The 57,671-nt window shown below is 63.2% G+C and carries 52 protein-coding genes and 1 riboswitch (2 of these 53 running past the window's edge); of the genes, 41 read left to right on the top strand and 11 right to left on the bottom strand.

The window, feature by feature from the left end:
- Positions 1-253, top strand: the 3' portion of a protein-coding gene (locus tag GMET_RS13955) for a cyclic 2,3-diphosphoglycerate synthase (RefSeq protein WP_004511677.1). Its footprint begins 1,076 nt before the window's first position; only the last 253 of its 1,329 coding nucleotides appear in the window; the start codon falls outside the window, past its left edge; its stop codon occupies positions 251-253.
- A gap of 151 nt (positions 254-404) precedes the next feature.
- Here GMET_RS13955 and GMET_RS13950 read toward each other — a convergent pair whose 3' ends face one another.
- Together GMET_RS13950 and metX are read right to left on the bottom strand one after the other, a co-directional pair.
- On the bottom strand, positions 405-1,538 hold the full coding sequence (locus GMET_RS13950) for a phosphotransacetylase family protein (RefSeq protein WP_004511678.1): 1,134 nt from the start codon (positions 1,536-1,538) through the stop codon (positions 405-407).
- A 48-nt stretch (positions 1,539-1,586) separates the two neighbouring features.
- Positions 1,587-2,696 (bottom strand): homoserine O-acetyltransferase MetX, encoded by a 1,110-nt coding sequence (gene metX / locus GMET_RS13945; RefSeq protein ID WP_004511679.1) that lies wholly within the window; start codon positions 2,694-2,696, stop codon positions 1,587-1,589.
- Between the two features lie 95 nt (positions 2,697-2,791).
- Positions 2,792-2,921, bottom strand: a riboswitch (SAM riboswitch).
- 230 nt (positions 2,922-3,151) lie between these two features.
- On the opposite strand from metX, the gene GMET_RS13940 reads away from it, so the two are divergent.
- From GMET_RS13940 to GMET_RS13920, 5 genes are all read left to right on the top strand, one after another.
- Positions 3,152-3,541: a DUF948 domain-containing protein gene (locus tag GMET_RS13940; protein WP_004511680.1), complete on the top strand. Its 390-nt coding sequence runs from the start codon at positions 3,152-3,154 to the stop codon at positions 3,539-3,541.
- Between the two features lie 4 nt (positions 3,542-3,545).
- Complete coding sequence (locus tag GMET_RS13935; RefSeq protein WP_004511681.1) at positions 3,546-3,860, top strand: YtxH domain-containing protein; 315 nt, start codon at positions 3,546-3,548, stop codon at positions 3,858-3,860.
- Between the two features lie 76 nt (positions 3,861-3,936).
- A complete protein-coding gene (locus tag GMET_RS13930; protein WP_004511682.1) occupies positions 3,937-5,298 on the top strand; it encodes a YhjD/YihY/BrkB family envelope integrity protein in 1,362 nt (453 codons plus the stop codon).
- 122 nt (positions 5,299-5,420) lie between these two features.
- The gene (locus GMET_RS13925) at positions 5,421-6,788 is read left to right on the top strand and encodes a penicillin-binding transpeptidase domain-containing protein (RefSeq protein WP_004511683.1); all 1,368 of its coding nucleotides are present in this window, start codon (positions 5,421-5,423) and stop codon (positions 6,786-6,788) included.
- Between the two features lie 14 nt (positions 6,789-6,802).
- Positions 6,803-7,039 carry a hypothetical protein gene (locus tag GMET_RS13920; RefSeq protein ID WP_004511684.1) on the top strand — a complete coding sequence of 79 codons (237 nt, stop codon included), beginning with the start codon at positions 6,803-6,805 and terminating at the stop codon, positions 7,037-7,039.
- A 6-nt stretch (positions 7,040-7,045) separates the two neighbouring features.
- Here GMET_RS13920 and GMET_RS13915 read toward each other — a convergent pair whose 3' ends face one another.
- Positions 7,046-7,786: a UDP-2,3-diacylglucosamine diphosphatase gene (locus GMET_RS13915; RefSeq protein ID WP_004511685.1), complete on the bottom strand. Its 741-nt coding sequence runs from the start codon at positions 7,784-7,786 to the stop codon at positions 7,046-7,048.
- A gap of 62 nt (positions 7,787-7,848) precedes the next feature.
- Between GMET_RS13915 and GMET_RS13910 the strand changes: the two genes are divergently transcribed.
- The 32 genes from GMET_RS13910 (at position 7,849) to GMET_RS13755 (ending at position 45,582) form a co-directional block, all read left to right on the top strand.
- Entirely contained in the window at positions 7,849-8,286 is a 438-nt protein-coding gene (locus GMET_RS13910; protein ID WP_004511686.1) for a UPF0158 family protein, read from the top strand.
- Between the two features lie 46 nt (positions 8,287-8,332).
- Positions 8,333-9,379 (top strand): AI-2E family transporter, encoded by a 1,047-nt coding sequence (locus GMET_RS13905; protein WP_011366099.1) that lies wholly within the window; start codon positions 8,333-8,335, stop codon positions 9,377-9,379.
- Between the two features lies 1 nt (position 9,380).
- The gene (locus tag GMET_RS13900) at positions 9,381-10,433 is read left to right on the top strand and encodes an AI-2E family transporter (RefSeq protein WP_004511688.1); all 1,053 of its coding nucleotides are present in this window, start codon (positions 9,381-9,383) and stop codon (positions 10,431-10,433) included.
- A complete protein-coding gene (locus tag GMET_RS13895) occupies positions 10,426-12,822 on the top strand; it encodes a heavy metal translocating P-type ATPase (protein ID WP_004511689.1) in 2,397 nt (798 codons plus the stop codon). Before GMET_RS13900 ends, GMET_RS13895 begins: the two co-directional genes overlap by 8 nt.
- Before the next feature lie 86 nt (positions 12,823-12,908).
- A complete protein-coding gene (locus GMET_RS13890) occupies positions 12,909-13,733 on the top strand; it encodes a PstS family phosphate ABC transporter substrate-binding protein (protein ID WP_004511690.1) in 825 nt (274 codons plus the stop codon).
- Between the two features lie 7 nt (positions 13,734-13,740).
- Positions 13,741-14,970, top strand: a complete 1,230-nt coding sequence (locus GMET_RS13885; RefSeq protein WP_004511691.1) for a sensor histidine kinase — start codon at positions 13,741-13,743, stop codon at positions 14,968-14,970.
- 88 nt (positions 14,971-15,058) lie between these two features.
- Entirely contained in the window at positions 15,059-17,749 is a 2,691-nt protein-coding gene (locus tag GMET_RS13880; protein WP_004511692.1) for a 2-oxoglutarate dehydrogenase E1 component, read from the top strand.
- Positions 17,750-17,834: 85 nt separating this feature from the next.
- Positions 17,835-19,073, top strand: coding sequence for a glucose-1-phosphate adenylyltransferase (glgC, locus tag GMET_RS13875; protein ID WP_004511693.1), 1,239 nt, complete (start codon positions 17,835-17,837; stop codon positions 19,071-19,073).
- Positions 19,074-19,105: 32 nt separating this feature from the next.
- Entirely contained in the window at positions 19,106-21,613 is a 2,508-nt protein-coding gene (locus tag GMET_RS13870; protein WP_004511694.1) for a glycogen/starch/alpha-glucan phosphorylase, read from the top strand.
- A 40-nt stretch (positions 21,614-21,653) separates the two neighbouring features.
- Entirely contained in the window at positions 21,654-22,910 is a 1,257-nt protein-coding gene (odhB, locus tag GMET_RS13865) for a 2-oxoglutarate dehydrogenase complex dihydrolipoyllysine-residue succinyltransferase (protein WP_004511695.1), read from the top strand.
- Positions 22,900-23,688, top strand: coding sequence for a tetratricopeptide repeat protein (locus GMET_RS13860; protein ID WP_004511696.1), 789 nt, complete (start codon positions 22,900-22,902; stop codon positions 23,686-23,688). Before odhB ends, GMET_RS13860 begins: the two co-directional genes overlap by 11 nt.
- A 62-nt stretch (positions 23,689-23,750) precedes the next feature.
- Positions 23,751-25,184 (top strand): dihydrolipoyl dehydrogenase, encoded by a 1,434-nt coding sequence (gene lpdA / locus GMET_RS13855; RefSeq protein ID WP_004511697.1) that lies wholly within the window; start codon positions 23,751-23,753, stop codon positions 25,182-25,184.
- Positions 25,185-25,198: 14 nt separating this feature from the next.
- Complete coding sequence (locus GMET_RS13850) at positions 25,199-27,145, top strand: aconitate hydratase (protein ID WP_004511698.1); 1,947 nt, start codon at positions 25,199-25,201, stop codon at positions 27,143-27,145.
- 38 nt (positions 27,146-27,183) lie between these two features.
- Positions 27,184-28,860 carry a sensor histidine kinase gene (locus GMET_RS13845; protein WP_004511699.1) on the top strand — a complete coding sequence of 559 codons (1,677 nt, stop codon included), beginning with the start codon at positions 27,184-27,186 and terminating at the stop codon, positions 28,858-28,860.
- Between the two features lie 21 nt (positions 28,861-28,881).
- On the top strand, positions 28,882-30,102 hold the full coding sequence (locus GMET_RS13840) for a CHASE domain-containing protein (protein WP_004511700.1): 1,221 nt from the start codon (positions 28,882-28,884) through the stop codon (positions 30,100-30,102).
- A gap of 56 nt (positions 30,103-30,158) precedes the next feature.
- Complete coding sequence (gene pdhA, locus GMET_RS13835; RefSeq protein ID WP_004511701.1) at positions 30,159-31,136, top strand: pyruvate dehydrogenase (acetyl-transferring) E1 component subunit alpha; 978 nt, start codon at positions 30,159-30,161, stop codon at positions 31,134-31,136.
- Complete coding sequence (locus GMET_RS13830) at positions 31,123-32,094, top strand: YbgA family protein (protein WP_004511702.1); 972 nt, start codon at positions 31,123-31,125, stop codon at positions 32,092-32,094. Before pdhA ends, GMET_RS13830 begins: the two co-directional genes overlap by 14 nt.
- Before the next feature lie 23 nt (positions 32,095-32,117).
- Positions 32,118-32,624: a hypothetical protein gene (locus tag GMET_RS13825; RefSeq protein WP_004511703.1), complete on the top strand. Its 507-nt coding sequence runs from the start codon at positions 32,118-32,120 to the stop codon at positions 32,622-32,624.
- Positions 32,625-32,693: 69 nt separating this feature from the next.
- Entirely contained in the window at positions 32,694-33,137 is a 444-nt protein-coding gene (locus GMET_RS18455) for a BrnA antitoxin family protein (protein WP_011366097.1), read from the top strand.
- A gap of 38 nt (positions 33,138-33,175) precedes the next feature.
- Positions 33,176-33,451, top strand: a complete 276-nt coding sequence (locus GMET_RS13815; RefSeq protein WP_011366096.1) for a hypothetical protein — start codon at positions 33,176-33,178, stop codon at positions 33,449-33,451.
- Between the two features lie 319 nt (positions 33,452-33,770).
- Entirely contained in the window at positions 33,771-34,142 is a 372-nt protein-coding gene (locus GMET_RS13810) for a hypothetical protein (RefSeq protein WP_011366095.1), read from the top strand.
- Positions 34,143-34,145: 3 nt separating this feature from the next.
- Complete coding sequence (locus GMET_RS13805; protein ID WP_004511705.1) at positions 34,146-34,637, top strand: hypothetical protein; 492 nt, start codon at positions 34,146-34,148, stop codon at positions 34,635-34,637.
- Between the two features lie 95 nt (positions 34,638-34,732).
- Positions 34,733-35,719 carry an alpha-ketoacid dehydrogenase subunit beta gene (locus GMET_RS13800; RefSeq protein WP_004511706.1) on the top strand — a complete coding sequence of 329 codons (987 nt, stop codon included), beginning with the start codon at positions 34,733-34,735 and terminating at the stop codon, positions 35,717-35,719.
- A 13-nt stretch (positions 35,720-35,732) separates the two neighbouring features.
- Complete coding sequence (locus GMET_RS13795) at positions 35,733-37,028, top strand: dihydrolipoamide acetyltransferase family protein (protein WP_004511707.1); 1,296 nt, start codon at positions 35,733-35,735, stop codon at positions 37,026-37,028.
- A gap of 82 nt (positions 37,029-37,110) precedes the next feature.
- Positions 37,111-37,800 carry a cobalamin B12-binding domain-containing protein gene (locus tag GMET_RS13790; RefSeq protein ID WP_049756817.1) on the top strand — a complete coding sequence of 230 codons (690 nt, stop codon included), beginning with the start codon at positions 37,111-37,113 and terminating at the stop codon, positions 37,798-37,800.
- On the top strand, positions 37,797-38,819 hold the full coding sequence (locus GMET_RS13785) for a uroporphyrinogen decarboxylase family protein (RefSeq protein WP_004511709.1): 1,023 nt from the start codon (positions 37,797-37,799) through the stop codon (positions 38,817-38,819). The genes GMET_RS13790 and GMET_RS13785 overlap by 4 nt, the downstream gene beginning before the upstream one ends.
- Positions 38,816-39,412 (top strand): DUF1638 domain-containing protein, encoded by a 597-nt coding sequence (locus GMET_RS13780; protein ID WP_238378935.1) that lies wholly within the window; start codon positions 38,816-38,818, stop codon positions 39,410-39,412. The genes GMET_RS13785 and GMET_RS13780 overlap by 4 nt, the downstream gene beginning before the upstream one ends.
- On the top strand, positions 39,405-41,255 hold the full coding sequence (locus tag GMET_RS13775) for a GAF domain-containing protein (protein ID WP_004511711.1): 1,851 nt from the start codon (positions 39,405-39,407) through the stop codon (positions 41,253-41,255). Before GMET_RS13780 ends, GMET_RS13775 begins: the two co-directional genes overlap by 8 nt.
- Entirely contained in the window at positions 41,252-41,893 is a 642-nt protein-coding gene (gene lipB / locus GMET_RS13770; RefSeq protein ID WP_004511712.1) for a lipoyl(octanoyl) transferase LipB, read from the top strand. The genes GMET_RS13775 and lipB overlap by 4 nt, the downstream gene beginning before the upstream one ends.
- A 65-nt stretch (positions 41,894-41,958) precedes the next feature.
- Entirely contained in the window at positions 41,959-44,394 is a 2,436-nt protein-coding gene (locus GMET_RS13765) for a Lon protease family protein (protein WP_004511713.1), read from the top strand.
- Positions 44,395-44,523: 129 nt separating this feature from the next.
- Positions 44,524-45,126 carry a ComEA family DNA-binding protein gene (locus GMET_RS13760; RefSeq protein ID WP_004511714.1) on the top strand — a complete coding sequence of 201 codons (603 nt, stop codon included), beginning with the start codon at positions 44,524-44,526 and terminating at the stop codon, positions 45,124-45,126.
- Between the two features lie 48 nt (positions 45,127-45,174).
- Positions 45,175-45,582 (top strand): YidB family protein, encoded by a 408-nt coding sequence (locus GMET_RS13755; protein ID WP_004511715.1) that lies wholly within the window; start codon positions 45,175-45,177, stop codon positions 45,580-45,582.
- A gap of 83 nt (positions 45,583-45,665) precedes the next feature.
- On the opposite strand, the gene GMET_RS13750 is transcribed toward GMET_RS13755, so the two are convergent.
- Positions 45,666-46,724 (bottom strand): Ig-like domain-containing protein, encoded by a 1,059-nt coding sequence (locus GMET_RS13750; RefSeq protein WP_004511716.1) that lies wholly within the window; start codon positions 46,722-46,724, stop codon positions 45,666-45,668.
- Between the two features lie 202 nt (positions 46,725-46,926).
- Positions 46,927-47,409: a hypothetical protein gene (locus tag GMET_RS13745; protein WP_004511717.1), complete on the bottom strand. Its 483-nt coding sequence runs from the start codon at positions 47,407-47,409 to the stop codon at positions 46,927-46,929.
- 155 nt (positions 47,410-47,564) lie between these two features.
- Between GMET_RS13745 and GMET_RS13740 the strand changes: the two genes are divergently transcribed.
- A complete protein-coding gene (locus GMET_RS13740; protein ID WP_004511718.1) occupies positions 47,565-48,437 on the top strand; it encodes a diacylglycerol/lipid kinase family protein in 873 nt (290 codons plus the stop codon).
- On the opposite strand, the gene GMET_RS13735 is transcribed toward GMET_RS13740, so the two are convergent.
- The 6 genes from GMET_RS13735 to GMET_RS13710 all read right to left on the bottom strand — a co-directional run bounded on the left by GMET_RS13735 (position 48,394) and on the right by GMET_RS13710 (position 57,258).
- Entirely contained in the window at positions 48,394-49,506 is a 1,113-nt protein-coding gene (locus tag GMET_RS13735) for a TIGR04283 family arsenosugar biosynthesis glycosyltransferase (RefSeq protein WP_011366093.1), read from the bottom strand. The two genes, GMET_RS13740 and GMET_RS13735, sit on opposite strands and share 44 nt — an antisense overlap.
- A gap of 125 nt (positions 49,507-49,631) precedes the next feature.
- Positions 49,632-50,570 (bottom strand): chemotaxis protein, encoded by a 939-nt coding sequence (locus GMET_RS13730; protein ID WP_004511720.1) that lies wholly within the window; start codon positions 50,568-50,570, stop codon positions 49,632-49,634.
- A gap of 141 nt (positions 50,571-50,711) precedes the next feature.
- On the bottom strand, positions 50,712-52,727 hold the full coding sequence (locus tag GMET_RS13725; protein ID WP_004511721.1) for a molybdopterin oxidoreductase family protein: 2,016 nt from the start codon (positions 52,725-52,727) through the stop codon (positions 50,712-50,714).
- 200 nt (positions 52,728-52,927) lie between these two features.
- A complete protein-coding gene (locus tag GMET_RS13720) occupies positions 52,928-54,499 on the bottom strand; it encodes a sensor histidine kinase (protein ID WP_004511722.1) in 1,572 nt (523 codons plus the stop codon).
- Between the two features lie 6 nt (positions 54,500-54,505).
- Positions 54,506-55,369 carry an ABC transporter substrate-binding protein gene (locus GMET_RS13715; RefSeq protein ID WP_004511723.1) on the bottom strand — a complete coding sequence of 288 codons (864 nt, stop codon included), beginning with the start codon at positions 55,367-55,369 and terminating at the stop codon, positions 54,506-54,508.
- 20 nt (positions 55,370-55,389) lie between these two features.
- Entirely contained in the window at positions 55,390-57,258 is a 1,869-nt protein-coding gene (locus tag GMET_RS13710; RefSeq protein ID WP_187148452.1) for a TonB-dependent receptor plug domain-containing protein, read from the bottom strand.
- Positions 57,259-57,493: 235 nt separating this feature from the next.
- Between GMET_RS13710 and gptA the strand changes: the two genes are divergently transcribed.
- Positions 57,494-57,598, top strand: a complete 105-nt coding sequence (gptA, locus tag GMET_RS18450) for a geopeptide (RefSeq protein WP_004511725.1) — start codon at positions 57,494-57,496, stop codon at positions 57,596-57,598.
- A gap of 70 nt (positions 57,599-57,668) precedes the next feature.
- A protein-coding gene (gene gptM / locus GMET_RS13705; RefSeq protein ID WP_004511726.1) for a geopeptide radical SAM maturase crosses the window boundary here: on the top strand, positions 57,669-57,671 show its 5' end (the start). It continues 1,338 nt past the right edge of the window; the window shows 3 of its 1,341 coding nt (coding positions 1-3); the start codon lies at positions 57,669-57,671; its stop codon lies beyond the right edge, outside the window.

Here is a 57,671-nt window from a genome sequence, read left to right as displayed (position 1 = left end):
GGTCTATGGCGCCTGGTCCCACATCGGGCCGGTCCTCCCGGCCATGGGGTATAGCCCCGCCCAGGTGGCGGACCTGGCCCGCACCATCGAGGCGGTGCCGTGCGACCTGGTGGTGGCTGCCACCCCCATCGACATCGCCCGCCTGACCGGCACGGGGAAGACGGTTCTCCGTGCCTCTTACGCCATCGGCGAAGGGGAGGGGGAGCCGCTCCGGGAGGCGTTCGAGTCGTTTCTTCGAACACGGCAGCTGTAATAACACTGAGCAACGGAGCAACTGAGAAATCAGTTGGCTAGCTATGGATTCTGCTTGACCCTGTTACGCGTATTACCCGGATTTCGACGGAATTCCCCTCTAGATTTTACTCCGTTGCTCAGTTGCTCAGTGTTTCAAACGCATTTGAATGTCAGGGAGTGCGAGGACGGTCTGGATCACGTGGGGCCGGCCCGAAGAGCGCATCGAGCCGGTCGAAATCGAGGCGGGTTTCGGCCAGGCTCCTGATGAGGGCGAGCTTTTCGGTGTCTTCGGCGGTGATCTTCGAGACATCCTCGGTGATGAGGTGGTACAGCTCGGCAGTGGTGTGGGTGTAGTTGCGGAGGAAGGGGATTTTGCTCCGCTCCAGGATCTGCTGGGTGATGGTGCTGACCGGGATGATGCCGGGGATGACGAGCCCCACGAGCTTGGAGCGGTATTCGGGCATCTGGTAGAGGTTGGCCAGGGTCACGAGGAGTTCGTCGCGGCTGCTGGTGACGATGAGGAGGGTGGAGTCCCGCAGCAGTTCCGCCACCCGCTGGGTGGAGGCGGCGCCGATCTGCACGTTGTGGATGATCCGGTTCCGGTCGCGCCGGTTGCCGTGGAGGGGGAGGTCCAGGAGCTTCGAGACCCGGTCCAGCGTCGGGTTGGCCAGGACCGGCTGGTAGTCGAAGCCGCCGATGACGGGGAAGGGTTCGTCGGCGAAGGCCCGCTGCAGGTAGTCGAGGATCTGCTCCCGCTTGTGGGGAACCAGCTTGTTGGCCAGGATGGCCCGGACCTGGGCACCCTCCTTCTCGAAGAGGGCCAGGTCCACGGAGACCGCGTCCACCACGTTCCCCACGCCGCCGCCGGTCACCATGAGCACCGGCGCATCGAGCATCCGGGCGATACGGGCGTTGGAGAGTTTCATCACGGAGCCGACCCCCGGATGCCCCGACCCTTCGATGATGATGAAGTCGCACTGCTTCTCCAACTCGGCATGGGCTTCCAGGATCCGCTCCCGGAGTCCGTCGGGGGAGATCTCGCCGTCGATGACCTTCCGGCTGGTGTCGGGGTAGACCACCACCGGCGACATCCAGCGCAGGTCTTTTGTCAGGCCGAAGACCTGGGCCATGAGGGCCGCGTCCTTGTCCATGGGGACCCCGCGCAGCGTTGCCGGCTTGGGGCCCAGGGGTTTCATGAAGCCGACCCTGCCGTATTTCTTCCGAGCCAGGTGGAGCAGCGAGAGGCTGGTGGTGGTCTTGCCGCAGTTCTGTCCCGTGGCCGCTATGAAGATCTTCCTCGCCATCGTTCACCTCCCGGCAGTGCATCACTGCAACGCAATGTTCACCCGAGGCTACTCCGAACGTTCCACCTTGTCGAGGAATTCCCGCACCATCGGCGCGAAGGTCTCGTGTTCCAGGAGGAAGGCGTCGTGGCCGTAGGCCGATTCGATCAGGTGGTATTCGACCGGCTTGCCGAGGGAGCGGAGGATGGTCGCCATCTCCTCGGTCTGGTAGGGGGGGTAGAGCCAGTCGGAGGTGAAGGCGAAGAACTGGATCGGCGCCTTTACCCGGGAAAACGCCTCCTCCAGGGATTCGTACCCCCAGGCCGTGTCGTAGAGGTCCAGGGCCTTGGCCAGGTAGAGGAAGGAGTTGGTGTCGAAGCGGTCCACGAAGTTGTAGCCGTTGTAGGAGAGGTAGCGCTCCACCTCGAACTGGCCGAAGAAGTCGAAGAGGCCGTCCCGGGCGTTGAAGCGGCGGCCGAACTTCTGCCACATGGACTCGTCGGAGAGAAAGGTGATGTGGCCGATCCCCCGGGCCAGGGCCAGGCCGTCCTTGGGGTTCTTGCGGTATTCCCCCTTCTTCCACGTGGGGTCGTTGAAGATGGCCCAGCGGGCAACGGCGTTGAGGGAAATGGCCTGGGGCGACGGGCGGCTCGTGGTGGCCAGGGCGATGGCGGAGCGGATCCGGTCCGGGAACTGGGTGGCCCACTCCAGGGCCTGCATCCCCCCCATGCTCCCGCCGAGGACGGTGAGGAGCCGGTCGATTCCCAGGTGGTCGAGGAGGAGGGCCTGGGCCCTGACCATGTCGCGGACGGTGATGACGGGAAAGGTGAGGTTGTAGCGCTTGCCGGTTTTCGGGTTGATGGAGGCGGGGCCGGTGGAGCCGTAGCAGGAGCCGATGACGTTGGAGCAGATGACGAAGCACCGGTCGGTGTCCAGGAGCCGGCCGGGGCCGACGATGGCGTCCCACCATCCCGGCTTTGTGTCCTCCTCGCTGTTTTTCCCCGCCAGATGGGCGTTTCCGGTCCAGGCGTGGGCCACCAGGATCGCGTTGGAGCGGTCGGCGTTCAGCTCGCCGTAGGTCTCGTAGGCGAGGGTGATGGGGCCGAGAATGCGGCCGCTCTCCAGCCGGAGTTCCGTGTCGAAGGTTACTGATTGTTCCTGTACGATGCCGACGGACATGCGTCAATCCTGAATAAATGGTTCGGAAACAAAAGCCCCTTCCCGCGGTGGCGAGAAGGGGCTTTGTTGACAGTTGTGGCTATCGTCAAGCGCCGTTCTCATCTTTGCCTCCCGGCAGGATTTAGCACCTGTCACCTTCCGGTTCGCCTTCGTGCTCGAATGCGACCCGGAAGACCGGTTGCTGTGGCTTCGCAGGGCCTTTCCCTCCACCACTCTTGATAAGAATGCGTTTCTATTTAATTTTCCAGAAAGAATACGGAAGCCCCCGGGGTTTGTCAAATGAAAATTTCCCTGGCACTGGAGGTGAAACTCCGCGCCAATCCTGAGCATTTCGTTTGCAAACGCCGACGGGGATAGGGTATAGTGGCCCCGCTTCCGGCCTTAACGGTACGCTTGCATTATCCCGCTCCTCTTCTATACTTACACTACTTTCCGTTCCTGGAGGAATCGACCGCATGACTGTGACCGCAATAGCCGTGGTGGTGATTGCCCTCGCCCTGGTGGTGCTGGTGGCTTTCATTATCCCGACCCTGATCGAGATTCGGAAGGCCGCGGCAGACCTGCGCGGCTTCGTGAGTCGTACCGGCGGCGAACTGAAACCGGTGCTCCTCGAGCTTGAGCGGACCCTCACCGAACTGCGTACGGTGACCGAGGGGATCGCCGAGAAGCGCGAGGATGTCCAGACCTTCATGGAGGCGGTCGGCGACACGGGCCGCAACCTCCGCACCATCAACACCGTGGTCAGCTCGGTGGCCCATGCTGCGGCAACCTCGTCGGTCTGGATAACCGGCGCCAGGACGGCAGGCAAATTCCTAGCTCAACGACTCATCACGAAAAGGGGGTAATGACATGGCAGACGAAGAAAAAGGGATAAGCGTCGGAACGGTGTTCCTCTCCTTCCTGGCCGGCACGGCGGTCGGTGCGGGGCTGGGGCTCCTGCTTGCTCCGAAGACCGGCAAGGAGATGCGGGAAAACATCATGGATCTGACCGATGATGCGATCGACAAGATCAAGGGCTTCACCAAGGAGGCCCAGGGCAAGATCAAGGACACCTATGAGGAGACCAAGGACCTGATCGCCGAGAAGAAGTCGATCATCACCTCCGCCATCGAGGCCGGCAAGGAAGCGATGGATCGGGAAAAAGAAAAGTACGGACAGATGTAGCAGCCTCCGGTTTATGCACGAAAAAGCCCACCTCGCGTGGGCTTTTTCGTAAGCAGGGCCGTCCGGTGCGGGAGCCATGGCGCAAAGAGAAACTGCGGTGGACAGGATCATAGGGTTTTTCACCCATGCCCTCTGGGAGATGGAGCCCGACTCCTTTGGCCCGGTGAAGGGGCGCCTGCTGCGGTGTCTGCAGATCGGCGCCCTGGTGGTCAAGGACTTTCTGGACGACCAGTGCCTCATCCGGGCTTCAGCCCTGGCCTTCTCCACCCTCCTCTCCATCGTCCCGTTCTTTGCCCTTGCTTTCGCGGTATTGAAGGGGTTTGGAGTCCAGAACACCCTGGAACCGTTTATCCTCGACCAGGTGGCAGCCGGCTCCCACGAGATCGTCGACAAGATCGTCGCCTACATCAACAACACCAAGGTCGGATCCCTCGGCGCCATCGGCCTTGCGGCCCTCTTTGTCACGGTCGTGACGCTCCTCGGCAACGTCGAGGAGGCCTTCAACGCCATCTGGGGGGTCCGGGAGACCCGTTCCCTCTACCGCAAGTTCAGTGATTACCTGAGTGTGCTGGTGAGCGGCCCGATCCTTCTTTTTGCCGCGGTGAGCACGACCACCACCATTGAAAGCCAGGCGTTCGTCCAGTGGATCATGGGATACACGTATCTCGGCGATGCGCTGCTGGCCCTTTTTCGCCTGGTTCCCTACCTCAGCATCTGGATCGCCCTCGTCTTTCTCTACATGTTCATCCCCAATACCAAAGTCCGCTTCCGCTCGGCCCTTGTGGGAGGGATTATCGCCGGTACGATCTGGCAGGGCGCCCAGTGGGGGTACATCCACTTTCAGGTGGGGGTGGCAAAGTACAACGCCATCTACGGGACACTGGCGGTGCTGCCGGTCTTCATGGTCTGGCTGTACGCCAGCTGGGTCATTGTTCTTCTGGGGGGGGAAGTGGTTTACGCCCATCAACACCTGCGGACCTTCCGGCGCGAAGTGCGCACCCCCGCCATCAGCAACGCGGCCCGGGAGCGCCTGGCCTTGGCCGTCATCTACGAGATTTCCCTGGCGTTCCATAATGATCGCCCGCCCTGGAGCATCACCGGGCTTGCCGAGCACCTCGATGTGCCTGAGCGTTCCGTGAGGGAGCTCCTCGAATGTCTGGAAGACGAAGGAGTCCTGGCGGCGGGGTGCGGCGATGATCCCCTCTACCTGCCGGCCCGGGACCTGGAGCACATCAGGGTCGGGGAGGTGCTCTCCTCCCTGAGGAATCAGGGAGTCGGGCTGCCCGGCCAGCTGGGAGGAGAGGATCATGTTGTCGTGGACGATCTCTGGGAAGCCATCGAGGCGGCGGTTCGGAGTGCCCTGGGTGATCTGAGTTTTCGGGACCTGGCGGAGCGGGTGCCGTTGGCAGGTGAACCTCTGTCGAGGCGCGATTCATGAGAGGTTGGTAACGGGGGCCGTCGTTGACAAAGGGAGGGGTTTTGCATATAGTGACGGCAATGTAACCGCCATGAATTTCATGTATTCACGCCTGTTTCGGGCAACCGGACCCTTTTCCATATATGCAAGATTTTAAACATCTGACGAGAAAGCGCCGTTTTTCATTTTCCGCCCTCACCGGGCGCCGGAAAGACCCTCCCCGCAACTCCTTCAAAAGACTCGAAAGCAAGGGGCTCGAAGAATCGAAGCCCCGGAAAAAAAGTCTTCGGGTCCTCCTTCCCGTGCTGGCGGCCCTTATCGCCGCCTATCCGGTGTTTTCTTCCGTGCTTTCGGGGCGAACGGCCGTTTCCAGCGATCAGAAGGAGGCGCAATCTGCCGGGAAGCTTCCCCGCGATCTGGATATCTACAGCTCCTTCCGTCTCGGTGCCGGCCTCTTTCCCCAGGCCCGGCTTGAAGGCGACCGCCTCGTTGCTCCCGTTCCCGAAGGGGGGAGAGTGGTCTTTGCCATCGACAGTACGATTCAGGAGAGGGTCAGGGAGGTCCTGACCCAGTTCGATGTTCCCTATGGGGTCTTTGTTGCCATCGAACCCAAGAGCGGCAAGGTCCTGGCCATGGTTTCCCACTCGTCCGTCTCTCCCGAGTGGGAGGAGCGGGCCTTTTACGGGGTCTACCCCATGGCCTCCCTCTTCAAGATCATCACCGCCACGGCGGCCCTGGAACAGGGGAAGGTAACCCCCGATACGGTCATCCCCTTCCGGGGAGGGCTCTATTCGGAGAGTGCCCGCTACTGGAGTTCCCTCCCGAAGCGGGGCGCCCAGGAGATGGACCTGACGACCGCCATGGGGAAATCGGTCAACCCGGTCTTTGGCCGGGTCGCCTGCGATATCGCCGGGAGGGAGTCGGTGCTGCGCTGCGCCGAGCGCTACGGGTTCAACCACTACCTCCTCCCCGGCACCCCGGTCCAGCCGAGCCGGGCCGAGTATCCCCGGACCGACAACGATCTGCGCCTCATGGGTGCCGGCCTCGGCCGGGAAGTGAAGATCTCTCCCATCCATGTGGCAGTCATGATGGCAGCCATCGCCAACGGCGGCACCATGCTCGCCCCCTCCCTCGTGGAGGAGATCAGGAACACCGGAAACAAGGTGACCTACACGCATCAGCCCCGGACCATCCGCTCCATCGCGGCTCCCGAGGTGACTGCCCAGCTCACGCGAATGCTCTCCACCACCGTCACCAGCGGCACTTCCCGCCGAGCCTTCCACGACAACCATGGACGTCCCCGGATCGCCAATGTCAACATAGCCGCCAAGACCGGCTCCATCAACGGCACTGATCCCGAGGGGCATTACAACTGGTTTGCCGCCTACGCTCCCGTTGAGAATCCGCAGATCGCCCTCGCCGCCCTCGTCATCAATCAGGACAAGTGGAAAATCAAGGCGTCATATCTGGGTGAACAGGCCCTGGAGGCGTTTTTCGCCAAGGGGCGGTAATCGGGGGGAGATTCATGGAGTGTCTGAAGTGCGGCACCTGCTGTATCGCTCCTGATATTACGACGCTCGGAAAGCCGGTTGGGGAGAGGTGTCGGCATCTGGGTGAGGCAGGGCTCTGTACCGCCTATGATGTGCGCCCCGCGGTCTGCCGGGGGTATCGCCCCGACGAAACCTGCCTCCTGGTGGCGGCGCCGACCCTGGAGGAGCGGGTTGGGAAATATCTGAGGCTCTTCGGCCTCGACGTGACGTGAAGGTTTTTACTGGTCCCCGGTCCCCGGTCCCCGGTACCGGTATCGCCTCAGCGATACCACCCCGTCCCGCCACTCCCCGTAGGTATAGTGGGTGAGCCAGTCACCCAGGGAGAGGAGAACCTTTCCGTCGGCTTCGTCCAGGAACGGGATGTGGAAGTGGCCCGAGACAACCACGTCGCACCCCTCGCGGAAGCGCCGGGCGGCGAATTCCCGCAGGAGCGCCGGGTAATCCCAGCGGTGCTGCCGCCGGCCATGGTTCTTCCTGCTGCCGCGGGACATCCGCTCGGCGATACGGGAGGCGACCGAGGGGGGAACGACACGGGTGGCCGCCCGGACGAGGGAGCTGTGGAGGATGAAGCGGAGGAGCCGGTAGGAGTAATCCCGGCTGTTCACCTCGTCGCCGTGGCAGAGATAGACCTGTTTCCCCTCGATGGTGACGAGGGCCGGGCCGGGATGGACCCGGGCGCCGAGGGTCTTGGTGAAGAACGGCCCCATGTGGAAGTCGTGGTTTCCCTCCAGGTAGACGATTTCCGTGCCATTTTCCGCCAGCTCCTGGAGCTTTTTCAGAATCGGAAGGTAGTGGGTGAAGGGGACCGTTTCGTAGCCGATCCAGAATTCGAAGAGATCGCCGAGGATGAAGAGCGTGTCGACGGTTCCCCGGAGTTCTGTAAGAAATTCCACGAGGAGCCGGTAGTTTTCGTCCCCCTCGTGCCGCAGATGGGCATCGGCGATGAAGATAGCGCGCATGGCGGCACTATAGAACAAAAGGCCTGCAAAGGTAAAGATAGAGAGAGGAAGACGGGTTAGCCATGGGGTTCATGCGTGATGTGGAGATAGTCTGGGACGATCTCCTGGAGGCCTTTGACAATCCGGACGAAGGGATCATGTACTTCCTCGACCGGGAGACGGGGGAGATATTCGCCGTCCCTGCCGACTACGAGGACGAGGAGTTCTGGCGCGACCTGGAGGCGAGCGGCGAGCGTTTCATCCAGATTCCCGCGTTCGATTACGATCAGGAGCGCCTGCTGCTCCACGAGTTCATCCGCGGGGTCGAAAACGAGGCCTTGAAGCGGATGCTCGAACGGGCCTTCGAGGGGAAGAAGCCCTTCGGGAAACTGGACGAGATCCTCTCCTTCTATCCCGAGGAGTTCGACCGCTTCATGGCCATGAAGGAGGAGATCATCTCCGAGCGGATCAGGCGCTGGCTCGAAGAGCATGATCTCTTCGGAGCTGAAGAGGAATTCTAGGAGCCTGCCGGCCAGCGATGGCGGCATCACGGGAACGGGGACAACCATGGGAGAGAGAGCACCGGCCGCGCAGAGGGGGATCATGTGGTTCCTTGCGGCCGCGGCCGTGATAGCCGCGGGCTATGCCGTCAGCCACACCCTTTCCTGCTTTCTCCTCTCCTTTGTCCTCGCCTATCTCCTCGATCCGGCCGTGGTCCTCCTGGAGCGGCGGGGCCTTCGCCGCAGTTGGGGGATCGTCGCCCTCTACCTGGTCCTCACGGTCCTCTCGCTCTTCTTTGTCGCCTTCATTGTCCCCTTTGCCAGCATCCGTTGGGAGGCGTTCCTCAAGGGACTTCCCGCCTACCTCCAGAAGGGGAAGGCGATCGTCCTCTCCTGGAAGATGCAGGCTCTTCCCGCCGGTGCCGACGATGAGTGGCGCTGGCTCTTCGAGACGGCAACCGGCCAGATCGACAAGATGGCGGCACGCCTGGGCGCCGGCGTCTATGAGGCAGCCACGGGTTTTGTCTTCAACCTGTTCAACCTGGTCCTGGCCCCCATTCTCATCTTCTTCATGCTCTGGTACAAGAATGAGATCAAGACCGGGATCATCACGTGGCTTCCCCGTTCCCGGCGCGAAGCGGTCCTCACCCTGGGGCGGGAGATCAACGCCAGCGTCGGCGGCTACATCCGGGGACAGCTCATCGTTTCGGCCATCGTGGCAATCCTTTCCATCATCGCCCTCTTCATTCTCGGTATCGATTATCCCTTCCTGAACGGCATCTTCGCCGGCCTCGCGTCGGTTCTCCCCTTCATCGGGGTGATCCTGGCAACGCTTCCCCCGCTGTTCTTCGCCTATGTCCAGTACCAGAGCGGTTTCGTGCTCTTGAAAGTCATCGGGGCCTTCGCGGTGATCTACTTCCTTGAGGGATACGTGGTGAAGCCTCTGGTGTTCAAGGAGTCCATGGACCTCAACCCTCTCGTGACGATTATGGTCGTCATGCTCTTCGGAGAACTCATGGGGTTCTGGGGGATCCTGCTCGCCATCCCCATCGCCGCGGCGGTCAGGATCGTCGCGGACCACGTGCGGCGCGGCGATCTTTCGGGAGGGGCGTAAGGTGCGCCCCCGGGACGCGGCCCATATCGCCTGGTTCCTGGCCGCCACCCTCGGGGTGGTGCTCCTGGCGGGTCACGTGGCCCGCCACAGCCTTTCGGCAATCCTCACCTCCCTCGTCATCGCCTACCTGCTGAACCCCTTCATGAAGTGCCTGGAGCGCAAGGGGCTCGGCCGTATCCCCGCCATCGCCATCCTCTACCTCTGCATCGCGGTGATTATGTTCTTTTCGCTCTTTGCGCTTATCCCGTACCTGAACCATCAGCTGGAAGCGTTTCCCCGGGCAGTCCCCCGCTACGTACAGAACCTGGAGAGGGTCATGGAGGTGTGGAAGGCACGGCTTTCCCCCTATTACGGCAGCGACGAGGGGACATGGCTCATCGCCAGTGCCCAGGATTCCCTGAAAAAACTGGCCCTGGACGTGTCGGGCAAGGGATACCAGGAGTTGAAGGCGGCCCTCTTCGGACTGTTCAACCTGGTCCTGGCGCCGATCCTCGTCTTCTTCATGCTTTCCTCCAAGCAGTTCTTCAAGGATCTGATCCTCCGCTTCGTCCCCCACCGGGAGCGCCACTCCTTCCGGGAGGTGGGGGGGCGGATCAAGGATTCCCTGGAGCGGTTCGTCATGGCCCAGTTCTTCGATTGCCTCCTGGTGGGTATCCTGTCGGCCCTGGCCCTCTACCTCCTCGGGATCGAGTTTCCGCTCCTGAACGGCTTCGTGGCCGGGTTCGCGTCGGTGGTCCCCTACGTGGGAGTGATGGTGGCGGTGATCCCCCCGGCTCTCATGGGGTACGCCGAGACCGGGGACCTCATGATCATTCCCAAGGTCTGCGCCGCCTACTTCGTCATCAACGTCATTATCGAGGGGAACCTCATCAAGCCGCTCCTCATGCGGGGAACCCTGCGCCTGAACCCCCTGGCGGTGGTCTTCGCCCTTATGGCCCTGGGGGAGCTCATGGGGTTCTGGGGGGTGGTGCTGGCGGTGCCGGTGGCGGCGGTGGTGAAGATCTGCGCCGTGGAGCTGAAGGGGTATCTGGTGGGAGGTGAGAGGGATGCATAAGACGATGTTCGGCATTACCGGGATGCACTGCGCCGGGTGCGCGGCCCGGATCGAGAAGGAGATCGGCCTGATGGACGGGGTCGTCATGGCGGTGGTGAACTTCGCCACCGAGGAGATGGCGGTGGAGTACGACGAGGCGAAGACCTCGGAAGACGTCATCGACTCCCGGGTGAAGGAGTTGGGCTACGGGACGCGACGGGCCGCTGCGGCAGGGGAGCTCCGCTTCGGGGTCCGGGGGCTCCACTGCGCCTCCTGCGTGGCGAACCTGGAGAAGAAGCTCCTCTCCAACCCCGCCGTGACCGCCGCCGTGGTGAACCTGGCCCAGGAGGAGGCCCTGGTCCGGTTCGATCCGGCCCGCCTCGGCCAGGCCGACATCTTCGCCCTAGTGACGGAGGCCGGGTACACCCCGGTGGAGCCGGAGCAGGGGGGGGCGGAAGCCGCGTCGGAGCTCCTCTCCCAACGGAACTGGTTCATCCTGAGTGCCGTTCTCTCGCTTCCCATCATGTTCACCATGGCCCAGCACGACAACCGGGCCGTGGGGTGGATGAACCTGGTGCTGGCCACCATCGTCCAGTTCTCGGCGGGGCTCACCTTCTACCGGGGGAGCTGGTTCGCCCTGAAGAACAAGAGCGCCAACATGGACGTCCTGGTGGCGCTGGGAACCTCCGCCGCCTACTTCTACTCCCTCTTAGCCTTCTTCGGTGCCTTCGGGGAGCACGGGGGGCATGTCTTCTTCGAGACCTCGGCCATGCTCATCGCCTTCATCCGGCTCGGCAAGTACCTGGAGGCCCGGGCCAGGGGCAAGGCGGGAGAGGCCCTGAAAAAGCTCCTGCGGCTCCAGGCCGACAAGGCGCGGCTCGTGACCCCCGAGGGGGAGCGGGAGGTGCCGGCCTCCGCGGTCCGGGTTGGGGACCTGGTGCGGGTCTTCCCGGGTGAGGCCCTTCCCGTGGACGGGGAGGTGGTTGAGGGGAGCTCCACCGTGGACGAGTCCATGGTCACCGGCGAGTCGGTGCCGGTGACGAAAAAGCCAGGGAATCCGGTCACCGGCGCCACGGTGAACAGAGGCGGCGTCCTCACGGTCCGAGCGACCCGTATCGGCGAGGAAACGCTCCTCTCCCAGATCGTCCGGATGGTGCGCGAGGCCCAGGCTGACAAGGCCCCCATCCAGCGTTTTGCCGACCGGGTTTCCGGCGTCTTTGTGCCGGTGGTCATCGCCCTGGCCGTCATCACCTTCGCGGTCTGGTACTGGGGGCTCCACCAGGAGTTCCTCTTCGCCTTCAAGCTGGCCATCGCCGTGGTGGTCATCGCCTGCCCCTGCGCCATGGGGCTTGCCACCCCCACAGCCATCATGGTGGGGAGCGGCGTGGGGCTCAATCGGGGGATCCTCGTGAAGCGGGGGTCGGTACTGGAGAACATCTCCCGGGTCCAGGCGATCCTTCTCGACAAGACCGGTACCCTCACCCGGGGGGAGCCGGCCCTCACCGACATCGTGCCGGTGCCGGGGGAGACGGAGGAGCGGCTCCTGACGCTCCTTGCCGCAGCCGAGTCCCGCTCCACCCACCCCCTGGCACAGGCTGCCGTGGCCGGTGCGGCGGAACGTGGCGTGATGCTGGCGGAGACGGCCGACTACCGGGAAATCGAAGGGGGGGGCGTTGTCTGCACCGTGGCCGGAGAGCCGGTCATGGCCGGGAACGCCCGCTTCCTGGAGGAGGCGGGAATCGTCACCGCACCACTGGCGACCGATGCGGCGCGGCTGGGGGGGGAGGGGAAATCCCTGGTCTTCGTGGCTGCAGGTGGGCGCCCTGTGGGGGTCGCTGCCCTGGCTGACCGGCTCAAGGAGGGTTCGGCCGCGGCCGTGGCGGCCATGAAAGCCATGGGAATCGCCACCTTCATGATTACCGGCGACCACCGGGCCGTGGCCGCTGCCGTGGCCCGAGAGGCGGGTGTTGACGGCTTCGAGGCGGAGGTCCTTCCGGGCCGCAAACAGGAGGTGGTGAAGGAATACCAGGCGAAGGGGCTTTTCACGGCCATGGTGGGGGATGGCATCAACGACGCTCCGGCCCTGGCCCGGGCCGACGTGGGGATCGCCATCGGCGGCGGCACCGATGTTGCCAAGGAGACCGGCGACGTGATCCTCGTCCGGGACGATCTCATGGATGTGGTGCGGGCCATCCGGCTCGGTCGGGCCACCCTCGCCAAGGTGAAGCAGAACCTGTTCTGGGCACTCTTCTACAACATCCTCGGCATCCCCGTGGCAGCGGGGATCCTCTACTACCCCTTCGGCATCACCCTCAAGCCCGAGTACGCCGGGCTCGCCATGGCCTTCTCGTCGGTGTCGGTGGTGACCAACTCGATTCTTCTCAGGAAAGTTGGCAAGAAATTTGAATGAACTTTAATTTGTGTTTATTTTCAAAAGTTTGGCGCCAGCGCTGTTCCGCGCACCATGGCGGTCGGCGTTGTTCTGGGGGATGATGGATGGAGCGGTCGTTGCGGATAGTGCTGACATTTTTTGTTGCGGTGATGATGTCGGCCGTTACGTCCTCATGGGCACAAGACCCGCCGATTGTGGTGGCCGGTTCCGGCACGTGCATCCCCATTGTCCGCATCCTTGCCGAGGAGTTCCAGCGTTTCCATCCTGACATGGAGGTGCGGGTTCCCCCCAGCGTCGGTTCTGCCGGCGGAGTCACGGCCGTTGCTGACGGAGCGGTGGAGATCGGCATGGTTTCCCGCCCCCTCCGGACCGACGAAGCTGAAAAACGACTTGCATTCAAGCCGTTTGCACGGACGGCAATCGTCTTTGCCGTATCTCCTTCGGTTCCCGACCGGGACCTGAGCTCTGCGGATATCGTTGCAATCTACCGCGGTCAGAAGAACCGGTGGAAGAACGGCCGCACGATCGTGGTCCTGACCAGGGAGCCACGGGACAGCGGCATAGCCGTGTTGCGGGGAAAAATCCCGGGGTTCGGGGAAGCCTATGATGCGAGCCGCGACAAAAAATTCTGGGCAACCTTTTACACCGACCAGGAGATGAATCAGGCCCTTGCGCGGTCGCGGGACGTTCTCGGCATTACCGATAGGGGGGCCGTTGTTGCGGAAAAGCTTCCCGTGAAGGTGTTGAGCCTGAACGGGGTCGAACCCCATGACAACAATGTGCGCAGCGGGCGATACCCCCTGTTCAAGACCCTTGCCTTTGTCCATCGGCCGGGAACGCTTTCCCGGACCGGCACGTCGTTTCTTCGCTTCGTTTTTTCCGGCAGGGGAAGAAAAATACTGAAAACGCATGGCTATCTGCCGGAATGAGGTGAGGATGAGGGGAGACAAGCGGGGAAAGATAGCGATAGCAAAGCAGATGGCGAACAGGCTCTACCCCCTCGCCCTGGCGATCGCGCTCCTCATCGGCATCGGTTTCCCGGCGGTCTATGCCATTCTCGCAGCCGAAGTGCAGATGAATACCGCGACGTGCCACGCCGGTGAGCTAGCGGAGCGGCTCGGGAAAATGGCCCGCGAGGATATCACCCTCTGGAAGTTCCAGAACCAGAAGTATGCCGCTGTCCTTGACGATTTCCTCCCCCGGAAAAACATCATGCATGTCAGAATTCTCGATGAATCGGGAAAAGCACTGACGATATTCGATCGTGTTGAAGCCCACGGAATACCGATTTTCAGACCCTTGGCCCTCAGCAGCGAGGCTCCCATCGTATTTAACCGGCAAACCATCGGGACCGTTGTCATCGAAACGGCGTCGGACCGGCTGATCCTTTCCACCTTTGCCGTTTTTCTCTTTTTCGCCGTTGTCGGCTTGGTCCTGGCGGTCTCCGTCTACCACTATCCCACCAGGGTGGCAAAGGGGCTCGAAGGGGAGATCGGGGGGCTCATAGCCGAGCTGGAATCCTTCAGCTACACGGTGTCCCACGATCTCCACGCGCCGTTGCGCCATATCAGCGGTTACAGCGGCATTCTCCTTGAAGACCACGGCGATAGGCTCGGGCCGGATGTTCGGGAGATGTTGTCCCGCATCCACGGTTCCAGCGAGAGGATGAAGGAGATCGTCGATTCCCTCCTGGAGCTGTCGCGTATCGGCCGGACCGAGCTCAAGCGGGAACGGGTCAATCTCGGAACCATTGCCCATGACATCACGGAGAGACTCAAGCTCTCGGGGGCGGGGCGTCAGGCAACCTTTCGCATTCAGGACAATGTGGTGGTTGAGGGAGACCCGCACCTCCTGCGGAACGTGCTGGAAAACCTCCTCGGCAACGCCTGGAAGTTCACCGCCAAAAGGGACATTGCCGTCATCGAGTTCGGGACGGTGGAGGTTGACGGAAGTGAAGCCTGCTTTGTCCGGGACAACGGCGCCGGCTTCGACATGGCTTACGCCGACAAGCTCTTCGCGCCGTTCCAGCGACTTCACAGCGCCGCTGAATTCGAGGGCTCCGGCATCGGCCTCGCCACGGTACGGCGCATCATCAACCATCACGGGGGAAATCTCTGGGCTGAAGGAACGCCCGGCGAGGGCGCGGCATTCTACTTCTCGCTCTGATCCCCGCCCGCCACGGCAATCCCCTCCATTTGAAACCCCACCCCCCTCTGCTATACTTTCGGCGTTATCCCGTCGAAAGGACGCACCAATGACCATTCTCCCCGGCGCCGACCCGGAGTTCATAGAATCCCTCTACCTGCGGTGGCGCGACGATCCCGCCGCCGTTTCCACCCAGTGGCATGCCTTCTTCAGCGGGTACGAGCTGGGGCGGGGTATTCCCGGAGCGGAAGCCCTCCCCCCCAAGCTGGCCGCCAAGCAGTCGGCGGTGGATTCCCTCATCTACCGCTACCGGGACCTGGGGCACCTGCTGGCCTGCACCGATCCCCTCTCCCCCTGCAAACTGGAGCATCCGCTCCTGGCCCTGGACCGCTACGACCTGGGCGAAGTAGATCTCGATCGCACCTTCCATCCCCGGCGCTTCCTGAAGAGGGAAGCAACGCTGCGGGAGATTCTCGCTACCCTGCGGGAGACCTACTGCCGCTCCGTGGGGGTGGAGTTCATGCATATCCAGGACCCCGCCGTCCGGAGTTGGCTCATGGAGCGGATGGAGCCGGTCCGCAACCGGCCGGCCTTCTCCCGGGAGGAGAAGCTCCGCATCCTCGGCACGCTCCAGGAGGCGGCCCTCTTCGAGGAGTTCCTCCACCGCAAGTTTCTGGGGCAGAAGCGCTTTTCCCTCGAAGGGGGGGAGACTCTCATCCCGCTCCTCGACGCGGCGGTGGAGCGGGCCGCGGAGCATGGCGTTACCGACCTTATCCTGGGAATGGCCCACCGGGGGAGGCTGAACGTCCTGGCGAACATCTTCGGCAAGCCCTTGGAGAACATCTTTGCCGAGTTTGCCGACAACGCGGAGCTGGGCATCGTGGGGGACGGCGACGTGAAGTACCACAAGGGGTTCTCCCACGACCGGGAGGTGGCGCCGGGGCGCTCCATCCACCTCGCCATGGCCTTCAACCCCTCGCACCTGGAGGCCGTGGACCCGGTGGTGGAAGGGAAATGCCGGGCCCGCCAGGACTCCGCCGGGGCGGGGAGCGACAAACGGGTGCTCCCCGTCCTGATCCACGGCGACGCCTCCTTCGCCGGCCAGGGGGTAGTTGCCGAGACCCTCAACCTCTCCCAGTTGGAGGGGTACCGGACCGGCGGCACCCTTCACATCGTCATCAACAACCAGATCGGCTTCACCACCCTTCCCGCCGATGCCCGTTCGTCCCTCTACGCCACCGACGTGGCCAAGATGGTGGCGGCGCCGGTCTTCCACGTCCACGGCGAGGACCCGGAGGCGGCGGTCCACGTGGTCAGGCTTGCCCTGGACTACCGGCAGGCCTTCGGCGGCGACGTGGTGGTGGAGATCATCTGTTACCGCCGCCACGGCCACAACGAGGGAGACGAGCCCTACTTCACCCAGCCCGCCATGTACAGCCTCATCAAGGACCGCCCACCGGTTCACGAGCTCTATGCCGCCCGGCTGGCCGAGGAGGGGATCGGCCGGGAGGAGATCGACGCCCGGGCAACAGCCATGGGACGGCGCCTCGACGCGGCCCTTGCCGCTCCGCCGGCTCCCGTTCACGGGGGGTTCGAGGGGAAGTGGGAGCGGTACCGGCGTGACTATGCCCCCGTGTCAGTGGAAACCGGCGTTTCCCCGGACATCCTGCGGAACCTGGCTGGCCGGCTCGCCGCGATCCCTGACGGCTTCACCCCCCACCCGAAGGTGGCGGCGCTCCTGAACAGACGTCGGGAGGCGGTGGAGGGGGGAGAGGGGATCGACTGGGGGAACGCCGAGACCCTCGCCTATGCCACGCTCCTGGCCGACGGGGTCTCCATCCGCCTCTCCGGCGAGGATTCCCGGCGGGGAACCTTCGGTCACCGCCACTCCTTCCTCTACGATATGGCAACGGACGCGCACCACGTCCCCCTTGCCGGTGTGGCGGCGGAAGGGGCCGCCTTCCATGGCTGGGACAGCATGCTCTCCGAGTTCGCGGTCCTCGGGTTCGAGTACGGTTACTCGGTGGAGGCTCCCGAGTCGCTCGTCATCTGGGAGGCCCAGTTCGGCGACTTCGCCAACGGCGGGCAGGTCATCATCGACCAGTTCATGGCCGGCGGCGAGTCCAAGTGGCAGCGGGTGAGCGGCCTCGTCCTCCTCCTCCCCCACGGCTTCGAGGGACAGGGGGCCGAGCATTCCAGCGCCCGCATCGAGCGGTATCTGCAACTTTGCGGCGACAACAACATGCAGGTGGCCTATCCCTCCACCCCGGGGCAGCTCTTCCATCTCCTGCGGCGGCAGATGAAGCATCCCTTCCGCAAGCCCCTCGTGGTTTTTACCCCCAAGAGCCTCCTGCGCCACCCGCGCTGCGTCTCGCGGCTGGAGGAGCTGGCGGAGGGAGGGTTCCGGGAGGTGATAGCTACCGGCGCAGGGCCGGATAAGGCCAGCCGGCTCATTCTCTGTACGGGGAAGATCTTCTACGACCTTCTGGAACGGCTGGAGCAGGAGAAGCGGGAGGACGTGGCCATCGTGCGGGTGGAGCAGCTCTACCCCCTGCGGTCCGATTTCCTGGGGGGGGCGCTGGAGCCGTACCGGGGCGTGGCTGATGTGGCCTGGGTCCAGGAGGAGCCCCGGAATATGGGGGCATGGAGCTTCATCCGGCCGCACCTGGCGGAGCTTCTCGGCACGGAGCCCCGTTACGTGGGGCGGCCGGAAAACGACGTCCCGGCGGTGGGGTCCCACCGGCTCCACGGGGAGGAGCAGGGGCGGATTGTAGAGGACGCGCTCGGAGCGGGTCCCTGATGGGCTCCTCCGGCAAACCCGGCGATTGACCGTATTATGGCGAGCAGTTCATGTGTATTTTAATTGGAGGAAGGAGGGTACCATTATGTATGTAACGGGCAATCTTGCGGGGAACACGATAGCGATGGTTCTGGCGGGAGGAAAGGGAGAGCGGCTTGCCCCCCTTACCCTGAGGCGGCCGAAGCCGGGCGTGGCCTTTGGCGGGAAGTACAAGATCATCGATTTCGTTCTGAGCAACATGTTCAACTCGGGGATCAAGAAGGTCTACATCCTGACCCAGTACCGGGCGTACTCCCTCATGAAGCACATCCGGGAATCATGGGGGAAATGGGCCGGTCTCGGCGAGTTCTTCGTGGCCATATCGCCGGAGACGAGCAGCGAGAGCGAGGAGTGGTTCAAGGGGACCGCCGACGCCATCAACCACTACCTGCGGTTCATCGAATCGTCGGATGCGGACTATGTGGCCATTTTCGGCGGTGACCACATCTACCGGATGGATGTCAGCCAGATGATCGGGTACCATCGGAGGAACCGGGCCGATATCACCATTGCCGCCCTTGAGGTGCCCGTGGAGGAGGCGAGGAGGTTCGGGGTCTTTTGCGTGGACGACGATAACCGGGTGACGGCATTCGAGGAGAAGCCGGCCAATCCGGTCACCATCCCCGGGCGGGAAACCTGCTTTGCCTCCATGGGCAACTACATCTTTTCAACAAGAAGGCTCATCGAGGTTCTGCAGGAGGGGAAGAAGCTCCATGCCGATCTCGATTTCGGCAAGCACGTGATCCCCATGATGCTTGCAAAAAAGGACCGGGTCTTTGCCTATAACTTCAACGACAACCTGATCCCCGGCATGAAGCCCGAGGAAAGGGGGTACTGGAAGGATGTGGGGACCATCGATTCCTACTACGAGGCCAACATGGAGCTGATCCATGTCTCCCCGCAACTGAATCTCTATAACTACAAGTGGCCCATCCTGACCAACCAGGGGAATTACCCGCCGGCAAAGACGGTGTTCGACGAGGATGGCCGCCGTGGCATGAACATCGACTCCTACGTCTGCGCCGGCTGCATAACCAGCGGGAGCGTCGTGCGCCGGTCCATCGTTGGCCCGCTCACCAAGGTCAACAGTTACAGCCTCGTGGAGGACTCGATCCTCTTCGAGAACGTCAACGTCGGCAGGAACGTGAAGATAAGAAGGGCGATCATAGACAAGAACATCACCATTCCCGACGGGACCACTATAGGATATGACCACGGGGAAGACCGCCGCAGAGGCTATACCGTGACCGAATCCGGCATCGTTGTGGTATCGCCGGCCGAGTAGAGGGAAATAAACACCGACAGGAGCATTATTCGATGATTCAGAAGAAGAGAGGCAAGACAGTACATATCCCAGGGCTTACCGACCTTCCCCCCCTGCCGCGGGACGTGCCGAGCCTGATGGAGGATTTTCGCCACTACTATACCTACAACCTGGGGCGCGACAAGTTCTGCCGGTCGGTCCACTACCACTACAAGGCCCTGGCCCTCGCGGTCCGGGACCGCCTCATGGAGGACTGGAAGAACACCCGCTACGCCTACCTGGATGCCGACTGCAAGCGGGGCTACTACCTGTCGCTGGAGTTCCTCATGGGACGCGCCCTCGGCAATGCCATGCTGAACCTCGGCGTTACCGATACCGCGGCAAAGGCCCTCATGGACCTGGGCATCGCCATGGAAGACCTGGCTGAGGCGGAAGTCGACGCCGGCCTCGGCAACGGCGGCCTGGGGCGCCTGGCGGCCTGCTTCCTCGACAGCTGCGCCACCCTGCAGCTGCCGGTCATGGGGTACGGCATCCGGTACGAGTACGGGATGTTCCGGCAGCGGATCGTGAACGGCCACCAGGTGGAGGAGCCGGACCACTGGCTGCGCAACGGCAACCCCTGGGAGATCGAGCGCCAGGAGTACACCCAGCGGGTCTGCTACGGGGGGCGCACCGAGCGCTACGGGACCGGTGACGGCGGTTTCCGCGTCCGGTGGGTGGATACCCATGACGTGCTGGCCATTCCCTACGATACGCCGGTGCCGGGGTACAGCAACGGCACGGTCAATACCCTGCGGCTCTGGAAGTCGGTCGCCACCGACGCCTTCAACCTGGTTGAATTCAATGCCGGCAGCTACACCGAGTCGGTCGCCGCCAAGAACGAGGCGGAGAACATCACCATGGTGCTCTACCCCAACGACGCCAGCGAGAGCGGCAAGGCGCTGCGGCTGCGCCAGCAGTATTTCCTGGCGTCGGCCAGCCTCCAGGATGTCATTGAACGCTGGGTCGTGATCAGCAAGGGGGATTTCAGCGGTTTTGCCGAGAAGAACTGTTTCCAGCTGAACGACACCCACCCCAGCTGCGCCGTGCCGGAGTTGATGCGCCTCCTCATGGACGAGCAGGGGATGGGGTGGGACGAGGCGTGGGGGATCACCACCCGCACCATGGCCTACACAAACCACACCCTCCTTCCCGAGGCTCTGGAGAAGTGGCCCCTCTCCCTGTTCGCCCAGCTTCTGCCGCGCCTTCTGGAAATCATCCTGGAGATCAACGCCCGCTTCCTGGCCGAGGTCGCCAGCCGCTGGCCCGGCGACCATGAGCGGCTCCGGCGCATGTCCCTCATCGAGGAGGGGCCGGTGCCCCAGGTCCGGATGGCCTACCTGGCCATTGTCGGCAGCTTTTCCGTTAACGGGGTCGCCGCCCTCCACTCCCAGCTCCTTGCCCAGGGGCTCTTCCGGGACTTCCATGAGCTCTGGCCCCACAAATTCAACAACAAGACCAACGGGGTCACGCCACGCCGCTGGCTCGCCTGGTGCAATCCGGGCCTGAGCCGGCTCATAACCGAGACCATCGGCGACGGCTGGGTTTCAGACCTCTCCCGGATCGGGAAGATCGCCGCTTTCGCCGACGATCCCGGCTTCCGGGAGAAGTGGCGGGAGGTGAAGCGGGCCAACAAGGAGCGGCTGGCGGCCATGGTTCTGGACAAGTGCTGTGTCGCCTTCGACCCGGAGGCCCTCTTCGACGTGCAGGTGAAGCGGATCCACGAGTACAAGCGCCAGCTCCTCAACATCCTCCACGTCATCCATCTCTATGACCGGATCAAGCGCGGCGACACCGAGGGGTGGACCAACCGGTGCGTCCTCATCGGCGGCAAGGCGGCCCCCGGCTACTTCATGGCTAAGCTCATCATCAAGCTCACCAGCAACGTGGCCCAGGTGGTGAACGCCGACCCCCAGGTGGGGGACCGGCTCAAAGTGGCGTTCCTCCCCAACTACCGGGTAACGGCCATGGAGGTCGTCTGTCCCGGCACCGACTTGTCGGAGCAGATTTCCACCGCCGGCAAGGAGGCATCGGGCACCGGCAACATGAAGTTCATGATGAACGGCGCCCTGACCATCGGCACCCTCGATGGAGCCAATATCGAAATCCGGGAAGAGGTGGGGGACGCAAATTTCTTCATGTTCGGTCTCACCGCCGAGGAGGTGGAGGCGGCGCGCAGGGGGTACGACCCCGGTGCCATCATTGAAGCCGACGCTGATCTCGGGCGGGTAATGAACCTGCTGGCGTTTGGCCACTTCAACCTGTTCGAGCCGGGGATCTTCGATCCGATCATCGGTGCAATCACCAGTCCCCATGATCCCTGGATGGTCGCCGCCGACTTCCGCAGCTACGTCAACGCCCAGCAGAGGGTCGCCGCCGCCTACCGGGACCGGGAGCAGTGGGCCCGTATGAGCATCATCAACAGCGCCTCCAGTGGCAAGTTCTCCACCGACCGGACCATCCGGGAGTACAACGACGGTATCTGGGGGCTCCAGCCTGTGCCGGTACTTGCTGCAAGGTAACCGGACCTGCTTTTTGTAATGTGAGAGAGAGGTGTCCCCTATGGAAATAAAGGTTCCGTCAGTGGGCGAATCGGTCTACGAGGCACTGGTGGGGAAGTGGCTGAAAAAGAACGGCGAGGCGGTCCGGAAGGACGAGCCGGTCTGCGAGATCGAGACCGACAAGATCACCATGGAGATCGACGCCGGGGCCGACGGTGTGCTCACCATCATGGTGCCGGAAGGGGCCACGGTGAAGATCGGCTCCGTCATCGGCATTATAGAAGCCGGGACCGGGGACCGGGGACCGGGGACCGGGAAAGGCAAGGAGGTGCCTCCACTGTCGCCGGCGGTTCGCAAGATTGCCCAGGAGCTGGGGATTAAGCCGGAAACTGTCCATGGAAGCGGCCGGGGCGGGCGGGTGACGGTGGATGATCTCTTAACGGCCGGGACCAGGGACTTGACAGCCGGGACGGGGGACCGGGGACCGGGGACCGGGAAAGGCGGGGAAGTGCCGAAGGATGCTGCGGTGAAATCGGGTGAAGCGGCGGCGGTTGGGGGTAAGCAGAAAGAATTTGCTTTTGAGCCGGTCCCCGGTCCCCGGTCCCCGGTCCCCGCGGCAGAGCGCGTTACGCGCTCGCCGATGACCCCCATCCGCAAACGGATCGCCGAGCGGCTCCTGGTGGCCCGGCAGCAGACCGCCATGCTCACCACGTTCAACGAGGCGGATCTGGGCCGGGTGATGGAACTGCGGAAGAAGTACAAGGAGCATTTCCAGAAGAAGCACGGCGTCTCCCTCGGTTTCATGTCGTTCTTCGTGAAGGCGTGCGTGGAGGCCCTGAAGGAGTATCCGGCGGTGAACGGCTCCATCGAGGGGGATGACATCGTCTTCCACCACTACTACCATATCGGCATCGCCATTGGGGCCGAGAAGGGGCTCGTGGTGCCGGTGCTCCGGGACGCCGACCGGCTCTCCTTTGCCGAGATCGAGACGACCATCGCCGGGTTCGCGGAAAAGACCAAGGCCAACCGGCTGGAGCTGTCGGATCTCCAGGGGGGGACTTTCACCATCTCCAACGGCGGGGTCTACGGCTCGCTCCTCTCCACTCCCATTCTCAACCCGCCCCAGAGCGGCGTCCTCGGCATGCACGCCGTCCAGGAGCGCCCCGTGGTCCGCGACGGCCAGATCGTCATACGTCCCATGATGTACCTGGCCCTCTCCTACGACCACCGGATCATCGACGGCCGCGAGGCGGTCGGGTTCCTGAAGAAGGTGAAGGAGTATGTGGAAGAGCCCGAGGAACTCTTCCTTGAAGGGTAGATTGACCGCCGCAGGGACCTGCTCACTGCTGGCGGCCCTTCTCCTGGCCGCTCCTGATCCGTCGGCATCGGCCCGGGTCGGCAGGAATGGCAAAACACCTGCGGCACAGGAGTTTGCCCGGACCAGGGGAGCGGCGCAGAGGGGTGACGCCGGCGCCGCTTTCCGGCTTGCCCTGATGTTTCTCGATGGCACGGGCGTTGCGCGCAATCCCGCGGAATCGGTCCGGTTCATGAGGATCGCCGCGGAGCGGGGACACGTGCGGGCCCAGTACTTCCTGGGCACCCTCTACCACGAAGGTGCGGGAGTGAAGCAGGACCAGAAGGAAGCCGCCCGCTGGATCGCCAGGGCTGCGGCTGGTGGCGATGCCGAGGCCCAGTACGCCTATGGTCTCCTCCTTCTCTCCGGCGATGGGGTTCCGGTCGACAAGGTGGCAGCCATGGAGTGGCTCGGCAAGGCCTCCCGCCAGGGGAGCGGGGGAGCCCGCGACGTGCTCCGGCAGCTGGTTGCCCTGCCGGGACGTCCCACCGAGATCCGCTCCCTGGAGCCGTTCATTACGGCGCCCCGTGCCGCGCCTTCGGGCGACGCTGCCGATGGGGGAGCGCATCTTGAAGGGATGGGGGTGATCCTTGACCAGGGGGAGTTCGGCCTCCGGTTTTCCGTGCCCCACCTGAAGGAGGCGATTGCCCCGGTCTATCCGGCGTATTCTCCGGACAAGGGGGTCTGGAACCGCATCCAAGGGGGGACGTTCGAAATCATCTACCGGCCGGGTGCAAAGTAGTTCTTCTGCCGGCCTGTTTCCCATTTCAGTAGCGGATACCACAATCATTCCGGGAGGATTCCATGTCTGAAGAGCTTTACGACCTCATTGTCATCGGTGCCGGCCCTGGCGGCTACGTGGCCGCCATCCGCGCGGCCCAGCTGGGGATGAGCGTCGCGGTGGTGGAGAAGCGGTCCGCCCTGGGGGGGGTCTGCCTCAACGAGGGGTGCATTCCCAGCAAGGCGCTCCTGGATTCCTCGGAACTCTTCGCCCTGGCCAGGGACAGGTTCGCCGGCCACGGCATAGCCATCGATCCGCCACGGCTCGACCTGGCCCGGATGATGGCCCGCAAGGACGACGTGGTGAAGAAGCTGACCGACGGCGTCGCCTTCCTCTTCAAGAAGAACAAGATTGCACGGGTGCAGGGGACGGCCCGGCTCACGGGCGAGCGGGACGGAGCCCACGGCGTTGACGTTGAAGGCGGGGACCAGGGACCGGGGACCGGGGACCGGGAAAAGCAGACCCTCAGGGGAAAGCGGGTGCTTCTGGCAACGGGAAGCGAGGCGGCGGTGATTCCGTTCATGCCCTTTGACGGTGAACTGGTGGTGAGCGCCCGGGAAGCCCTCTCCTTCGACCGGGTGCCGGAGCATCTCCTGGTGGTGGGGGCGGGGTACGTCGGCCTGGAGCTTGGCTCGGTCTGGCGGCGGCTCGGAAGCCAGGTTACGGTGGTGGAGATGCTCCCGAAGATGCTTCCCAACACCGACGGTCAGGTGGCCGACACCCTCATGGGCTCCCTGAAGAAGCAGGGGATCGTCTTCCGGATGGAGACCAAGGTGACCGGCTTTGCCAAGCGTGACGGGAAGGCAGCGGTCACCGTGGAAGCGGGGGGGGCCACGGAGGAGATCGTCTGCGACCGGGTGCTGGTGGCGGCGGGGCGGCGTCCCCTCACGGCGGGGCTCGGCCTGGAGGAATTGGGAGTCCGGCTGGAGGCGGGACGGATCGCCGTGGACGATAACTACCAGACGTCCCTTCGGGGGATTTACGCCATCGGCGACCTGATCCACGGCCCCATGCTTGCCCACAAGGCCATGGCGGAGGGGGAGGTCTTTGCCGAGCGGCTCACCGGCCAGGCGTCGGTGGTGGACTACGCCTATATCCCTGGTATCGTTTATACGTGGCCCGAGGCGGCCGGCGTGGGGCGGACCGAGGAGGAGCTGAAAACGGAGGGGGTCGAGTACCGCGTCGGGAAGTTCCCCTTCATGGCCAACGGCCGCGCCAAGTGCATGGACGAGACCGAAGGGTTCGTGAAGATCCTCGCCACCCCCGACACCGGCCGGGTCCTCGGCATCCACGTCATCGGCCCCCGGGCCTCGGATGTCATCGCCGAGGCGGTTACCGTCATGACCTACGGCGGCAGCGCCGCCGACATCGCCATGACCTTCCACGCCCACCCGACCCTGGCCGAGGCCATGAAGGAGGCGGCCCTGGATGTGGAGAAACGGGCGATACATGCGTGAACACGGAGGTTCCCATGGGAAAAAATCTCGCAACCAAGATCCTCGAAGCGCACCTCGCGAAGGGCGAGCTTAAGCCGGGCACCGAGATCGCCCTGAAGATCGACCACGCGCTCTTGCAGGACGCCACCGGCACCATGGCCATGCTGGAGTTCATCGCCATGGGGGTCGACCGGGTGAAGGTGGAGCTGGCGGCCCAGTACATCGACCATAACCTCCTCCAGACCGACAACCGCAACGCCGACGACCACATCTTTCTCATGACCGCGGCCCAGCGGTTCGGCATCCACGTCTCCAAGCCGGGGAACGGGGTCTCCCACCAGGTGCACCTGGAGCGCTTCGGCGTGCCGGGCAAGACCATGCTCGGGGCCGACTCCCACACCACCTCCGCCGCCGGTCTTTCCATGATCGCCATCGGCGCCGGGGGGCTCGATGTCTCACTGGCCATGGCGGGGCACCCCTTCCATCTCCCCTGTCCGAAGATCTGGGGAGTGAAGCTCACGGGAGAGCTCCAGCCCTGGGTCTCGGCCAAGGATGTGATCCTGGAGATGCTCCGCCGCCACACGGTGAAGGGGGGGGTCGGGAAGATCATCGAGTACTACGGCCCCGGCGTGGCGACCCTCTCGGCCACGGACCGGGCCATCATCGGCAACATGGGGGCGGAACTGGGGGCCACCACCTCCGTCTTCCCCTCGGACCACCGGACCCGCGAGTTCCTGGAGGCCCAGGGGCGCGGCCAGCTCTGGCAGGAGCTTGCCGCCGACCCCGACGCCACCTACGACGAGTACGAGGAGATTGACCTCGCCACGGTGGAACCCCTCATCGCCCGGCCGTCATCCCCCGACAACGTGGTGCGGGTGGCCGACATCGAGGGGTTGAAGGTGGACCAGGTGCTGGTGGGGAGTTCCGCCAACTCCGCCTTCCGGGACCTCATGACCGTCTGTCGCATCCTGGATGGCCGGCGCATCGCCCCCCACCTCTCCTTCAACGTGAACCCGGGGAGCCGCCAGGTGCTGGAAAACGTGGCGGATCAAGGCGGGATCATGATGTTGCTTCTGGCCGGCGCCCAGATCCACCAGCCGGGGTGCCTCGGCTGCATCGGCATGGGGCAAGCGCCGGGGACCAATCAGGTGAGCCTCCGCACCTTCCCCCGCAACTTCCCGGGGAGAAGCGGCACGAAGAACGATCTGGTCTACCTCTGCTCCCCCGAGACGGCAGCCGCCGCCGGCCTCTTCGGCGTGGTCACCGACCCCCGCAAGCTGGAGGGCCTCATGCCGTGGCCCAACGTCCAGAACCCTGAGAACTACATCCTGGACGACTCCAGCATCATCTTCCCCCTCCCCCCCGAGGAGGCGAAGCGGGTGGAGATCGTCACCGGCCCCAACATCATCCCGTTCCCCGACTACGATCCCCTCCCCGAGACCTTGGAGGCGGAGGTCATCCTCACCGTGGGGGACAATATCTCCACCGACACCATCATGCCTGCGGGGAATAAGGTGCTCCCCTACCGGAGCAACATCCCGGCCATCAGCCAGTTCGTCTTCGAGCATCTGGACCCCGATTTCCACAAGCGGGCCAAGGAGAAGGGGAACGGCGTCGTCATCGGCGGGGAGAACTACGGCCAGGGGTCGAGCCGGGAGCATGCGGCCCTGGCGCCGCGCTATCTCGGCATCCGGGCCAAGATCGTCAAGAGCTTCGCCCGGATCCACAAGGCGAACCTGGTGAACTTCGGCATCCTCCCCCTCACGTTCAGAAATCCCGCCGACTACGACCTGGTGAAGCAGGGGGACCGCCTCGTGTTCCCCGATGTGCGCCGGCTCGTGGCCTCCGGCGCCGCAGAGATACCGGTGCGGGTGGACGGACGGGAGATTGTCACCATTCTGGAGGTCTCAGACCGGCAGCGGCAGGAGCTTCTGGCCGGGGGGACCCTGAACTTTGTGAAAAAAGGCGGTACGGAGGGGTGAGGGCATAAGGGAATGGATGGGCCGTGGAGCACAAGCCGGTGAGTCTGAACAGAGCGACCCTATGGGCACTGCTGGTATTTTCGCTTTTCATGGGGATGGGCGCGGTACTTGCCGGCGAGCTGGCGCGCGAGCGGAAGCAGGAGTACCGCCAAACCGTGTCCCAGATTGCCGCCAACGCGGCCCATTCCCTTGATCATCAGCTTTTTCGCTCCCTGTCGGCCACCAACGCCCTGGCCGCCATCCTCCGACAACAGGGCAGAATTGAGAATTTCGCCTCCCTGGCGGCGGAGATGATCAAGGTCTACGGCGGCATCGACACTCTCCAGCTGGTGCCCGAGGGGGTCATAACCGAGGTCTACCCCCTTGCCGGCAACGAAAAGGCCGTCGGGTTCGACATCCTCCGGGACCCTGTTCGCAGCTTCGAAGCGCTGCGGGCCATCGAGTCCCGCCGGCTTTCCCTCGATGGTCCCTTCGAGCTCAAACAGGGGGGGAAGGCGGTTGTGGGGCGGCAGGCGGTGTTCCTTTCCGACGGCCGGGGAGGCGAGCGGTTCTGGGGGTTTACGGCGGCCATCATCCGGCTGCGGACCCTTATGGACGCCAGCAACCTGAACCTTCTCGCAAAAAACGGCTATGCGTATCGGGTATCCCGCCTCCATCCCGGCAGCGGTGAAAAAATTGTAGTTGCCCAAGGGGGGGGGACTCTCCTGGCAGATCCGGTGGAGTTTGCCTTCGACGTGCCCAACGGGAAATGGGTACTCTCGGTGTCGCCGTCGGGGGGATGGCTCACGCGCTCGGGAATAGTGTGGTACGGCGCCACGGTTATCCTGGTCAGCCTGGCGATGGGGAGTCTTGCCTACCTGTTCCAGCGGCAGCCGGCGCTGTTGCGGATCGAAGTGGCAAAACGGACGGCCGAGCTCCAGACGGCCAGGGGGCGTCTCGAAGAGGAAGCACGGGAGCGGGCGCGGGTCGAGGAGGAGGTTCGGCGTCTCAATGCCGATCTGGAGCAGCGGGTTGCCGAGAGGACTTCCCAGTTGGCGGCCGTCAACCAGGAGCTGGAATTGTTCACCTATTCGGTTTCCCACGACCTTCGGGCGCCTCTGAACACCATTGAAGGCTTTACCCGGACCCTCAGGGAAGAGCACGCCGGCTCCCTGGACGAAAACGGCATGCAGATCCTGATGCGGATATGCAAGGCCGGTGACCGGATGAAGGAGCTCATCGGCCATCTCCACGAGTTGTCCCGGGTGAGCGCCGGCGAACTGGTTCGCCAGAGCGTCGATCTTGGCGCCATGGCCCGGGAAATCGCCGCGGATCTCCAGGGGGGCGATCCTGGCCGCTCCGTGACCTTCCGTATTGCCGACGGGGTTATGGCGCCGGGCGATGCGGGGCTTCTGCGGGTTGCCCTGGAAAACCTTCTGGGCAATGCCTGGAAATATACCGGGGGAAAAGAGGGGGCGCTGATCGAATTCGGGGTGGAGGCCGAGGAGGGGGAGCGGTTTTTTTTCGTCCGGGACAACGGCGCCGGCTTCGACATGAAATACGCCGACAGGCTCTTCGGCGTGTTCCAGCGGCTGCACGGCGCCGCGGAGTTCGAGGGGACCGGCGTCGGCCTGGCCACGGTGCGGCGGATAATCCTCCGTCACGGGGGGCGGATTTGGGCGGAGGGGGCGGTCGGCCGTGGAGCCACCTTCTTCTTTACCCTGGGCGAGGAGTAGTGGCATGGGGAGGATTCGGCCATGAAGCATGGCGGTCCGATACGGGGGGCGATCCTGCTCTTCGCTTTGTTTCTGGGAGCCGGGTCGGTCTTCGTGCGCCAGGTGGAAGAAGGGCGTTGCCGCGAGCAGCGCCGGAACGTGGCCCAGCTCGCCGCGGGTGCCGCCTTTTCGCTGGAGCGCCAGATATCCGGCTCCCTCTCCGCCACCTACGCCCTTGCCGCCATTCTGCGCCAGGCCGGCACCATTAAGGACTTTGATGCCCTCGCTGCCGAGATGATCCGGACCTACGGCGGTATCAGCAGCCTGCAACTCGCCCCGGCCGGGGTCATGACCACCATCTACCCCCTTGCCGGCAACGAAAAGGCCATAGGCCACGACCTCCTCAGCGACCCCCTCCGTCGCACCGAGGCGCAACGGGCGATCGAGAGCCGGCAGATGACCCTTGCCGGCCCCTTCGAGCTGAGGCAAGGGGGGGTAGGAGCCGTTGGCAGGCTGGCGGTTTTTCTCCCCGAACCGGGCAGGGGGGAGCGTTTCTGGGGCTTCGTCAATGTCTTGATGCGCCTCCGGGACCTCCTCGCCGCAAGCAATCTGGAAGCTCTCGATAAGGGGGGGTACGGGTATGAGCTCACCAGGCTCAACCCGGACACGGGCCGGTGGGAATCCATTGCCCGCTCTGACGGACCGCTCCAGGCGCCGGTGGAAAGCACCATCGACGTCCCCAACGGCACCTGGAAGCTGGCCGTGGCGCCGAAACAGGGGTGGCAGACTTCCCCGTTCCTTTACGTGGAATACCTCATGGTTGGCGGCATCAGCGGCATCCTGGCGCTTCTCGCCTATCTCATGCTGAGACAACCGGAAAAGCTCCGCCACGAGGTCCTCCTGCGGACGGCGGACCTGGAGAAGGCCAACCGGCAGCTGGAGGCGCAAATCCGGGAGCGGCAGCGTGCCGAGGACGAGTTGCGCCGCCTCAATGCCGACCTTGAACTGCGGGTCACCGAGCGGACGGTGCAGCTCGAGAACTCCAACCGGGAACTGGAGTCCTTCAGCTATTCGGTCTCCCATGACCTGCGGGCCCCCCTGCGGCATATGGAGAGTTTCAGCCGCATCCTTGCGGAAGATCATGCCGGGCAGATCGGCGAAGGGGGGGAGCAGTGCCTGGAGCGAATCGTGGCGGAAATCCAGCGCATGAAACTCCACATCGACAGCCTGCTGGAGCAGGCCCAGGTTGAAAGAATACGCTGAACTCACCGAGTTTGCCCCCAAGGGCGGGCACTACCCGCCCGGATAGCGAGGTCCCCATGGAATCGAAACTCCGCGCCCTTCTCCCCGACGCCGAACTTATCAGGATGTACGAACAGATGGTCCTTTCCCGCGAGTTCGAGGAGTCGTGCGCCGAACAGTACACCAAGGGGCACATCACCGGCTTCCTCCACCTCTACAGCGGCCAGGAGGCCGTGGCCGTGGGGGCCACCGCCGGCCTCCACCGGGACGACTACATCCTCTCCGCCTACCGGGAACACGCCCAGGCCATCGTCCGGGGGGCCGAGCCGCGGCGGGTCATGGCCGAGCTCTTCGGCAAGCGGACCGGCATCTGCAAGGGGAAGGGGGGCTCCATGCACCTCTTCGACCCGAATCTCTCCTTCATGGGGGGATACGCCATTGTCGGCGGCCAGTTCCCCATCGCCGTGGGGCTCGCCTTTGCCGCCAAATTCCGGAAGGAGGGACGGATCGTCGCCTGTTTCTTCGGCGACGGCGCCGCGAACCAGGGAACGTTCCACGAATCACTCAACTGGGCCCGGCTCTGGGAACTGCCGGTCCTCTTCATCTGCGAGAACAACAGTTACGGCATCGGCACCTCCGTGGAGAGGGCATCGGCACTCCCTGACATCCACCGGCGGACCTGCGGCTACGACATCCCGTCGGAGCGGGTTCACGGCATGGACGTGATCGCGGTGTACGAGGCGGTCAAATGGGCGGCCGAGTGGGTGCGGGAGCAGAACCGCCCCTTCCTCATCGAGGCGATCACCTACCGGTTCCGGGGGCACTCCATGTCCGATCCGGGCAAATACCGCAGCCTTGCCGAGGTGGAGCTGTGGAAGAGCCGCGACCCCATCCCGGCCTTCGCGAACCGGCTGGTGGAGGAAGAGATAGCCACCGAGGCCCAGCTGGAGGGGATCAAACAGCAGGCCCTGGTGACGGTGGCCGATGCGGTGAAGTTTGCCGAGGATTCGCCGTGGCCCGAGGATAGTGAGGTGTGGGAAGATGTTTATGCCTGAGGCGGTCAACTGGAACAGACCGATAAAGGTTGGCGTCAGTTCCTGCCTCCTGGGAGAGAAGGTGCGCTATGACGGCGGCCACAAGCACGATCACTACATAACCGACGTACTGGGCAAGTTCTTCACCTTCGTGCCGGTCTGCCCGGAGGTCGGCTGCGGCATGCCGGTCCCTCGCGAGGCAATGCGCCTTGAGGGAGACCCCGAGCACCCCCGGCTCGTGACGAACAAGACCCGCATCGACAAGACCGAACAGATGCGCGCCTTCTGTAAGCAAAAGGTTACGGAATTGGCGGATGAAGAGTTGTGCGGTTTCATCTTCAAGAAAGATTCCCCCAGTTCAGGCCTGTTTCGGGTCAAGGTTCACAACGAGGGGATGCCGACCAGGAGCGGCAGCGGCCTGTTTGCCGCAGCAGTGGTCAAGCATTTCCCTCTTCTTCCGGCAGAGGAAGAGGGGAGGCTCAATGACGCGGCCATCCGGGAAAATTTCATCGAGCGGATCTTCTGCTACCGCCGCTGGAAGGATTTCCTGCTGGACAGTCCCGACCTGGGCCACCTGGTGACTTTCCATGCCCGTCACAAGCTGCTCATCCTGGCCCACAGCACCAGCATCTACCGGGAAATGGGAAGCCTGGTGGCGCACGGCAAAGGGATGTCTTGGCCCGAGCTGGCCCAAAGCTACGAAGCGCTCTTCATGAAGGCCCTTGCCCTGCATGCCACGGTCAAGAAGAACACCAACGTGCTGACGCATATCATGGGCTATTTCAAGCGGGATCTGAGCCCTGCTGAAAAGGAAGAACTACTCGGGGTCATCAAGGAATATCACGACCGGCTGGTCCCCCTCATTGTTCCGCTTACCCTGTTGAAGCATTACGTCGGCAAGTACGGTCAGAGCTACCTGCAGCAGCAGTACTACCTGTCGCCTCATCCGGCCGAGCTGATGCTGCGCAACCATGTGTGAACTGTGGCAGAAAGAGACTGACCATGGATCAAATATACGTTGTCGTGGACGACCTCATGCAGAGGAACTACATCTATACGCTGTCAGAACCGGTGGGCATGAATTTCCATCCGGAATTCAAGCCCGAACTGACGCCAAGGGAGATGCTTGAGCTGGGCGTTTTCGGCGGGAAGTACATGACAGACTGTATCGACGAGTTTCCTGAAGAGTGGTTTACCAATGCCAAGCTCTGTCACGAACGCCACGTTCCTGAATTGAACCATTTCGGCGTCAACGCCTCCAAGCCGTTGTCCTACTGGCGGGCCAGGGGGTGGATCTATCACGAAGACCCCCGGGGGTGGTTCCAGTGGTATTGCCGCTACTTCATGGGGCGGAGATGTGCGGATGATGCCCGGCAGATCGGCCGGTGGAAAGCCATGAGAAGGCATAGTGCGCAGTTGAGGTTGAATTGTGTTCCGGGAGACCTGGATTGCCGGAGAAAACAGCGCCAGGCATTGTTGCACTGGGCTTACGACAGCCGCAAGATCTGAACAGTCATAGAGAGGAAACGATACGGCTGATCTCAGCCTGGAAGGCCAACGAGCCGCAACGGAGACGCTATGAAAGTCAGTTCTGACAAAATGTACGACAAATACAAAGACCTTGATTTTACAGACGCAGAACCGGTCAGTGAAACGCCTGTCCTGGCGAAATTTCAGGCCGAGACCGGCGGCAAATCCCGCATAACGATGCGTGTTGACAACGACGTCCTGGCAACATTCAAAGCTCGGGCTGAAATAATCGGCGGTAACTATCAAACGCTGATGAACGACGCTTTGAGACAGTTTGCTCAAGGATTGAGGCTGACGGATGTGGTACGTGAAGCTATCCACGAAACATGGGAGACATGCCTGACAACGCGCTCGACCGGTCGCGGAAAAAAGACTTCGCGCCGATTAGCTCTGTCCTGTCGAACAGCGAAACAGCGACATACGGTTGACTATCGTCCGACGTTGGCCCTCTGGATAGTGGAGATAGATATCTTGTCGGCTGGTATGCGGTGATGTGTATCGGTATTAATGATACCGGGAAGGTGAAATGTATGGGAAGCAGCAGACAAATGGGGCTCAGGCTTGATGAAACCGACAGCATGAACCTGAAGCGGATTGCTCAACGGGAAGGACGCAACGAGCAGGACGTGCTCCGGGACTCGTTGCGTATGTACGTGCGGCACGCCGATGAGCAGAAGGAGTTCTTCGATTTGGTTGAGCGGGGCTGGTACGAACTTCGTTCCGGGTTGGGCACGGTCGTTTCGGAAAATGATGAATTCTTCGATACTTTAAGAAGAGAGCTGCGGAATGGCAAAACGTCCGCTTAAGCGTTCGCTGGAAAAAGCTCCTCTGCGCAAACAACTTTGCCGGTGTCGATGCGCCCTATCTGCTTGCCGGCCAACAGGTGGTGCTGAAAGAGTTGTATGTCGATTCCGGCCCGGTGAAATACTGCATCATCTACGAAGTGACTGAAGAGTACATCGGACTTGTTTCGCTATGGCACGGTGTGGGCTCACGAAAAACAGACATGCTTGTTCGGCTGTGGGGGATGAGCAGGTAGAAATGTTCCATTCGGGAGGATGAGCGGTTCACGCGCGTGCGCGCGTGAACCGCTCAATCACGAGTTGAACTGGAGAATGAACAGAAATGTTAGAGATTGTCATCTTAGGAATTATCATCTGGGCGGTTTGGTATTATATGAAAGAGACTCGCTTGGAACGTCAAAAACAAAAATTTGAAAAATTCAGCCAAGAGTGCGCATCACGTGAAGAAGATAGACGTGACGGTAAGGTAACAGAGATACAACGGGCTAACATGAATGAACTAGCCTCATATGTTAAGCCTTTATTGTACAAATTCCAGAGGGATATTCCTCCGCGCTTTTTTGATGACTTGGAGAACTTAGTACAGTCATACGTAGATGAAGTGAAAGCGCAAAAATTGTATTCCCTTTACAATGTGTTACTAAATTCGAATGTTAAGAACGTATATGAGAATCTAAATAAATTTAGGAGGTAAGTCATGTCAGCAGGTCAAGATCTCGGAAGTTTCGTAGCGGGTTTACTTGAAACAATCAAGAGTGAATCGCTGGAATGGCAAAAAAAACACAATGACGACTTGAACAAGCTCAAGAGAGACAAAGATTTAGCTGATGTGAAATTGCGTCATGAAATAGAGGAATTACAGACAAGGTTTGAAGAGCATAAAGTACGGGTACAAATAGAAGAGCAACACAAAACAAAACAGTTCAGCGAGTTCTTGCAAAGTATTGATGAAACAAAATCTAAAATATTAGAACAATTCCCATCCATGTCAAAACCAATAGCACTTATGATTCACCATCATGCAACAGAGTTGTTAAAGCAGGCTTGGCACAGCCCTGATACTCGTGACAAACTTATAAGTCAGAACAAGTTTACACAACTTATGCTAACAATCACTGAAGAGCTTATAGAGGGAAATAGACAGAAATCTTTGCCGGAGAGAACTTTGAAACTCATTTCTATGGATTAGTAGCAGAACAGGATGAGGTGCAGAATACTATTCAACCAAGCGCAACAGCGGTGAACCCGCTGTGCTCTCAGCCGTTATAGTAACGGAGGTTTCCCATGCATGAAATGACCTACCGCGATGCCCTGAACAAGGCCCTGAAAGAAGAGATGCGGCGCGACCCGTCCGTGGTTGCCTGGGGGGAGGACGTGGCCCTGTACGAGGGCTCCTTCAAGGTGACCCGGGGGCTTCTGGCCGAGTTCGGCGAGGAGCGGGTGAAGGATACCCCCATCTCCGAGAACACCATCATCGGCGTCTCCATCGGGGCGGCCATGGGTGGCTTGAGGCCCGTGGCGGAACTGATGACGGTGAACTTCGCCCTCCTGGCCATGGACCAGATCGTGAACCACATGGCCAAGATCAGCTCCATGTTCGGGGGGCAGACCCATCTCCCCATGGTGGTCCGCGCCCCGGGGGGCGGTGGGAGCCAGCTGGGGGCCCAGCACTCCCAGAGCCTGGAAACCTACTTCATGCACTGCCCCGGCATCCATGTGGCGGTGCCGGCGACGCCTGCCGACGCCCGGGGGCTCCTGAAGGCCTCCATCCGCGACAACAACCCGGTGATGTTCCTGGAGCACGAGCTCCTCTACAACAGCAAGGGGGAGGTGCCCGACGACCCGGAGTTCCTGGTCCCCCTGGGGAAGGCCGAGGTGAAGCGGGAGGGGAAGGATGTGACCATCGTCGCCTATTCGCGCATGACCATCCTGGCGCTGCAGGCGGCGGCGGAACTGGAGAAGGAGGGGAGCTCCTGCGAGGTGGTGGACCTGCGGACCCTGGCGCCCCTGGACACGGAGACCTTTGTTGCCTCGGTGCAGAAGACCGGCCGGGCCGTGGTGGTGGAGGAGTGCTGGCGCGCCGCCGGCCTCGGGGGGCACCTGGCCTCCATCATCGCCGAGGAGTGCTTCGACCGGCTCCTGGCGCCGGTGCGGCGGGTGTCGGGGCTCGACGTCCCCATGCCTTACTCGCGCAAGATCGAGAAGCTCTGCATCCCGCAGGTGGAGACCATCGCCGCAGCGGTTCGGGACGTAATGAGTCAGAAATACTGACAAGGAGGCACGGATGCCAACCGATATCACCATGCCCAAACTCTCGGATACCATGACCGAAGGCCGGCTCGTTTCCTGGAAGAAGAGCGTGGGCGAGCGAGTGGAGCGGGGCGAGATCATCGCCGAGGTGGAGACCGACAAGGCCACCATGGAGCTGGAGGCGTTCGCCTCGGGAACCCTCGCCGAGCAGCGGGTGAAACCGGGGGAGCTGGTGGCCGTGGGGACGGTGATCGGCGTCATCGGCGCGGGCGGGGAGATTCCCCCAGTCGCTCCGGAGAAGCCGACGCCATCGCCGGAGGAGCCCAAGCCATCGCCGGAGGAGTCGAAGCCGTCGCCGCAGAAAGCCGAACCGCAGCCGACGCCGGAAGCAACCCCTGCCGCTCCGGCGGGTGACGTGCCGGAGCGGGTCATGGAGCTTCCCGAGGAGAAGGCGTCCGCACCGGCCCCGCCGGAAGCGGAACGCGGCGAGGGTGAGCGGGCTGCCCCCGTGGTTAGGCGGATGGCGCGGGAGCGGGGGATCGACCTAAGCCTCGTGACCGGCAGCGGCCCCGAGGGGAGGATTCTCCAGGAGGATCTGGAGCGGTACCTGACGGAGAAGCCAGCACCGGAGAGTGCTGTCGCCACCGGCGAGGGTGCAGAGGGCGAACCCCTGTCGCGGATGCGGGGCGCCATTGCCCGCGTCACCAGCCAGGCGTGGCAGACCATCCCCCACTTCTACGAGACGGTGGAGATCGCCATGGAGGAGGGGGTTGAGATCGTCCGGGAGCTGAAGGGGAGCGGGAACGAGGTCACCTTTAACGATCTCGTGGTCAAGGCGGCGGCCATGGCCCTGGCAAAGTATCCGAGGCTGAACGCATCCTTCGCCGGCGACCGGATCGTCACCCACTGCGAGGTGAACATCGGGATCGCCGTGGCGGTGGACGACGGCCTCCTGGTGCCGGTGGTGAAGGGGTGCCAGGGGCTCGCTCTGAAGGAGATTGCCCTGGAGACGGTGCGCCTCGCGGACCGGGCCCGCAGCGGCAGGATCAGCCAGGAGGAGATATCCGGCGGTACGTTCAGCATCTCGAACCTGGGGATGTTCGGCATCGATGAGTTCGCAGCGGTGATCTTCCCGCCCCAGGCCGCAATCCTGGCCGTGGGGAACGTGGCTGACCGCCCGGTGGTCCGGGACGGCCGGGTGGTGGCGGCGAAGACCATGCGGGTGACCCTCTCCTGTGACCACCGGATCGTTGACGGCGCCTACGCGGCCCGGTTCCTCGGGGAGTTCCGGCGCATCGTTGAAAAACCTGTCCTGATGTTGTTGCAATAATTGCAACTTTATGGCATTTAGTTTGCATCGCTTAGTGTAGTCCACGATGAACGGGGTGAACATGGCGGCGCCGATGCCTGATATGACCGGAGAGGGGACGACGCTTCAGAAGCTTGTCGCTGAAGTGTTGCGGCGTATCAACGATGCCGACCGGGACGGGGCAAGCCGTCTCGTGGACCAGTGGGCGGCCGTTCACGGCTATGGGGACGCCATTGCGGAGATCCTTGAGCCGGTTCTTCGGACGGTGGGCGACCGGTGGGAGCGGGAGGCTATCTCCCTGGCCCAGGGCTTTGTGGCCGGGAAGGTGGCCGAGGATATCCTGAACAAGGCCCTGGCCGCCGCCCCGAAGGGGGTGTTCGGCGAGGTCAAGGGGCCGGTGGTGATCGGCAACATCGAGGACGATTACCATTCCCTTGGCCGCGGCATGGTCGGCACCTTCCTCCGGGCAGCCGGATGGGCCGTGATCGACATGGGAAACGACGTGAGCCCCGCCGAATTCGTCGACCGGGCCGTGGAAACGGGCGCGCGGGTTATCGGGGTTTCGGCCATGATGTTCGTCACTGCCCGGGGAATCCGCGGGGTGCGCGACGAGCTCGACCGACGGGGACTCTCCGGCAGGATCATGCTTGCGGTGGGGGGGGCCGTTTTCAAGGTCCGTCCCGAGCTGGTGGCGGAGGTGGGGGGAGACGGCACGGCCGGCAGCGCCATGGATGCGCCTGTTCTCTTCAAATCCCTCTGGGAACGCTCGCTGGACGCCGGGGGGGAGCAATGACCGCCGCCGAGAGGGTCATGGCCGTCTTCACCGGAGAAAAGCCTGACCGGCCACCTTTTGCCCTGACCCTGAGCCTCTACGGCGCCCGGTTGATCAACGCCCCCCTGGCCAGCTACTATGCCGATCCGGCCCTCTACGCCCAAGGGCAGGTGCGGGTTGCCGAGCTCGTTTCCCCCGACATCATCTTCGCACCCTTCGCCCTGGCCCTGGAGGCCGAGGCATACGGCGCCGAACTTCGCTACCATCCCGACGGTCCCCCCATGGTCCGCAGGCATCCTTTCCGCGCGCCCCGCGACGCCGCATCCCTGTCCCCTCCCGCCATTGATACCTGTCCCGGCCTTGCCTACCTTTGCGAGAGCGTCCGGCGGCTGGCGGACCATTTTTGCGGGAGCGTTCCCCTGGCCGGGGTCCTCACCGCGCCGGTGGATCTGCCGGCCATGCTCATGGGGCTCGACGGATGGCTTGAAACACTCCTCTTCGAGCCGGCGCTGGCGGAAACGGTGCTGGCAGCCGCCACGGAGCACTTTGCCGCCATGGCCGGGGCACTGGCCGCGGCAGGTGCCGCCTGCATCGCCATTCCCCTCATGCTGGCAAATCCGACGCTCGTTACTCCCGAGGTCATTTCCCGTTCCATCGTCCCGCCGCTGGCGCAGGCCTTCGCCCGAACCCCCATCCCCATCATCCTCCATCACGGGGGCAACCCGGCCATGCCGTTCTTGCCGCTTGTGAAGGATCTTCCCAATGTGGCGGGGTTCGTCATCGGCCCCGGCGACAGCTTCGCCGCGGCCCGCTCCATCGTGGGAGAGGAGAAGCTGATCCTCGGCAACCTGAACGGGCCGGTCCTGAACCGGCTTACCCCGGAACAGGCAGGGGCGAGGGCCGCCGCGATCCTTGCCGACCGCCGGGATGACCCCCACTTTGTCCTGGCGTCGTCATCCGCGGACGTTCCCCTCGATACGCCGCTGGAAACGTTGCTTGCCGTGCGGGCCGCGGTCGAGGGGCACGGAGGCGGGCGGTGAGGGGCGAAACCATGCCGGCCGATGTGCTGGTCGTCAGCTGCGGCATCTTCCGTGATGAGCTGGCGGCCCTCGGGCGGGCGGGGAAATTCCCCTGGCCCGTGAGGTTTCTGGATTCCATGCTCCACATGGAGCCGGAGCGTCTGGAGCAGGCCCTGACGGCCCTTGTTCAATCCCTCGCCGGACAGCGCATCGTGCTGCTCTTCGGCGACTGCCAAGCCCGGATGGACCTGCTTGCGTCCCGCGAGGGGGCCTGCCGGGTGAAGGGGCACAACTGCTGCGAGCTGGTGCTGGGGAGGGAGGAATACCGGCGGTTGCGGAGAGAAGGGGCCTTTTTCCTGCTTCCCGAATGGACCGCGCGCTGGCGGGAGGTATTCCGGGAGCGGCTTGGTTTCGTTACCCCTGAAAGCGCGCGGCTCTTCATGCAGGAGATGCATCGCCGCATCTTCTATCTCGATACGGGAGTGGTGCCGGTGCCTGCGGAAACCCTTGCGGAGATAGGGTGTTACGTCGGATTGCCGGTGGAGGTTAAGGCGGTTGCGCCTGATCGCCTGGCCGATGCCGTCAGGAAGGCGCTGGAGGGTTTCAATGAGTGACGACTCCTATCGCAAGTCGTTGAATTTCCTCTTTGTGGAGTTGCTGGAGAATGTCCTGCGGCTGGCGGAGAACCCGGGGGAGTGCGGCAGCTACATCACGGCGCAGATCCGCGAGCTGATCGGGGTGCGGATTGTGGCGCTGATGCAGTGCGTCCCGTCTTCCGAGCGGCCGGCGTATGAACTGGTGAGTGTCTGCCCCGGCCGGGCGCAAGGGGGGGAGCGCCCGGAATCCTTGCGGCGTCTTGCCGCACGAAGCCATGCCGTTCATGGGCCCGTTGTCTGGTCGTCCGGGGAGAGCCCGCCGGAGGCGAAGGAGCTTCTCGCCCCGGCGGAAGAATCCGACAGCCTGGTCTTCCCCCTCGATGCCGGCGGTGAAAGGGTCGGCGTCCTCATGCTGCTGGGGGTCATGGAGAGCACCGGCCTCGACACCATCTACGCCTCCCTGGCACGGCTTTCGGGCGTTCTGTCCCTCGTGCTCCGCAACAGTCTCCTCTACAAGGACCTGGAGCGGAAAGTGGCGGAGCGGACCGAGAAGCTGCTGTGGCAGGCGCGGGTGGATGCCGCCCTGGCCGAACTCTATCCCCCCCTCATCTCCACCTACGCCACGTTCAGGGACATAGCGCTCATCGTCCTGGAAAAGGCCAAGGAGTTGACCGGGAGCGACCACGGTTACGTGGGAATCGTCGAGTCGGAAACCGGCGTCATGCAGTTGAACCTCACCACCGACATGATGGAGGGAATCGACTGTTTTGCCTCCCCGGGGAGGAACCTGGCATTTGTACCCGATGCCGCCGGGCACTATGGGGGACTGTGGGGGCACTCCCTCAACACGCGTAAGCCGTTCTACACCAACAACCCCTCCCGCCATGGGGCCGCCAAGGGGGTGCCGCAGGGGCATATTGCCGTTCTCCGGTTCCTGTCGGTGCCGGTGGTTTTCGGCCACGCCCTCGTCGCCCAGATTTCCCTCGCCAATCCTCCGCGCGATTACACGGACCCGGACCTCGACGCCATCTGCCGGATGTCGGAGTTTTTGGCCCTTGCCATCCAGCGGTTGCGGAGCGAGGAGGAGATCCGCCGGCTCAACACCGAACTGGAGCGGCGGGTCCATGAGCGGACGGCCCAACTGGAGGCCAGCAACCGGGAGCTGGAGAGCTTCTGCTATTCGGTGTCCCATGACCTGCGGGCTCCGTTGCGTCATATCGAGGGATACAGCGCCCTGCTCGTGGAAGATTACTGCCGGGAGATCAACGACGAGGCCCACGGTTACCTGGAGCGGATCAGAGCGGCCACCGCCAAGATGGAGCAGCTGATAGACGCGCTGCTGAACCTGTCGCGGCTGTCACGGGAGCCCCTGAGGCGCGTTTCCCTCGACCTGTCGCGGATGGTACGCAAGGTGGCCGAGGATCTCGCTCTGTCCGAACCTGCCCGCAGCGTGGCCTTCAGGATCACCGAAGGGGTCCGGGTGCATGCCGATCCCGTGCTGATGGGGGTGGTCATGACCAACCTCCTCCACAATTCCTGGAAGTACACCGCCAACAAGGAGGATGCGCGGATCGAGTTCGGCACCGCCGAGGCAAACGGCGAGACGGTGTATTTCATCCGCGATAACGGCGCCGGGTTCGACATGCGGTACGTGGGGAAGCTCTTCGGCGCCTTCCAGCGGCTCCACTCCGCCGAAGAGTTCGAGGGGATCGGCATCGGGCTGACAACGGTGCAACGGGTCATCCATCGCCACGGCGGTACCATCCGGGCCGAGGGAAGGCCCGGGGAAGGCGCCTGCTTCTCATTCACCCTTGGCAGCGAAACACCCCCTGTCCCGCCGAACGTCGCCGACCCGGCATGATGATTCGTGACCTGGGGAAGTTGGAGTTCGAGGCGGCGCTGGCCATTCAGGAACAACTGGCGGCCGGGGTGGCTGCCGGAACGTCGCCGGAGACGCTTCTCCTCCTGGAGCATCCGCCGGTCTACACTATTGGTCGGGGCGGTTGCCGGGAGAATGTGCTCGACCCCGGAATCCGGGTGGTGGAAGCCAACCGTGGCGGCGACGTGACGTTCCACGGGCCGGGGCAACTGGTCGGCTACCCCGTCATCGACCTGGGGCGCCGTGGCCGCGACCTTCACCGCTACCTCCGTATCCTCGAAGAACTACTCATCAATGTGGCGGCCGAATTCGGCGTCGCCGCCCGCCGCGAACCAGGCCGCACCGGCATCTGGACCGACGGGGGGAAGCTGGCTTCCATCGGCGTCGGCGTTCGCCGCTGGGTGACGATGCACGGTTTCGCCCTCAACGTCACCAACGAATTGGCCCCCTTCCGCTCCATCAACCCCTGCGGCATTGTTGCCTGCCCCATCACCTCTCTCTCCGCCATCCTCGGTCGCCCCGTCCCCCTGGGTGACGTCCGCCGTTCGGTGGCCGGGCGGTTTCCGTTCCTCCTCGACGAGCGGCTTCCTTTCCTTGAGACGGCTGAACCGGCCCCCTGACCTTACAAATCCTGAAGGCGTGGTATACTTGTTCAATTCAAATGCAATGAATAAGGAGGCCCGTCATGCCACTCCCCAGCCAGAGAAAACTTCTTCCCGAGCAGCTCCGCTGGACCTGCGATCCCGGTCAGTTCGATTTCACCACCACCGACGACCTCCCCGAGCTGGAAGGAACCCTGGGACAGGCCCGGGCGCTCGCTTCCATCGACTTCGGTCTCGACATTCGGGAGAGCGGCTTCAACCTCTTCCTGACCGGCGAGGCCGGCACCGGCCGCACCTCTACCATCAAGAACATCCTGAAGAAGAAGGCCAAGACCGAGCCGATCCCTTCCGACTGGGTCTATGTCAACAACTTCAAGAGCCCTGACCTCCCCATTGCCCTGGCGCTGCCGGCAGGGAAGGGGACCGAGCTTTCCCTGGACATGGATGAGCTGATCACCACGGTTCGCTCCATCATCCCCAAGGCCCTGGACAGCAAGGAGTACGAGAACAACAAGGCCACCATCGTCGAGGCATACCAGGAGAAGAACAACGAGCTGTTCGGGCAGCTGGAGGCCGAGGCCCAGGAGAAAGGGTTTGCCCTGCAGCGCACCGTCTCGGGGCTCGTCATGGTTCCCCAGAAGGAGGAGCGCAACTACACCCAGGAGGAGTACGAGGCCCTTAGCGACCAGGAGAAGGGGAAGCTGGAGGAGGGGGGGCAGGAACTGACCGAGAAGCTCAACGACGTGCTTCGCCAGGTGCGCGACAACGAGAAGCAGACCAAGGAGAGCCTCGCCCAGCTGGACCGGGACCTGGGCAATGCCTCGGTGGGGCACCACATCGATCCGCTCCGGGAGAAGTACGGTGAGTCCCCCAAGGTTCTGGAGTATCTGAACACCGTTCAGGAGGACATCATCGCCAACCTGGAGGACTTCAAGCCCCAGCAGCAGGTCCAGTCCCCTATTCCGGGGCTCAAGCTCCCCCGCCAGGAGCCCTCCTTCGAGCGCTACCAGGTGAACGTCTTCGTCGATAACCATGACGCCGAAGGGGCGCCGGTGGTCTTCGAACCAAACCCCACTTACAGCAACCTCTTCGGTCGCACCGAGCACATCATGCAGATGGGGGGAACGGCTACCACCAACTTCACCATGATCAAGCCGGGGGCGCTCCACAGGGCCAATAGCGGCTACCTCATCGTCGACGCCCGCGAGGTCCTCGTCAACCCCTACTCATGGGATGCGTTGAAACGCTGCATCCGTAGTGCCGAGATCAAGTTCGAAGACCCCCTGGAGCAGTACCGCTTCATCACCATCGTCTCCATGAAGCCTGAGGCAATACCCCTCCAGGCCAAGATCATCATGATCGGCTCGCCGTGGATCTACTACCTCCTCTACCACCTGGAGCCCGACTACCGGAAGTTCTTCAAGGTGAAGGTGGATTTCGACAGCCGCATCGCCCGCACCCCGGAGGTGCTGAAGGACTATGCCCTCTTCGTTTCCACCCACTGCAAGAACGAGAAGCTCCTCCCCTTCGACCGCAGCGGCGTGGCCGGGCTCATCGAGTACTCGGCCCGGCTGGTGGAGGACCAGGAGAAGCTCTCCTCCCAGTTCATGGAGATCGCCGACCTCATCCGCGAGGCCAGCTACTGGGCCGGCAAGGACGGCGGCGGCCCCGTCACCCACGCCCACGTGGCCAACGCCATCGAACAGAAGGTCTACCGGAGCAACCGGATCGAGGAGCGGATGCAGGAGCTCTTCGACGACGGGACCATCCTCGTTGACGTGGACGGCGCCATGCCGGGGCAGATCAACGGCCTGTCGGTCATCTCCCTGGGAGACCACACCTTTGGCCGTCCGTCCCGGGTCACGGCCCGGGTGTATCTCGGACGGGCCGGCATGGTCAACATCGAGCGGGAGGTGAAGCTCTCGGGACCCATCCACGACAAGGGGGTCCTGATCCTCACCGGCTACCTGGGGGGGAAGTTCGCCCACGACAAGCCTCTCTCGTTCTCCGCCTCCATCTGCTTCGAGCAGAACTACGAGGGAGTCGAGGGGGACAGCGCCTCCTCCACCGAGCTCTACTGCCTGTTGTCCGCCTTCTCCGGGGTACCGATCAGGCAGGGGATCGCCGTCACCGGCAGCGTCAACCAGCACGGCATGATCCAGCCCATCGGCGGCGTCAACTTCAAGATCGAGGGGTTCTACGCCGTCTGCAAGGCCAAGGGACTCACGGGCGAGCAGGGGGTCATCATCCCCAAATCCAACGAGCGGCATCTGATGCTGAACGACGAGGTGGTCCAGGCGGTGCGCGACGGCAAGTTTCACATCTGGAGCGTGGAGACCATTGACCAGGGGATCGAGCTCCTCACCGGCGTTGCGGCCGGCGAGCGGCAGGAGGACGGCACCTATCCGGAAGAGAGCATCAACCACCTGGTGGACAAGCGGCTGCGGGAGATGATTGAAAGCATGAAGATGTTCGGCGCTTCCGACAAGGATGAGAAGAAGCAGGAAGGAGAAAAATGAGGAACCGATGAGTAAAATTTTCCCACCAAGGGGGAATATTGTTAGAGATTTCCGCTGAAAATGCGGTAATATTTTGATACGCACGGCAGAAGCTGAAGCCTGACTATTATGGAATTGAAAGGGGGAAGTATGAAGCGAGGTATCATCAGAGGAATTGCAGCATGTGCGGGGATGTTCTCTCTTGTGGCGCTTATGCCGCTTTCAAGCGCATTCGCGGCGCCCAAGGCCGCGGGCGTGGCAGCAACGGCCGTCTCTGGACCCGTTGACCTGAACTCCGCCACTCAGACGGAGCTGGAGAAGCTGCCGGGAGTTGGCGCCGCAACGGCCAAGAAGATCATGGCCGGCCGTCCTTACACCTCGACGTCCGAGCTTTCAACGAAGGCAAAGCTGCCGGCCAAGACGGTGGAGAAGATCGCTCCTCTCGTGACCGTGGGGGGCGGCGCAAAAGCGGCTGCAAAAGCGGCTGCAAAACCGGCGATGCCGGCTGCGCCCAAGCCCACCATGACCGTGCCAGCCGCCAAGACCCCGGCGATGCCCAAGGCCGCTGCTCCCGCCAAAGTAGCTGTCCCTCCCGCCGGCAGGGGGATGGTCTGGGTGAACCCCGATTCCAAGGTCTATCACAAGGAAGGGAGCCGCTGGTACGGCAAGACCAAGAAGGGTAGCTACATGACCGAGTCCGAGGCCATCAAGGCGGGCTACCGGGCGCCCAAGCAGGGTGGCAAGGAACAATAACCCGATCGAGGCTTTGGATTTCTCCATCACGGACAGAGGAGGATTATCATGGGACTGCTTGACGAGTTGGTTAGCAAGGCGACGGGAATGCTGGGCGGCGGTCAGGGAGAGGGACAGGAGGGGTTGCTCGGCGGTGTGATGGAGATGCTCGGCGGCCAGGGGGGACTGGGCAACCTTGTCCAGAACTTCAAGGACAAGGGGCTCGGTGACATCATCTCCTCGTGGGTCAGTACGGGTCAGAACCTCCCCATCAACGCCGACCAGATCAAGGAAGGGCTCGGGAGCGAGACCATCCAGAACCTGGCCGCCAAAGTGGGGATCTCTCCGGACGACCTGAGCTCGAAGCTCTCCGAGCTCCTTCCCGGCGTCGTCGACAAGCTCACCCCCGACGGGCAAATCCCCGAAGGGGGGCTCCTGGAGAAGGGGTTGGAGTTCCTGAAGGGGAAGCTTGGGTAGGGTAAACATCACTGAGGTTGGAACGGAAAGGGGGGGACGATGCGGTGCATCGTCCCCCCTTTTTGTGCATGGCGCACTCCGTTTCACGGAAGGGATGTCGGGGTAGCGCCTGTCGTGAATTGCCACTGGTATGTAGTGGCCATTGAGTTGCCGGCCAGGTCTGTCACCCTGATGGAGACCGTGTAGGTAGTGTTGGCTGTCAGCAGGGTCGTGGGCTTCATGGTAACGGTGTTGGTGGTGTAGTCGATGGTCACTTTCGTCGGGAAACCATTGATGGAGCCGTAGTAGAAGGGGGCTATCGGTTCATTGAACGAGACGGATATTGGCGTATTGCGGGGCACGTCGGTGGAGCCGTCCAAGGGAAATTCTAATCCGGGACTCACGATTGGTGCTTCAGTGTCCTTGGCGGGAGGTGGTCTAGTAGTGAAATTCCAGGGGGGAAGTGCTGTCATGTTGTTACCGACCAGATCTGTCGCTGTTGTAGCGATGGTGACTGTATAGGAGGTATAATAGTCAAGGAGAGTGTCCGGTGTAAAGACCGCCGTATCACCGATGAAGCTGAAAGTTCCGGAAATTTTCTTGGTCGGGTCCGCGGTCGGGGTCAGCGAGAACGCAGCTTTTACGGAGTCGGTATTCATCGGTTCACTGAAGGTTATGGCGATGGTGGAGTTGATGCCGACGGCGGTGCCGGTCGGGGCATAGGACTGGACGGTGGGCGGCGTGGTGTCCTGCCCTATGCCGGTTGTGAACGTCCAGGCATGATCGCCTCCCAGGCTGTTTCCCGCCATGTCCTTGGCAGTGGCGGCGATGGTGGCGGTATATGGTGTATTGCCGTTGAGGGCAGGGGGGGTGAACGTTGCCGTGGTGCCGTTATAGCTGAAGGTGCAAGGAATAGTGGTTGAACCTGTGGCCAATGAAAAGGCGGCTTTCACAGAGTCCTGATTCATCGGTTCGCTGAAGGTGATGATGATGGGGGAGGTGGTCCCTACGTTGGTGGCGCCGTTGGCCGGCAGGGTCTGGGATATTTCGGGCCGAATGAGATCGATGGCGGTGACTCCTCCCCCACCCCCTCCGCTCCCGCATCCGACGACTAAAACGCAAAGAACGATTGCGGCGAAAAACAGCTTAATAAACCCCTTCATCACTACTCCTCCTCCCTTGCATCTTGCGGTCTAATCTCCAATACTACCGGTTACATCGTCGATCCAACAAAGTAAGTATTGAATAATATTAATTGACATTCTTTTCCCGTCAAGGAGCTGAGGCGAAAAACAGGATCGCTGAGAAGAAAAAGGCCACCCACGTGGGCGGCCTTTTTCTTCGGTTGCAGTGTAACGGAAGGGGCTATTTGACATCACTCGTCGGCTTCGGACCTTGTTTCACCCGGTTTTTCCGCTTTTCCCACCGCTCCTTGGCCTTTTTCCGCATGTCATCGGCTTTCTGGCGCTGTTCGGCGGTTAGCTGCTCACCGATTCTTGCGTGATACTTGTCGCGCATCTCCTGCATCTTTTCACGCTTCTGGACGCGGGTGAGGGTGGTGTCGTTGCGGATGGCCTGCATCTCCTGTATCTGCTCCTGGAGAATCGGCCTGATCTTCTCCTTCTGCTCGGCGCTGAGCCCGAGGTTTGCCTCCATTCGTTGGAGCATCCGTTCCGGGTCCATTTTCCGCATCTTGCCCGCGCCCCTCTTGGGCCCTGTCCCCGCTCCCGTTCCCGCACCCATGCCCGCTCCATCTCCCGGCCCGATCTGGGCCCATGCCCCGTGGTTGATTCCGGCAAGAGAGACGACGACCGCTGCGGCCGCCAGCACAAAACTGATCCGTTTCATCTCAGTACCTCCTTTTGTTTGATGGGTTACTCGTATAGTATCGAAAACGCCCCATCGGCAATGCCGGTTGACACGGCCGTCCATCAAAATCGTGGTCCCTCTCCCGAGGGGGGTGCTATACTGCCGCCACATGCCATTTCACAAGGAGTTGTTTCGTGCCCCGTTCCTGCACCCTCATCATCAATCCCACGTCGGGGAGCTATTCCGCGTCACTGGTCGACCGGGTGACGGCTCGCCTGGCCGCAGCCGGCTTCTCCCCCTCAGTGCTCCTCACCGGCGGTCCCGACGATGCCGCCGCCTTTGCCGCCCGGGCCTGCGCGGAGGAGGATCATCCCTTTATCGTGGCGGGCGGGGGGGATGGAACCATGAACGGCGTCATCAACGGCCTCGTGCCGGGCAGGGCGACCCTGGCCTTCCTCCCCCTGGGCACCGCCAATGTCTGTGCCCGGGAGCTGGGGATCGGCTCCGTGGACGAGGCGGTGCGCCGGATCATCCGGCGGGAGGCCCGCCCCCTGTCGGTGGGGCTCCTGGAAGGGTTCGGCGTCAGTCGCCGCTTCTTTCTCATGGCCGGCGCCGGGTTCGACGGCTTCGTGGTGGAGGGGGTGCTTGGCGAGGAGAAAAAGCGCTTCGGCAAGGGGGCCTACCTCCTCTCGGCCCTTCGGACCCTCTCCGCCTGGGATGGGAGGCCCATGGAGGTGGAAGCGGCGGGGGCGCGCCGCTCCTGCCACAGCGTCATCGTCTGCAATGCGGCCCGCTACGGCGGGAGCTTCGTCCTGGCCCCCGGCGCAAGCCTCTTCGAGCCCCGCTTCCGGGTGGTCTGCGTCGAGGCGGGGAGGCGGCGCGATTACCTCCGGCTCGCCCTGAGGGTGGCTGCCGGGCGCGGGGCCGCCGGTGCGGGGGTCACGGTCTTCGATGCCGATACCGTGACCATCGGCGGCAACAAGGCGGTGCAGGTGGATGGTGACTTCATCTGCCACGGCCCGGTCACGATCCGTTCCCTTCCGGATTTCGCGCGGCTGGTGGTGTAAGGGGCTCCCGGAGGAGCGACAGCCGGAACCAGATCCAGACCAGGAGCGCCGTTGCCCGATGGCCGGCCCCGTTTTCGGTGAGCCGGTCGAAGATGCGGTCGTGGAGATCGAGGCGCGGCGTCTCTCCTTCGCCCACGGGCGTCCCCTGCCGGAAGTGGCGCCGCACGTCGAGGAAAAAGGGAATCTGCCAGGCGTTGGCCCGCACGTAACGCCCGGTCTCGCGCCAGAGCCTCCCGCGCTCCCGGCGGGGAAGGGGGCGGAGCAACCTGGCGATGAGGCGGAGTACCGGACCGAGGAGGAGGCGTCCGGCCCGGTCCTGGCTCTGGTAGAGGCGTGGCAGTTCCGCCAGGAACGGATCCCAGCCCATGGCCGCGAAGTTCATGAGGAGGGCGTTCAGGGTCTGGCGCTCCCGCAATCCCTCCGCCTCGAAGCGGCGGGCCGAGGTGACAATCTCTGCCGGCAGGAGCAGCCACTCCCCCAGGGCCGCGATCCGCTCTGCCAGCCCCACGTCCTCCAGGATCGGGAACGACTCGTCGAAGGGGCCTGCCTCGGCAAAAAAGCGCCGCCCGAGGAGGAGCCCCTGGTCGCCGTGGGTGCATCCGGGCCGGTGGAGCCGGGCCTTCCACTCGTAGAAATAGTAGGGGAGGGAAGGGGCGGAATCTGTGCGCTCGAAGCGGAGCCGGAAGTGCCCGGCCACCCGGTGGCTTCCCCCGGCGGCAACCGTCTGCGTGAAGGCATCCAGGGCGGTCCGCAGGGCCAGGGGATCGGGGAAGGCGCAGTCGGCGTGGAGAAAGAGAAGGGTGTCGCCCGCGGCAGCCGCGGCGCCGGCATTCATCTGCCGTCCACGTCCGCGGCCGGTTTCGATGACCGTTGCCGCGAAGGGGGTGGCAGCGGCCAGCCTCCGGGCGCTCTCCGGCGTCCCGTCCGTGGAGCCGCCGTCGGCGATCACCAGCTCAAACCTGACCCCCTGCTGGGCGGAGAGCATCGCGAAGAAGCGTTCGAGCCCCTCGGCCTCATTCAGGGTCGGGACGGTGATGGAGAGTTCGGGATGGTCCGGTTCGTCGTGCATGGCACCCGGCATACTACCGTAGCCTGCGAAGAATGAGAACGGCCTTTCTCCTTGATTGCAGCTCCCAAACGTAAAAAGCCGCCCTTTTTGACTGGGCGGCTTTTTACATGCGGATATGGGGGCGTTCAGTTCATGACACCATCCGCGATCTTCACCAGGTTCGGCAGGTCGGGCTTGGTGACGATATCGAGCGCCCCCAGGTCCTTCCATTTGCGCCGGTTATCCTCGGTGGCCAGGGACGAGAAGATCAGTACCGGCAGCTCCTTGAGCACGTCGTCCTTCTTCACGAGGGAGGTGAGGTGGAGTCCGTCCATCTTCGGCATCTCCACGTCGGTGATGAGGAGGTCCAGCTCGCTTCTGAGGGGAGTTCCGGCGGCCCGGCAGTGAGAGAGCTTGGCGACGATCATGTTCCAGGCATCCTCGCCGTTCTCCGCCTCCTCCACGTTGTAGCCGGCGGCCCGCAGCGACGAGCAGATGCTGTTGCGGATGAAGGTCGAGTCGTCCGCCACGAGGATGCGGTGGCGGCTCCGGTCGAGGATGGCCCCCTCCAGGAGCTGGTCATGGCCGATCTCGTGGAGGACGTCCATGCAGCAGATCTCGCCCACGATCTTCTCGAAGTCGAGGATCAGGATGATCCGGTCCTCCATTTTCACCATGCCGGTCACGTAGGCCGACTCGATGGCCCGTACCGGCGGCTCCACCTGCTCCCACGAGATGCGGTAGATGCGAGAAACGCCGTTCACCAGCACGCCGATCATCATCCGGTTGAATTCCAGGACGATGACCCGGTCCGGGGCGAGGCAGCTCATGTTCTTGCCGAGGGTGGTGGCCAGATCAACCACCGTGATGACCTTGTCGCGGAGCTTCATCATCCCCGCGATGGCGGGATGGGCATTGGGAACCTTCCACATCTGGGGCTTGCGGATGATCTCCCGGACCTTGGCCACGTTGACGCCGAAGTAGGAGGGGATCGCCTCCCCCTTTTCGTTGTGTTCATTGAGCATGAACTCGACGATCTCGAGCTCGTTGGTGCCGCTTTCCAGCAGGATAGTGTGGTCAGCCATGGGCGCGTTCCCCTCGTCGCTGTGATCTGCCTTCCGACCGAAGGCCTGATACTCGTATCGGCTGGCATTGAGGGAACTTTAGTAAAATAGCGAGATAACGAGATAGTTATTGTTTCTTACTACTTGCTACTTCGCTACTTGCTATCTCGCTTTCTTCACCTCTATCCTCGTGTCATAGAACGTGCTCCCGTTCCCCCGGTCGGTGAGGCGCTGGCTGGTGAGGGCGTTCACGGTCCGGTCGCCGGGGGCGTGCTCCGACCACCAGACTCCCTCGGCCACGGCCACGCCGGGAGGGACCCGGTCGGTCACCGCAAGGGTGAACTCCACTTTGCCCCGTTCGTTGCAGGCGATCACCCGCTCGCCGTCCCCGATTCCCCGCGTCCCGGCCTCGACCGGGTTCACCATGAGGCGCATCCCCCCCTGTCTTTCCCGTAGTTCATCCTGCTCGTAGAAGGAGGCGTTGAGGGCGTAGAGGGTCGGCGCGGTCATGAGCATGAGGGGGAGATTCCCCTCTTCCTCGTGGGTGGGGAGATGCCGGGGAAGGGGTTCCGGCTCCCGGTGGTTGAGGATTTCCACCTTCCCCGACGGGGTCCGGAAGGTGCGGGGGGCGTCCGGGGCCAGGGGAAGCTCCACCCCCTTCCCTTCCTCGAAGCGGGCCAGGTCGATCCCATCCCTCATGGGGGCGGGGATCGCTACAAGGTGCTCGATGATCTCCTCCTCGGTCTGGCTGAAGTACGGTTCGTCGAACCCCATGGCCTCGGCCAGAAACGCGAAGGTGTCCCAGTTGGACCTGCTCTCCCCCACTGGCGGGATGGCCGGCCATGCACGCTGGATGCAGTAGGTGCCGTAGGCCCGGTAGACATCCCCCGTCTCCAGGGACGAGCAGGCGGGGAGCACCACGTCGGCCCAGCGGGCCGTGTCGGTCATGAACCGATCGTGCACCACGGTGAAGAGGTCGTTGCGGGCAAGTCCTCGAAGGATCGCGTTCTGGTCCGGGGTCACCGATGCCGGGTTTGAGTGGTAGACGTAGAGGGACTTCACTGGCGGGTCGGACAGCTCCGTCAGGGCGTGCCCCAGGCGGTTCATGTTCACGATCCGGGTGGGGCGCAGCATGAAGTCCTCCCGGGTCACCTCCTTCATGGCAAAGGCGGCGCCGGTGCTGGTGGAGGCCAGGAGCCCTCCCCCCCGCTTTCCGTAGGCCCCCACCAGGGCCGGCAGCGCACAGATGGTGCGGACCGTCATGGCGCCGTTGCCGTAGCGGGAGAGCCCGCTCCCCAGCCGGATGAAGGGGGCTTGCGCCCGGGCGTAGCAGCGCGCCATATCTTCGATGACCGAAGCGGGAACACCGGTGATGGCGCTCACCCGCTCCGGCGGGTAGCCGGGGAGGATCTGCTCCGCCAGTTCGGCAAAGCCCTGGATCCGCTCCTCCACGAAGGCCTTGTCGATGAGCCCTTCCCGGGCGATGACGTGCATCATCCCCAGGGCCAGGGCGCCGTCGCTCCCGGGGCGGGAGAGGATGACCCGGTCCGCCGCGGCGGCGGTGGGGGTCTCATAGGTGTCGATGAGCCAGACCTGGGCGCCCCGCTTCCTTGTCTCCCTGACTCCATGGAGGAAGTGGATGTTGGTGGCCGCCGCATTGATCCCCCAGAGGATCACCAGATCGCTTTCCGCCACCTCGTCCGGGTGGGGGGACGGCGTATCCCCCATGATTGCCTTCCACCCCGCCTCCTTGGCCGGCGAGCAGATGGTCCTGTCGAGCCGTGACGCCCCCAGCCGGTGGAAGAACGCGTGGCCGCAGTTGCGGTGCACGAGCCCCATGGTTCCGGCGTAGGAGTAGGGGAGGATTGCCTCGGCCCCGTAGCCGGAGATAATCTCCCGCCAGCGGGCCGCGATTATGGCAACAGCCTCGTTCCAGGTGGCGGCGCGGAACTCCCCCTTCCCCTTGGGGCCGATGCGGACGAGGGGGGTTGTGAGGCGCAGGGGGGAGTGGGCCGTCTTCTCATAGTGGAGCATCTTGGGGCAGAGGGTGCCCCGGGTGAAGGGGTGCTCCGGGTCGCCGGAAACGCGCATGGCCCGGCCGTCCTCCACCTCCACCAGGAGGCCGCAGGTGTCGGGGCAGTCGTAGGGGCAGACGGAGCGTCGTATTTCAGTGGGCATGGGAACCTCACGATTGCAAGGGATGGAATAGTTGTCGTAAAGAGGAAATAATTCAAAAAAAATATAACACGGAGAGACGGAGGACACGGAGCAAAATCGGGTATGTCAGTCACAATCAACTTGGTTGATGGTGTCTTCTGATTGCTGAACAAAAACTACAGGGTATGGGCTTCTCCGTGCTCTCCGTTTCTCCGTGTTATTCAAAAAGATGTTGTTTTCGTGGTCGACGTCGAGCAGGAAGGCAGAGTGAAGTAACAGGTGGTTCCGGCCCCCGGCGTGCTTTCGAGCCAGACGCGGCCGTCGTGGCGTTCCATGACCCGGTGAACGATGGCGAGCCCCACCCCGGTGCCGGGGAACTCATCGGGGCCGTGGAGCCGCTCGAAGGGCTTGAACAGTTTGCCCACATAGGCCATGTCGAAACCGACCCCGTTGTCTTTCAGGAGGAAGACCTTCTCCCCGTCCCGCTCGATGCTGCCGAACTCGATGCGGGCATCGGGGGTGCGTGACGTGAACTTCCAGGCGTTCCCCACCATGTTCTCCAGGGCCGTCCAGATGAGTTCCGTGTCGCCGTGGGCCGTCACTTCTGGCCCCACCGTCAGCGCCACCTCCCGCAGGGGATCGGCCTGCCGCAGCGTCGCGACGATCGCCCGCACCATGGCGCCCAGGTCCATCTCCCGGCAGGTCATTCCCCGCCGCTGCACGTTGAACAGGGTCGACATGGTCGAGATCACCCGCTCCATCTGCCTTCCCACCGTGGCGATGCGCCGGATATACGCGCGGGCCTCCTCGTCGAGCCGCTCGCCGCAGTCCTCCTTCAGGGCCTTGCAGAGGCCGTTCAGGCGCAAGAGCGGCGCCCGCAGGTCATGGGCGGCCGAATAGCTGAACGACTCCAGTTCCCGGTTCACCGCCTCCAGCTGGGCGGTCCGGTCAATGACCTTATCCTCCAGACGGGCATTCAGCTCCCGCAACTGCCTCTCCGCCTCGTCCCGTTCCTCCCGCCGCTGCCTGAGGGCGTTCACCATCCGGTTGTAGGATGCGGTGAGCTCGCCGATCTCGTCCTCCGATTCCACCGGGAGGAGTACGTTCGTCTCTCCCCTTTCGATGGCCCTGACCTCATCCGACAGGTGGGTGAGGGGACGGGTGATGCCGCGGATGATCAAGTAGACCAGCCCCATTCCAACGGCCAGAAACGCCAGCGCCCCAATGACCGCCGTGGCGGTGAGGCGGCGGACGTGGGCATGGACCTTCTCTTCATCCATCACGACCCGCACCGTCCCGAGGCGCTGGCCGGCCTGGGGCGGCTGTTGCGCCGGCGAGAAGTAGAGGTCATCATCGTTCCCCTTGCCCTGGAGCGCGAAGACCGGCTCCGAAAACTCCTGCGTCAGGGCGGCGCTGCTCCCGCCATCGCTCACCGATTGCCGCGCCGCGCGGGCCAGGGTCCGGCCATCCCGGTCGACGATGGTTACCTCCAGCACGTCGGGGGTCCGTATCACCCCATCGGCCAGGTCGGCGAGCTGGTCGCGGTTGGCGGCAAAGAGCCCCAGACGGGCGTTATGGGCAAGGAGGCGGGTCAGGAGCTGACCCTCGGTGACAAGATTCTCGTGGAGTATGGCGTGCTGGTTGGTGAGGAAGAAGACGATGGAAACAGCCGAGAGGATAACGATGCCGGCGGCTGTCGCCGAGAAGAGTTTGGCGCGAAAGCTCCCGCGGACGTCCCGTGGCGGGGTGGGGTTCGCCGGTTGGGAAGAATCACAGGGGGAGTTCTTATCCATGGGGGGTTACTCCTTCAACGTGATGCCCAAGTGCTGCGCCACGGAGTGGTTCACCTTCAGGCGCGTCTTTGCGGGATGCTCCGGCGTTTCCGCTTGGGGCGAAGCGCCGTCCAGGATGCGGCGGGCCATGCGGCCGGCCTGCCGTCCCATGTCGGCCGGGTCCACCTCGATGGCGGCAACGGCCCCCTGCTGCAGGTACTTGGCGGCAAAGGCCACCACCGGCACCCGGTTTTGCTGGGAGAAGAGGGCGAAGGACTCCATGGTGTCGCGGGTCACCACCGTCGGGTCGGGGAGGAGCCAGAGGGTGTCCACCTTCCCCTTGAGGGAGGAAAGCTCACGGACCGCCTCGCGGGGGTCGTCGGCCCTGCGGACCACCAGGGTGATGCCGAGCCGCTCCGCCGCCTGGCGGGCCTCCTGCACCAGCGCACCGGTCTTGGCCGGGTTGTAGATGATCCCCACACGCTTGCCACCCAGCCCATTTCCGCAGAGGGAGAGGTAGCGCTCCGCCGGCACGTCCATCTCGATGCCGGTCACGTTGCGTCCCGTGGCGTCGGCGGTTGCGGAGGGGGGCACCATCACGTAGACCACCGGAATCTCGCGAATATCCCGCACCCTCGCCAGGGCGTCGCGCCCCACTGCCAGCACCAGCCGGGGGCGGGCCTCCCGCACGGCCCGGACCACGTCGGCACCCCGAAGGTCGGAGAGCACGAACCGCTCCACGGAACGCACGCCGGCCGTGTCCTTGAAGCCGTGGAATGCGGCCTCGAAGGGTGCCAGGCGCTCGCCCTGCACCACCACGACTTCCGCGGCGAAAGCCGGGAAGCCCCAGAGGAGCAGTACAGCGAGTATGTGGAGGATCAGTCGGTTCATGCGTTCCTAAATAGTTTCCGTTACCACTTGATGCGGAGGCCGCCTTCGAACCAGCGGCTGGGGTTGACGAAGATTTCGTTCGTGTACTGCCTGCCGTTGAACAGGTTGTGGCCCGTGAAGAAGAGCTCCGCTTCGGCGTTTTGACCCTTGTAGGCCTTCCACCCCAGGTTCAGGTCCCAGATGAAGTCATCGTAGCGGGCATTGAACGCAATGCCGCCCCTCGTCGAGGGTTCGTTCCACCAGATATAGTGCCCCAGGAGGGCGCCCCGGAAGGTGCGGTCGTCATAGTGGAGCCCCAGGTCCCACGTCTGGCGGGGAATTTCCTGAAGCCGCCGGTCGGTGTCGGCGTTCCTGGCGTCGATGAAGACGTAGCCCAGGGAGAGCCAGGTATCAAAGAAGGGGGTGGTGCGGGCCTCCACCTCGAACCCTTCCTTGAGCAGTCTCAGCCGTTCACCGTTGACGGCGACATCCCGGGCCGTGTTGCGGAACCATCCCGCCTTGAGCCAGAGGAAGGGGATTTCCGTCGTCTCGATTCCCGCGTGGATTGCCCAGATCCGTTCGTTGGTGAAGGCCGGGTCGAAATTGATGGTCGACAGGCTGTACCCCCGGGCGTAGTTGGCCCGCAGGAGGGTCCGGTCGGTGAGGTTGACGGTTGCCCCGAGGCTCTGGCTCCAGAACTCGCCATCGCGGCTGGTCCGGTCATAACGCAGCGCCGGGGTGAGGGTGAACCGCTCCCAGGCGATGGTGTCGTTCAGGAAGAAGCCCCACTTGTCGTTGGTCCCCTCGCTCGGCGCGGGGAAGGTGCCGAGCAGGGTGAAGGTGTCGCTACTGGTTTTTGTGTGGCCGTGGTCGAAATCCATGCCGCCGACCACCGTGTGGAGCCCCTGCCGCCACGTGAGGAGAGCACTCGCTCCGGCGGCTTCCTCCTTATTGTCGACGAGTTGGAATGTGTCGCCGGAAGTCAGGAAGTAACGCCTGCTATCCGCGTCAAGGAGGGAGCCTTTGAGAGCAAGGTCAAGGGCGAGCCGCTCGGTGAGGTGGTAATTCAGGGCAAGGGTCGAGGTGAGTCGGCTTGTCTCTAAATCGGAGGTGACTGTGCCTTCGGACAGAATGGGGAGCAGCCGGGCGGGGAGCGGGAAGACCCCTTCGCCCGCTGCACCCTTGAGGTAGTTGATGGTGAAGCGGATGCTCCCCTTGTCGCGGAGGCTCCAGAGGAGCTTGGCATAGAGGTTGTTGCTGTCGGAGGCATTATGGGGGCGGAAGCCGTCGGACCGGACGTTGCCGCCCGAGAGGTAGTAGCCCAGCCGTCCCATGGTCCCGGTCAGCTCGCCTTGGGCGTCGCGGGTGCCGCGCTCCCCCCCGGAGAAGGAGGCGGACCCGCCGGGGATGGCAGTTTCCCGGGGGGATTTAGTGATAACGTTGATGACCCCCCCCAGGGCGGAGCCCCAGGCCGTGGAGGCCGGCCCCTTCACGATTTCGATCCGTTCGATGTTCCCCACCGGGATCTGGGCGATGACCGCGGCGTTGTCGGACAGATTGCTCATGGAGACGCCATCCACGAGGACCAGGACATGGCGGAAACTGGAGCCCAGCAGCGAGTAGTCGGTGACGAGTCCACCCCGCAGGTCGACCTGGACCCCGGGGACCCTGTTCAGCACCTCTGCCAGGTTATGGGCGTTCTGGGCCTCGATCTCCGCGGCGGTGACCACGGTGATGTCTTCGGCGCTGCGGGAAAGGGGGCGGGGGGAGCGGGTGGCGGCTGATACCGCCAAATCGCTGGGCTCGTAGTAGAGCTCCAACAAATTTGAGTCACTCTCCTCTGCGGCGTGGAGGGGGGGGGCACCGGTGAAAAGAAGGGTGAAACAGACGAGAAGTGCCGAGATAACCATGCGAATCAACGACGTATTTGCCCGGCTCCCCAAGGGGGGGTGGGAGGATTCAATAACGTCGTTGATTGATGGCGATTCGGGCATGTGAGTTGCTTGTGAATGTTATGGGTCCTGGTTATTTGACGTTGCGCGAGGTGAGAACAATTTTCCGGATTTTTAGCAGGAAAGTTTTGTTGTGTCACCCGTTATTTTGCTGCTGCCGCCAAGGCGAGGTCAACGGAAGGAGGTGAGCGCCATGACTGAGGAACGTGAGGAAGTGGTTGTTCTCGACGAAGGGGTTGAGGAGTCGGCCGATGGGCCCCTGGCCTGTTGCACGGTGAGTGTTGCTTTCTTCTTTTAACGGATGCTTGCGATGGCGTGCGGTGTATTTAGCCGGGGGACGGGTTCCCCCGGCTCTTTTGGGGGTAGCCATG

The organism is Geobacter metallireducens GS-15 (assembly GCF_000012925.1).
Taxonomy (GTDB): domain Bacteria; phylum Desulfobacterota; class Desulfuromonadia; order Geobacterales; family Geobacteraceae; genus Geobacter; species Geobacter metallireducens.
This window is presented reverse-complemented; position numbering and strand designations above follow the sequence as displayed.

Bases quoted from the DNA above. Each gene is read 5' to 3' on its own strand.
- GMET_RS13950 (WP_004511678.1), bottom strand. From the start codon at position 1,538: ATGGCGAGGAAGATCTTCATAGCGGCCACGGGACAGAACTGCGGCAAG.
- metX (WP_004511679.1), bottom strand. From the start codon at position 2,696: ATGTCCGTCGGCATCGTACAGGAACAATCAGTAACCTTCGACACGGAA.
- GMET_RS13940 (WP_004511680.1), top strand. From the start codon at position 3,152: ATGACTGTGACCGCAATAGCCGTGGTGGTGATTGCCCTCGCCCTGGTG.
- GMET_RS13935 (WP_004511681.1), top strand. From the start codon at position 3,546: ATGGCAGACGAAGAAAAAGGGATAAGCGTCGGAACGGTGTTCCTCTCC.
- GMET_RS13930 (WP_004511682.1), top strand. From the start codon at position 3,937: ATGGCGCAAAGAGAAACTGCGGTGGACAGGATCATAGGGTTTTTCACC.
- GMET_RS13925 (WP_004511683.1), top strand. From the start codon at position 5,421: ATGCAAGATTTTAAACATCTGACGAGAAAGCGCCGTTTTTCATTTTCC.
- GMET_RS13920 (WP_004511684.1), top strand. From the start codon at position 6,803: ATGGAGTGTCTGAAGTGCGGCACCTGCTGTATCGCTCCTGATATTACG.
- GMET_RS13915 (WP_004511685.1), bottom strand. From the start codon at position 7,786: ATGCGCGCTATCTTCATCGCCGATGCCCATCTGCGGCACGAGGGGGAC.
- GMET_RS13910 (WP_004511686.1), top strand. From the start codon at position 7,849: ATGGGGTTCATGCGTGATGTGGAGATAGTCTGGGACGATCTCCTGGAG.
- GMET_RS13905 (WP_011366099.1), top strand. From the start codon at position 8,333: ATGGGAGAGAGAGCACCGGCCGCGCAGAGGGGGATCATGTGGTTCCTT.
- GMET_RS13895 (WP_004511689.1), top strand. From the start codon at position 10,426: ATGCATAAGACGATGTTCGGCATTACCGGGATGCACTGCGCCGGGTGC.
- GMET_RS13890 (WP_004511690.1), top strand. From the start codon at position 12,909: ATGGAGCGGTCGTTGCGGATAGTGCTGACATTTTTTGTTGCGGTGATG.
- GMET_RS13885 (WP_004511691.1), top strand. From the start codon at position 13,741: ATGAGGGGAGACAAGCGGGGAAAGATAGCGATAGCAAAGCAGATGGCG.
- GMET_RS13880 (WP_004511692.1), top strand. From the start codon at position 15,059: ATGACCATTCTCCCCGGCGCCGACCCGGAGTTCATAGAATCCCTCTAC.
- glgC (WP_004511693.1), top strand. From the start codon at position 17,835: ATGTATGTAACGGGCAATCTTGCGGGGAACACGATAGCGATGGTTCTG.
- GMET_RS13870 (WP_004511694.1), top strand. From the start codon at position 19,106: ATGATTCAGAAGAAGAGAGGCAAGACAGTACATATCCCAGGGCTTACC.
- odhB (WP_004511695.1), top strand. From the start codon at position 21,654: ATGGAAATAAAGGTTCCGTCAGTGGGCGAATCGGTCTACGAGGCACTG.
- lpdA (WP_004511697.1), top strand. From the start codon at position 23,751: ATGTCTGAAGAGCTTTACGACCTCATTGTCATCGGTGCCGGCCCTGGC.
- GMET_RS13850 (WP_004511698.1), top strand. From the start codon at position 25,199: ATGGGAAAAAATCTCGCAACCAAGATCCTCGAAGCGCACCTCGCGAAG.
- GMET_RS13840 (WP_004511700.1), top strand. From the start codon at position 28,882: ATGAAGCATGGCGGTCCGATACGGGGGGCGATCCTGCTCTTCGCTTTG.
- pdhA (WP_004511701.1), top strand. From the start codon at position 30,159: ATGGAATCGAAACTCCGCGCCCTTCTCCCCGACGCCGAACTTATCAGG.
- GMET_RS13830 (WP_004511702.1), top strand. From the start codon at position 31,123: ATGTTTATGCCTGAGGCGGTCAACTGGAACAGACCGATAAAGGTTGGC.
- GMET_RS13825 (WP_004511703.1), top strand. From the start codon at position 32,118: ATGGATCAAATATACGTTGTCGTGGACGACCTCATGCAGAGGAACTAC.
- GMET_RS18455 (WP_011366097.1), top strand. From the start codon at position 32,694: ATGAAAGTCAGTTCTGACAAAATGTACGACAAATACAAAGACCTTGAT.
- GMET_RS13815 (WP_011366096.1), top strand. From the start codon at position 33,176: ATGGGAAGCAGCAGACAAATGGGGCTCAGGCTTGATGAAACCGACAGC.
- GMET_RS13810 (WP_011366095.1), top strand. From the start codon at position 33,771: ATGTTAGAGATTGTCATCTTAGGAATTATCATCTGGGCGGTTTGGTAT.
- GMET_RS13805 (WP_004511705.1), top strand. From the start codon at position 34,146: ATGTCAGCAGGTCAAGATCTCGGAAGTTTCGTAGCGGGTTTACTTGAA.
- GMET_RS13800 (WP_004511706.1), top strand. From the start codon at position 34,733: ATGCATGAAATGACCTACCGCGATGCCCTGAACAAGGCCCTGAAAGAA.
- GMET_RS13795 (WP_004511707.1), top strand. From the start codon at position 35,733: ATGCCAACCGATATCACCATGCCCAAACTCTCGGATACCATGACCGAA.
- GMET_RS13790 (WP_049756817.1), top strand. From the start codon at position 37,111: ATGACCGGAGAGGGGACGACGCTTCAGAAGCTTGTCGCTGAAGTGTTG.
- GMET_RS13785 (WP_004511709.1), top strand. From the start codon at position 37,797: ATGACCGCCGCCGAGAGGGTCATGGCCGTCTTCACCGGAGAAAAGCCT.
- GMET_RS13775 (WP_004511711.1), top strand. From the start codon at position 39,405: ATGAGTGACGACTCCTATCGCAAGTCGTTGAATTTCCTCTTTGTGGAG.
- lipB (WP_004511712.1), top strand. From the start codon at position 41,252: ATGATGATTCGTGACCTGGGGAAGTTGGAGTTCGAGGCGGCGCTGGCC.
- GMET_RS13765 (WP_004511713.1), top strand. From the start codon at position 41,959: ATGCCACTCCCCAGCCAGAGAAAACTTCTTCCCGAGCAGCTCCGCTGG.
- GMET_RS13760 (WP_004511714.1), top strand. From the start codon at position 44,524: ATGAAGCGAGGTATCATCAGAGGAATTGCAGCATGTGCGGGGATGTTC.
- GMET_RS13755 (WP_004511715.1), top strand. From the start codon at position 45,175: ATGGGACTGCTTGACGAGTTGGTTAGCAAGGCGACGGGAATGCTGGGC.
- GMET_RS13750 (WP_004511716.1), bottom strand. From the start codon at position 46,724: ATGAAGGGGTTTATTAAGCTGTTTTTCGCCGCAATCGTTCTTTGCGTT.
- GMET_RS13745 (WP_004511717.1), bottom strand. From the start codon at position 47,409: ATGAAACGGATCAGTTTTGTGCTGGCGGCCGCAGCGGTCGTCGTCTCT.
- GMET_RS13735 (WP_011366093.1), bottom strand. From the start codon at position 49,506: ATGCACGACGAACCGGACCATCCCGAACTCTCCATCACCGTCCCGACC.
- GMET_RS13730 (WP_004511720.1), bottom strand. From the start codon at position 50,570: ATGGCTGACCACACTATCCTGCTGGAAAGCGGCACCAACGAGCTCGAG.
- GMET_RS13725 (WP_004511721.1), bottom strand. From the start codon at position 52,727: ATGCCCACTGAAATACGACGCTCCGTCTGCCCCTACGACTGCCCCGAC.
- GMET_RS13720 (WP_004511722.1), bottom strand. From the start codon at position 54,499: ATGGATAAGAACTCCCCCTGTGATTCTTCCCAACCGGCGAACCCCACC.
- GMET_RS13715 (WP_004511723.1), bottom strand. From the start codon at position 55,369: ATGAACCGACTGATCCTCCACATACTCGCTGTACTGCTCCTCTGGGGC.
- GMET_RS13710 (WP_187148452.1), bottom strand. From the start codon at position 57,258: ATGGTTATCTCGGCACTTCTCGTCTGTTTCACCCTTCTTTTCACCGGT.
- gptA (WP_004511725.1), top strand. From the start codon at position 57,494: ATGACTGAGGAACGTGAGGAAGTGGTTGTTCTCGACGAAGGGGTTGAG.